Source organism: Methylobacterium sp. TK31 (assembly GCF_055361545.1).
The window spans coordinates 3,109,825-3,165,030 of sequence record NZ_CM143964.1 but is presented as its reverse complement, the minus strand read 5'-3'; the positions used below and the strand labels follow the sequence as shown (position 1 = coordinate 3,165,030).

Here is a 55,206-nt window from a genome sequence, read left to right as displayed (position 1 = left end):
GGGCCAGCCGTTCCTGTTCGGCCTGCAGGTCGAGAAGATCCGGGTTCGGTGCCACCGTGGCGAGGATCGCCCGCGGCCTGTCGCCGCCGAAGCTCGCCAAGCTGTCGAGGGTCACTGCGAAGGGAGACCGGACCCGGGCGTCGATGAGGCGCTCGTGCAGCGCCTCCGCGACTTCGACCTCCACGTCCCCGAGGAAGCGAAGGGTGATGTGATAGTCCGACGGCTCGATCCAGCGGCTCCCGCGCAGTGCCCCACGCTTCAAGGCCAGCGCCTCGGCGATGGTGGGGGGGATCTCCAGACCGGTGAACAGGCGCGGCACGGGCTCAGCGGGCCTGCGGCTTGAGGCGGTCGAGAAAGGTTTCCACGGTCGGGAGCATACCGGCCACGATCGTCTCCACGCCCTTTGCATTGGGGTGCAGTCCGTCGTCGAGATGGGCCTGGCGGTCGCCGATGATGCCCTCGAGGAAGAACGGGTAGAGGACGAGGTCGTAGCGCTTGGCGAGGTCCGGATAGATCGCGTCGAAGCGGTCAACGTACTCCGGCCCGAGGTTGGGCGATGCCTTCATACCCGCCAGAAGGACGGGGATACCCCGCGCTTTCAGCCGGGCGATCATCGCGTCGAGGGCCTTGCGAGTCACGGCCGGGTCGGTACCCCGCAGCATGTCGTTGGCGCCGAGTTCGAGGATGACGCCGTCCGTTCCGTCCGGAACCGACCAGTCGAGACGGTCGAGACCGCCCGTCGTGGTGTCGCCAGAGACGCCCGCATTCGCCACCGCGACCACGCGCCCGCGCGCCTTCAGGGCGCGTTCGAGCACCACCGGGAAAGCCGCGCTCGCGGGGAGACGGTAACCGGCCGTCAGGCTATCGCCGAAGGCCACGAGGTTGACGGGCGGCACGTCCGGCGCAGCGCGAAGGGGGAGGGGGGCGAGGCCGAGTGCGGCAAAGAGCGTCATCAGCGCAGCGAGCCCGAAACCGGCATGGCGCGCCGCGCGCAGGCGGACCATATCGGCGAGGCGTGAGACTCCACACAGACCCATTCGTTCACAGCTCCGACCCTGCACCTACGCTGACACCACCTGTTCACAGATCGGTCGCCCGTTGAAGTCCGACAACCCCACCGCGCCGACGGCGCAGACCATCGCCCTCTCCGACATCGACCTGAGCCTCGGCCGCGGTGCCGCCCGCGTCCATGTCCTGCGCGGCATTTCCCTCGACGTGGCGGCGGGCGAGGCGGTCGGTCTCGTCGGCCCGTCGGGCTCCGGCAAGTCGACCCTGCTGATGGTGATGGCCGGTCTCGAGCGCCCCGACGCGGGCCGCATCGTGGTGGAGGGCACCGATCTCGGAAGTCTCGACGAGGATGCCCTGGCGCGCTTCCGCGGACGCCGCATCGGCATCGTGTTCCAGGCCTTCCATCTGGTTCCGACGATGACGGCCCTGGAGAACGTGGCACTGCCCCTCGAACTCGCAGACCAGACCGACGCGCACCGCCGGGCCCAGGCCGAGCTGGAAGCGGTCGGCCTCGGTCATCGCCTGCACCACTATCCGGCCCAGCTCTCGGGGGGCGAGCAGCAACGCGTCGCCATCGCACGGGCCATCGCGCCCGATCCGGCGATCCTCGTGGCCGACGAGCCCACCGGCAACCTCGACGAGGCCACGGGACGGCAGATCGTCGACCTGCTCTTCGCGCTCAAGCGCGACCGCGGCGCGACGCTCGTGCTGGTGACCCACGATCCCGGTCTCGCACGCCTCTGCGACCGCACCGTTCGCCTCCGCTCGGGTCGGGTGGAAGCGCCGGCTCCGGCCCAGGCCTGATCCGATGCATGGCACCCTGCCCCAGCCGAGCGGACGGTCATCCCGTCTGCGAGTCCCGCTCACCCTGCGCCTCGCCCTCCGCGAATTGCGCGGCGGGCTGGCGGGCTTCACCGTCTTCCTCGCCTGCATCGCCCTCGGCGTCGCGGCCATCGCCGGCGTCGCCTCGATCTCGCGCTCGCTCACCGAGGGCCTCGGCCGGGAGGGCGCGCGCATCCTAGGCGGCGACCTCACCTACAGCCTGATCAACCGGGAGGCGACGCCTCAGGAGCGTGCCGCCCTCGACGCGCAGGGGCGCGTGTCCGTGGTGACGACCCTGCGGGCCATGGCCGTGGCCGGCGAGACCGGTGCGGCTCTCGTCGAACTGAAGGCCGTGGGCAGCGACTACCCCACCACCGGCGAGCTCGTGACCGACCCTGCCGAGCCCCTCGCCGGTCTCCTGGCGGAGCGCGACGGTGCCGCGGGCGCGGTGGCGGACCCGGCCCTGCTGATCCGCCTCGACCTGAAGGTCGGCGACCGCATCACGATCGCGGGACGGCCCTTCGTTCTTCGCGCCACTCTCGTGTCGGAGCCCGACCGCATCGCCAACGGCATCGGCTTCGGCCCGCGGGTTTTGATCACCCACGAGGCCCTGGCCGCGACGGGTCTGATCCGGCCCGGCAGCCTGAACCGCTGGAGCTACCGCCTGCGGATCGCCGATGCCGACCTCGAGATGCGCGCCGCCGCCATCGCCAAGGCTGCGCCGGACGCGGGCTGGGAAATGCGCGCGCGCACCAATGCCGACCCGCGCTTTGCCAAGAGCATCGAGCGCTTCACGCAATTCCTGACGCTCGTCGGGCTGACTGCACTGATCGTCGGGGGCGTCGGGGTCGCCAATGCCGTTGCGGCCTTCGTCGAGCGCAAGCGCGGCTCCATCGCAACCCTGAAGAGCGTCGGTGCGCCGGGCGGCCAGGTCGTGGTCCTCTACCTGACGCAGGTGCTGCTGATCGCGGGCCTCGGCATCGCGATCGGTCTCGTGGTGGGGGCGCTCCTGCCCTTCGGCCTCGACGCCCTGTTCCATGACGCCCTGCCGCTGCCCCTGAACCCGACCATCGCGCCCGGGGAACTCGCCCTCGCGGCCGCCTACGGCTTCCTGACCGCGCTCGCCTTCGCGATCTCACCCCTGGGTCGCGCCCACGATATCCCCGTCTCGGGCCTGTTCCGCGACGTGGTCGATCCGGGCCTCGCCCACACTCGCCTGCGCTATCGCCTGATCCTGGCTACTGCCCTGGCGGGCCTCGTCGGACTGGCGCTGATCACGGCGTTCGACCGGCGTCTGGCACTGATCTTCATCGTCGCCGCCGGGCTCGCCTTCGGGCTTCTGCGCCTCGTCGCCCTCGGGCTGATGGCATTGGCCCGTCGCCTGCCTCGTCCGCGCATGGCGGCCCCCCGGATGGCCCTGGCGAACCTGCATCGGCCGGGAGCGCTCACCCCCGCCATCGTGCTCTCCCTCGGCCTCGGCGTGACCCTCCTGGTCACCCTGAGCCTGATTGATGCCAACGTCCGGCGGACGCTCACGAATTCCCTGCCGGCGAAGGCGCCGAACCTCTTCTTCCTCGACATTCCCTCCAGCGACGCCGACACCTTCCACGCCTTCCTCGGCGGTCTGTCCCCGGGGGCGAAGATCGAGCGCGTCCCGATGATGCGCGGGCGCATCACCGCCTTGAACGGCGTTCCGGCCGGCGAGATCAAGGCGCCCGAGGATGCCGCCTGGGTGCTCGACGGCGACCGCGGCATCACCTACGCCGACGACCTGCCGGAGGGCTCGTCCTTGGTCGCGGGGTCGTGGTGGAACGCCGAGGAGGCCCGCACGCCGCTGGTCTCCTTCGATGCGGAACTCGCGGGAAAGCTGAACCTGTCCGTCGGCAGCACCGTGACGGTGAATGTCCTGGGGCGGAGCCTGACGGCCAGGATCGCCAACCTGCGCAAGGTCGAATGGCGCTCGCTCGGAATCAACTTCGTGATGGTGTTCTCGCCCGGGACCTTCCGGGGCGCACCCCACTCCGATCTTGCGACCCTCACCCTGCCGAATGGGCCCGACGCCAAAGCCGAGGCGGCAATTCTGCGAGACGTGGCAAGGGCTTATCCCTCCGTCACCAGCGTGCGGGTGAAGGAGGCCCTGGAGGCGGTGAGCGACATCGTGGCCAAGCTGGTCCTGGCTATCCGCGGCGCCAGCGGCATCGCCGTGGTGGCGAGCCTCTTCGTCCTGGCCGGCGCGCTCGCCGCTGGCCACCGCGCCCGGCTCTACGACGCGGTGGTGCTCAAGACCCTGGGCGCCACGCGGGGTCGGCTGCTCGCCGCCTATACCCTCGAATACGGGGCCCTCGGCATCGCCACGGCGATCTTCGGGCTCGCCGCCGGCACCCTCGCGGGCTGGGTCATCGTCACCCTGGTGATGAAGCTCGACTTCACCCTCGACCTGTCGGGGGCAATCCTGGCCGCGACCCTGGCGGTTGCCTTCGCGATTCTCCTCGGTCTCGCAGGGACTTGGCGCATCCTCGGCCAGAAGCCGGCGCCCTACCTGCGCCAGTTCTGAGCGCCGGCGTCACGGCACTTCGATGCCGGCGGTTCCGCCTGCAGCGTAGCGCGCGCCGGCGACCGCGCCCGGGCTGAAAAGCTCGTCGAGTTCGGCGATCTCGGCCGGCGTCAGCGCGAGGTCCACCGCCGCGGCGTTCTCGGCGAGGCGGGCGACCCGCCGTGTGCCCGGGATCGGGACCACCCCCGGGCTTCGGTCGACGAGCCAGGCGAGGGCGACCTGGCCCGGACTGGCGCCCCGGCGCGCCGCGAAGGCCGCGAGCCCGTCGAGCAGGCGTCGGTTCCGGGCCAGGGCGTCGGCCTGGAAGCGCGGATTGCCCCGGCGAAAATCGTCCGCCGCGAGCCCGGCTGGATCGAATTTTCCGGTGAGAAACCCGCGTCCGAGCGGTGCGTATGCCACGAAGGTGACGTCGAGGTCGCGGCAGGTCTGCAGCATTCCGTCCTCGGGCGCCCGGCTCCACAGGGAGTATTCGCTCTGGACCGCCGCGATCGGGTGAATCGCATGGGCGGCCCGCAAGGTTTCCGGCGAGACCTCCGACAGGCCGAGTCCGCGCACCTTGCCCTGCTCGACCAGGCGCGCCATCGCGCCGATCATCTCGGCCAGCGGGGTCTCGGGATTGCGGCGGTGGCAATAGTAGAGATCGATGGTCTCGACGCCGAGCCGGGCCAGCGAGGCGTCGCAGGCCGCCGTGAGGTAGGCGGGCGTGTTGTCGATCCTCCGCTTGGCGCTGTCGTCCGGGCTGTTGGATGGGCGGACGATGCCGAACTTGGTGGCGAGCACGACCCGGTCGCGGCGGCCCTTCAGGAAGCGGCCGAGCAGGGTCTCGTTGTGGCCGAGGCCGTAGGTGTCGGCGGTGTCGAGGAAATCGTAGCCGAGGTCGAGGGCCGCCGCGAGGGCGTCGAGGGACTCCGTCTCGTCGGAGGGGCCGTAGAATTCCGACATGCCCATGCAGCCGAGGCCGGGGGCGGACACGGTCAGGCCGGTCTGGCCGAGGCGATGCTGTCGCATGGAGGCTCCTGGGTTCGCGGTTCGCCGCATCGATGTGGCACGCGGCGCGAAGGGCGATAAGATCAACGCTCCGGGACGAACCATTGAGCGACATTCATCAATGCAGCGTGCCGATCTCGCCGACCTCGCCGTGTTCGCGGCCATCGCCCGGCATGGCAGCTTCCGGCGGGCCGCGCTCGACCTCGGCGTCTCCACCTCCGCGCTGAGCCACGCCCTGCGGGGCCTGGAGACCCGGATGAGCGTGCGGCTGCTCCATCGCACCACCCGGAGCGTCGCGCCCACCGAGGCGGGGGCGGCCCTGCTGGCCCGGGTCGGCCCGGCCCTGGCCGAGATCGCCGAGGCGGTCGGCGCGGCGGGGGCCTTCCGGGAGACGCTGGGCGGCGTCCTGCGCCTCAACGCGCCGCGCTCGGCCTGCCGCTTCGTCCTGATGCCGCTGGTGGCGCGCTACCTCGCCCGGCATCCAGGGGTGCGCGTCGAGGTCGTGGCGGACGACGCCCTCGGCGACATGGTGGCGGGCGGCTTCGATGCCGGAATCCGCTACGGGGAGCATCTCGCCGGCGACATGATCGCGGTGCCGCTCGGCGGGCCGGCCCGCTTCGCCATGGTGGGCGCGCCCGCCTACCTCGCCGGGCGGCCGGAGCCCCGGCACCCGACCGATCTCGCCGGCCACCTCTGCATCCGGCAGCGCTTTCCCGGCGGCGCGATCTATCGCTGGGAACTGGAGAAGGACGGGCGGGAGCTGGCGGTCTCCGTCGACGGTCCGCTCATCGTCAACGATCAGGCGCTGATCGTGGAGGCGGCCCTGGCGGGCCTCGGTCTCGGTTTGGTGTTCGAGGACGGCGTCGGCGCGCACCTCGAATCCGGGCGGCTGGTGCGCCTGATGCCGGATTGGTGCCCGGCCTTCCCCGGCCTGTTCCTGTACTATGCCGGCCGGCGCCAGATCCCGCCGCCGCTGCAGGCCTTCATCGACCTCCTGCGGCGGCCCGAGGCCGGGCTCACGGCCAGACCTTGATGGCCAGATTGCGCCGCAGGAGATCCCGGTCGGAGGTGATGGTGCAGCCCTCGGTGCGCAGCGTCACGTAGGTGAGGAAGGCGGTGTCGCCGGTATCGTCGAAGTTGCGCCCCCGCGCGTCGGGATCGAGCAGCGACGGGTAGGCGATCAGCCCGCCGGGCGCGGCGCAGGGATCGTCGTACAGGGTGGCGCCGGCCAGGAGCAGGCGCGGCGTGTCCCAGGCCAGGAGGTCGCGGGAGGTCGTCCAGTAGAAGCCGGATTGCGGGAAGCCCGGTTGGGCCTTGGCCATGAAGACCGCGATCCAGGCGCCGCTGCCCCGGTGGCGCACCACGGCCCCGACCGGGGTCGGAAACGGCGCCACCGGCGCGCAGGTCGCCGCCCCGTTGACCGGCTTCGCGTAGGGGTCCGGGAACGCCGCCGTGTAGCCGCTGCCCGTCCAGGCCCGCCAGCCCGTCGGATCGGCCGGATCGCGGGTGCGGAACAGGCAGACGCCGGCGGACTGGTCGCTCCCCGGCAGGGTCCAGCCGGTGGTCGAGGCCAGGAAGTAGCGCCAGGTCCCGTCCGAGACGATGTTCGACGGATTGAAGAAGCCCCGGTGGCTGCCCTGCCCGACCTCCTGGCGGAAGGGCGCGCCGGCCACCACCACCGGCGGGGCCGCGCGGGTGAAGCTGCGGCCGCCGTCGCGCGAGGCCGCCGCCACCACGCTGTTGTACCAGCACGCCATGTAGTCCTTCGCCCGGCAGCGGCCCGGATGCTCGTTGGCCCGGTACTCGTGATGGACCAGGGCGGCGACGGCGCGGCCGTCCTCCGTCCAGGTGGCGGTGATCCACGAGGCGTCGTCGTAGGCGGCCGGATCGGCCTGGCCGCCGGATTCGAGCACCACCGCGCAATCCAGCGTCAGGGCGTCGAGGCGCGGGCCGCGAAAGGCCCGGTTGCGGTAATGCATGCCGAACAGGGCGACGGCGCCGGAGGCGTCGCGGAAGGCCCGGGCCGAGGCGTCGGGCACGTCGACCCCGTCGCAGGCATCGCGCCCGGCCTTGAACATCACCACCGGGGGCCCGACCAGGGTCAGGGCGGAGAGCGGCGGCTCGGGCGCGGCCCGGGCCGGGCCGGCGAGGCAGAGGAGGCCGAGCAGGAGCCGGGCCGCGAAGGGGAGGGGGCGCGTCATCGGGGGTGCCTGGACATCGGCCGCAGATTGCGTTTTGAACCGTTACAGTTGGATTGTGCGCAGGCGTTCGAGTCCGGCCCTGTCCACAGTCCCCGTCGACCGTCCGCGAAGGCCTTTCATGCTTCTCCTCATCCTCGGGCTCGTGCTCTTCCTCGGCACGCATGCCTTCTCCATGGCGCGGGCGCGGCGGGCGCGGGTGATCGATCAGGTCGGCGAGGGCCGCTACAAGCTCGCCTACACCCTGTCCTCCCTCCTCGGCCTCGTGCTGATCGCCTACGGCTTCCACCTCTATCGCCAGTCCGGCTACATCGCCGTCTGGGACCCGCCGGTCTGGACCCGCCACCTGGCCCTGCTCCTGACCGCCCTGGCCTTCGTCGCCCTGGCCTCCGCCTACCTGCCGGGGCACATCCGCGCCCGGGCCAAGCACCCGATGCTGCTGTCGGTGAAGATCTGGGCCACCGCGCACCTGCTGGCCAACGGCGACCTCGGCTCGATCCTGCTGTTCGGCAGCTTCCTGGCCTGGGCGGTGATGGCCCGGATCAGCGCCAAGCGGCGGGCGCTCGCCCCCGGTGCCGTGGCCGCGCAGCATGGCGGGCCCGCCGCCGCACCGGCCGGCTGGCGCAACGACGCCCTGGCGGTGGTGATCGGCCTCGGCGTCTGGTTCGTGTTCGCGCGCTACCTGCATCCGCTGCTGATCGGCGTCGCCGCCTGGCCGGGTCAGGCCTGAGGGGATTCCGACCCGGTCGCGCCGAGTCCGAGCGAGTCGCGCCGGGTCCAAGCGGGTCGCGCCGCGTGGAAGCGGGTCACGCTGCGTGGAAGCCGGTCGCCAACGGCCCGCGCCTGTGATAGGCGCAGGCCTTCATCTTCATGCAGCGGCCGCTCGGTTTCCGATCGGCGTGAGACGACATGGCCGAAAACAACGAGTTCATCCGCGAGGTCAACGAGGACTATCGCCGTGATCAGGTGGCCGAGATCTGGCGCCGCTACAGCGGCGTGATCATCGCCCTGGCGATCCTCGTGGTGGCCGCGATCGGCGGCTGGCGCTACTGGCAGCACGACCAGCGCGTCCGCGCCGAGGCCGCCTCGGAGCGCTTCGAGGTCGCCAACCGCCTGGCCCGCGAGGGCAAGTCGGCGGAAGCCGACAAGGCCTTCGAGGCGATCGAGGCCGATGCGCCCGCCGGCTATGCCCTGCTGGCCCGCTTCCGCTCCGCCACCGAGGCCGCCAAGCGCGACCCGAAGGCGGGTGCCGCCGAGTACGACGCGCTCGCCAACGACACCAAGGTGAGCACGGGCCTGCGCGACCTCGCCCGCCTGCGCTCGGCCCTGCTGCGCCTCGACGGCGCCGAGCCCGACCCCGCCCTGGCGACGCTCCAGGGCCTCGCCGCCCCGAACGGCCCCTTCCGGCACACCGCCCGGGAGATGCTCGGCCTCGCGGCCCTGAAGCGCGGCGATTACGAGGGCGCCGGCCGCTGGTTCGACCAGCTCGCCGCCGACCCGCAGACGCCGCAGAACCTGCGCCAGCGCATCGAGGTCTACGCGGCCCTGGTGGCCGGCGGAACCGTCACCGTGACCGCCGCGGCCCCCGCCGCGCCGGCCGCTCCCCCACCCGTCACGCGCTGAGCCCTCGACCCGCTTCTCCCGGACGCCTGATCGAAACGAGAACACCATGGATATGCCGACCGTCGCGATCGTCGGACGGCCGAACGTCGGCAAGTCGACCCTGTTCAACCGCCTCGTGGGCAAGAAGCTCGCTCTGGTGGACGACCGCCCCGGCGTGACCCGCGACCGGCGCGAGGGCGACGTCAATTTCGGTGGCCTCGTCTTCCGCATCATCGACACCGCCGGCCTCGAGGAGGCCGATCCGGGCTCCCTGCTCGGCCGCATGCGTGCCCAGACCGAGGCCGCGATCCTCGAGGCCGACGTGGTGCTGTTCGTGATCGACGCCCGCGCGGGCGTCCTCCCGGCCGACCAGCCCTTCGCCGAGATGGTACGGCGCGCCGGCTGCCCGGTGATCCTCATCGCCAACAAGGCGGAGGGGGGGGCCGGCATGTCGGGCGCCTACGAGGCGTTCTCGCTGGGCCTCGGCGACCCGATCCCGTTCTCGGCCGAGCACGGCGAGGGCATCGGGGAACTGCACGACGCGCTGATCGAGTCGCTGCCGAAGCCCGACGACGCGGACGAGGATTACGACGACGACCCGTCGAACCGCTCCCTCAAGGTCGCCATCGTCGGCCGCCCCAATGCCGGCAAGTCCACGCTGATCAACCGGATGCTCGGCGAGGAACGCCTGCTCGTCGGCCCCGAGGCCGGCATCACCCGCGATTCGATCTCCCTCGACTGGGAATGGCGCGGCCGCCGGATCAAGCTCCACGACACCGCCGGCATGCGCCGCAAGGCCCGCATCGACGACAAGCTGGAAAAGCTCGCGGTCTCGGACGGCCTGCGCGCCGTGCGCTTCGCCGAGGTGGTGGTGGTGCTCCTCGACGCCACGATCCCGTTCGAGAAGCAGGACCTGACCATCGTCGACCTGATCGAGAGCGAGGGCCGCGCCCTCGTGATCGGCCTGAACAAATGGGATCTCGTCGCCGACCAGAACGGTCTCCTGAAGAAGCTGCGCGAGGATTGCACCCGCCTGCTGCCCCAGGTCCGCGGCGTCTCGGTGGTGCCGCTCTCGGGCCTCGCCGGCGAGGGCATCGACAAGCTGATGCAGGCGGTGACCAACGCCGAGTCGATCTGGAGCACCCGCGTCTCCACCTCGCGGATCAACGACTGGCTCAGCGAGGCGACCCAGCGCAACCCGCCCCCGGCGGTGTCGGGCCGGCGCATCAAGATCCGCTACGCCACCCAGGTGAAGAGCCGGCCGCCGCACTTCGCCCTGTTCGGCAACCAGCTCGACGCCCTGCCGAAATCCTACACCCGCTACCTCGTCAACGGCCTGCGCGAATCGTTCGAGTTGCCCGGAACACCGATCCGGCTGTCGCTGCGGACCTCGAAGAACCCGTTCGACCGGGAGAACAGGGGCTGAGGCCGAGGGTTCAGGTGACCCCGCAGGTCGTCTGCGCCAGCCAGTCCACCACCGCATCGAGCGCCTGTCGGTTCGAGGTGTCGCCGTTGCGGGTCTCTTCGAAGGTCGCGATCTGACGCTCGGCGCTGGTGCCGTGCTCCAGGATGCGGCGGGCCTGCGCCACCTCCGCTTCGCAGCCGAGGGCGGCGGCGTCCTCGGCGACCAGCGCCAGCAGGGCGTCCAGGGCCTCGGCGAAGGGCAGGGCCTGCTCGCGCGCCTCGTCGATCAGTTCGGCCTCGGTGCCGCTGCGCTGGGCCCGCCACAGGTTCTCCTGGGCGAGCGCCCGCGAGACGCCGTCGAGGCCAGCATTCAGGTCCGGCCGCCGCACCACGAGGCGGACGAGGCAGCGGTAGAGCGCCGCGATGGTGAGCGCGTCCTCCAGGCGGGTGCAGGAATCGGCGATCCGCATTTCGAGCGTCGGGAACTTGATCGAGGGGCGCAGGGACCACCACAGGAAGCTCGCATCCTGGATCGAGCCGGCCTGGGTCATGATGCGGACGTAGCGTTCGTAGGCGGCTGTGTCGGCGAAGAGATCGGGCAGGCCGGTGCGCGGCAGCTCGCCGAAGGCGCTGAGGCGATAGGCGCTGAGGCCGGTCGGCTTGCCCTGCCAGAACGGCGAGGAGGCCGAGAGGGCGAGCAACAGGGGCTGGTAGGGCAGGAGCCGGTTCATCAGGTCGATGCGGGCATCCGGGTCGGGCACCTCCACGTGGACATGCATGCCGCAGATCAGGCTGCGCCGGCCGGCGAGGCCGACGTCGCGCAGGATGCTGCGATAGCGGTCGCCCTTGGTGGGGAGCTGGCGCGCCCAGTCGGCCACCGGATGGGTGCCGGCCGCGAAGACCAGCAGGCCGTGCTCGCGCCCGAGCTTGCCCAGGGCCGAGCGCTGGCGGGCGAGGACGTCGCGCGCCTGGGCGAAGTCGGTGGAGGGCGGGGTGCAGACCTCGACCTGGCACTGGAGCAGCTCGCGCCCGATCTCGGGCAGTTCCTCGCCGGCCTGGACGTGGAAGGGCTTCACCGAGCGGCGCGGCGTGCCGCGCGTCTCGGCATCCGCCAGGAAGTATTCCTCCTCGATGCCGAAGCGGTAGGGGGCTGAGGTCATCGGGAGCCTTGTGGAATGGTCGCTCCCCTCAACCCCTCAGGCGCCGGTTTGTGCCCGCGCGGGGCCGCCGACGAGCCAGGCCGGGTCGAACCAGCGGTCGGCCTCGCCGTCATAGGGCAGCCGGGTGATGTCCCAGTGCTGGATGTACTTGGCATAGACGTCCCAGACCGCGATGCCGCCGCCGACATAGATGCGCCGCCCGGGATAGCGCGCCAGCACGGCCTCCGGGTCCTCGTGGCTGCGGATGACGTCGATGGTCCGGTCCTTGAACGCGAAGTCCGGCACCGACGCGATGGTCTTCGGGCCGGCGATCAGGACGTGGCCCATGGTGACGGCGAAGAACCGCGTCACGTCCTCGACGAAGAGCGGATCGGTGTTGCCCTCCCAGGGCAGGTGCCCGTTCAGGCCGAGCTGTCCGCGGAGGCCGATGGCGCAGATGCAGCGAACGTCGATCATGGGCGTCTCGAGGAACGGGGGGAGGAGGGACGGCGTCCGGCGTCAGTTCGCCATCTGCGGCGTCAGGATCCGGTCGCTCGGGAAGTCGTAGATCTTGCCGGATTCGTCGAAGTCCGGGCTCGCGAGGCGCACGAAGTGCGGCGCGAGGTCCTCCGGGGTCTTCAGGGTCGTCTCGTCCTCGCCCGGCATCGCGGCCTTGCGCATCGCGGTCCGCAAGGGGCCGGGATTGAGCAGCATGGCCCGCACCGGCGTCGTCGCCGTCTCGGCCGCGTAGGTGCGCACCAGGGCGTCGAGGGCGGCCTTGGAGACCGAGTAGGGTCCCCAATAGGCCCGGCACTTCTGCGCGGCGCCGGAGGTGACGAAGATGGCCCGGCCCGCATCGGAGGCCCGCAGCAGCGGATCGAACGAGCGGATCAAGCGGTAGTTCGCCGTGACGTTGATCTCCATCACCTGCGCCCAGGTCTTCGGCGTCACGTGCCCGATCGGCGTCAGGTTGCCGAGGATGCCGGCATTGCCCACCAGGATGTCGAGGCGCTTCCAGCGCTCGTGGATGCCCGCGCCCAGGCGGTCGATGGCGTCGTAGTCGGTGAGGTCGAGGGGCACCAGGGTGGCGCTGCCGCCCAGGCCCCGGATGGCGTCGTCGAGCTCCTCGAGGCCCCCTTGCGTCCGGGCGACGGCGACGATGTGGGCGCCGGCCTGCGCCAGGGCGAGGGCGGCGGCGCGGCCGATGCCGCGCGAGGCGCCGGTGACGACGGCGAGGCGGCCGGCCAGCGGCTGGGTCGGGTGGCTCATCGGGCGCTCAATCGGCTTCGGCGAGCATGGCGAGGCGGCGCGGCCCCGCGATGGCGAGGTCGGTCAGGCCGGTCGGGTAGTCGCCGGTGAAGCAATGGTCGGTGTATTGCGGGCAGGCCTCGTCGCGGCGCTCCTCGCCCATGGCCTTGTAGAGGCCGTCGATGGACAGGAAGGCCAGGGAATCGGCGCCGATGTAGCGGCGCATGCCCTCGAGATCGTGGGTGGCGGCGAGCAGCTTCTCCCGCTCCGGCGTGTCGATGCCGTAGAAGTCCGGGTAGGTGATCGGCGGCGAGGCGATCCGGAAATGTACTTCGCGGGCGCCGGCCTCGCGCATCATGCGCACGATCTTCACCGAGGTGGTGCCGCGCACGAGGCTGTCGTCGACCAGCACGATGCGCTTGCCCTCCACCACGGCGCGGTTGGCCGAGTGCTTCATGCGCACGCCGAGCTCGCGCACCGACTGGGTCGGCTGGATGAAGGTGCGCCCGACATAGTGGTTGCGGATGATGCCCATCTCGAAGGGCAGGCCGGTCTCCTGGGCGAAGCCGAGGGCCGCCGGCACGCCGGAATCCGGCACCGGGATCACCACGTCCGCCTCGGTCGCCGATTCCCGGGCGAGCTCGTGGCCGATGTTCTTGCGCACGGCATAGACGCTCTTGCCGTTCACCACCGAATCCGGGCGGGCGAAGTAGATGTACTCGAAGATGCACGGCCGCATCGGCCGGGCCGGGGCGAAGCGGATCGATTCGATGCCCTCTTCCGAGATCACCACGATCTCGCCGTTCTCGACGTCGCGGATGAACTTGGCGCCGATGATGTCGAGCGCGCAGGTCTCGGAGGCCAGGATGTAGCGTCCGTCGAGCTCGCCCAGCACCAGGGGGCGGATGCCCATCGGGTCGCGGGCGCCGATGAGCTTCTTGTTGGTGAGCGCCACGATGGCGTAGGCGCCCTCGATCTGGCGCAGGGCCTCGGTGAAGCGCTCGACGATGCGCGGCGCCCGGGAGCGGGCGGCCAGGTGCAGGATCACCTCGGTGTCGGAGGTCGACTGGGTGATGGCGCCGTCGCGCACGAGGTCGCGGCGGATGGACAGGGCGTTGGTCAGGTTGCCGTTATGGGCGACGGCGAGGCCGCCGCTGGCGAGTTCGGCGAAGAGCGGCTGCACGTTGCGCAGGATGGTGCCGCCGGTGGTCGAGTAGCGCACGTGGCCGATGGCGGCCGGGCCCTCGAGATGCTCGATGGTCGAGCGGTCGGAGAACGAATCCCCGACGAGGCCGGGCCGGCGCTCGGAATGGAAGACGGCGCCGTCGAAGGAGACGATGCCGGCCGCTTCCTGGCCGCGGTGCTGCAGGGCGTGCAGGCCGAGGGCGACGATGGCGGAGGCATCCGGATGGCCGAAGATGCCGAAGACGCCGCATTCCTCGCGCAGCGTGTCGCCGTCGCGGTCGAGACCGTCCACGACCTCGACGGGGGGGCGGGCGCTCGACTTGGCTACAGACATGATGATGTCGTTCCCTGCTTGGCCCCGCGCGAAACCCGCCCGGGCACCGTCAAGAAGCCGTCATGTAATCGGCCTTCGCGCCGCAACCAAGCGCGCGGCGACGCAGGTCAGCGTCGCGGGGCGGGCGTGGCTGGCGCCTCGGTGCGGCGCTGGGCCGGGACCTCGCCCTCCGGCGGCTCGACGGGGTCGGCCGGGGTCTCGGTCTTCGGCTTCTTGAACTGCTTCAGCAGCCCCTCGGGATTCTCCGGCAACTGGGCCACCAGGGCCTCGCCGGACTTCTCCAGCATCGGGCGGCTGCGGGCCTCCGAGGCCCAGGGCGGCATCTTGCCCTGCACGAGCCAGGCCAGGAACACCCAGCCGATCACGCAGATCAGGAAGCCGCGGCCCGCCCCGAACAGGAAGCCGAGGGAGCGGTCGATCGCGCCGATGCGCGAGTCGAGGATCATGTCCGACACCTTCACGGTGATGATGGACACCACGATCAGCGTCACCAGGAAGATCGCCGCGATCGAGGCCACCAGGGCGACGGTGGCGTTGGTCACGTGCTGGCTGACGGTGGGCAGCAGGAGCGGGTGGAATTTCCAGGCGATGGCGGCGGCGGCCACCCAGGCGATGATGGCGAGCACCTCGCGGGTCGCGCCGCGCACGGCCGCCAGGAGCGCCGAGACCACGACGATACCCAGCACCACGAGATCGAGAACGGAGAACGGCATCTCTGACGATTGTCACTTCATGGGGCGGAGCGGCGACGATGACCGGATCGTGCGGCTTCCCCCGGCCGCGGCCCTGTATATCGTGCGGAAACTCGGCCGTCACCCTGGCGTGGCGGCCCAATCCCGCCCCGGTCCCGTCTGTGTCCTCGGCGGTGCGAGGCTGGCATGGACGCATCGTCGGACGGTTCCGGACGGCAATACCTCGTGCCCATCGCCGGGTTGTTCAGCGGTGTGCTGATCGTCTCGCTGATCCTGGCTGGCAAGATCGTCTCGGTCGCCGGCCTCACCTTCAGCGCGGCGGTGATCGTCTTCCCGCTCTCCTACCTGTTCGGCGACATCCTCACCGAGGTCTACGGCTATGCCAGCGCCCGGCGGGTCGTCTGGGCGGGGTTCGCGGCGCAGCTCGTCTGGATCGCCAGCTACACCATCGCGGCGGCACTGCCGCCGGCGCCGTTCTGGCCGCACCAGGCCGCCTTCGAGGCGGTGCTCGGCGCGACCCCGCGCCTGGCGCTCGCCGGGATGGCCGCCTACCTCGTCGGCGAGTTTGCCAACGCCTACGTGCTGGCCAAGCTGAAGGTGCGCCTCGCCGGCCGCAACCTCGCGGCGCGCCTCGTCGCCTCGACGGTGCTCGGACAGGCGATCGACACCGCCCTGTTCGTGACCATCGCCTTCGCGGGCACCTTCGCGGCGGCGGATCTCGTCCGGATCGGGCTCAGCGCCTGGGTGCTGAAGGTGCTCTGGGAGATCCTCGCCCTGCCGCTGAGCCTGCCGCTGATCCGCTGGCTCAAGAGCCGGGAGGGCGAGGACGCGGACGACCGGAACACCGACTTCAACCCGTTCCGCCTGAAGGCCTAATCGTCGTCGCCGTAATCGGGCGGGTTGTGGCCGCGGCGCTGGGCGACCCGGCGCGGCCCGTTGCTGGCGATGCCCGCCACCATGTCGGCGATGTGGCGCAGGGCCTCCGTCGACAGGGCGTCGCTGCCGCCCTCGCCGCGCCCCTGCGGCATCACCGCCTTGGCGAAGCCGAGCTTCAGCGCCTCCTTGAGCCGGGCCGGCGCCTGCGCCACCGGGCGGACCGCGCCCGAGAGTCCGATCTCGCCGAAATACACCGTCTCGGGGGGCAGCGTCGCTCCCGACAGGGACGAGACCAGGGCGGCGGCGACCGCGAGATCGGCCGCCGGCTCGGAGATGCGCAGGCCGCCCGCCACGTTGAGATAGACGTCGTGGGTGCCGAGGCGGATGCCGCCATGGGCCTCCAGCACCGCCAGCACCATCGACAGGCGGTTCGGGTCCCAGCCCACCACGGCCCGGCGCGGCATGCCGAGGGAGGAGGGGGCGACCAGGGCCTGGATCTCCACGAGCAGGGGCCGCGTGCCCTCCATGCCGGCGAACACCGCGGTGCCGGGGGCGGCGTGGTCGCGGCCCGCCAGGAACAGCGCGGAGGGGTTCGGCACCTCGGCGAGGCCCATATCGGTCATCTCGAACACGCCGATCTCGTCGGTGGGCCCGAAGCGGTTCTTCACCGCGCGCAGGATGCGGAAATGGTGGCCCTGGTCGCCCTCGAAGGAGGCGACGGCGTCGACCATGTGCTCGACCACGCGGGGGCCGGCGATCTGCCCGTCCTTGGTGACGTGGCCGACGAGGATGACCGCCGTGCCGGTGGTCTTGGCGAAGCGGATCAGGGTCTGGGCGGAGCCGCGCACCTGTGTGACCGTGCCGGGGGCGGATTCCACCGTCTCGGTCCACATGGTCTGGATCGAATCGATGATCGCGAGCGCCGGGGGACGGCCCTGCGACAGGGTCTCGACGATGTCCTCGACATTGGTCTCGGCGGCGAGTTCCACGTTCGCCGAGGACAGGCCGAGGCGCTCGGCGCGCAGGCGCACCTGCGCCACCGCCTCCTCGCCGGAGATGTAGACCACGCGCTCGCCGGTGCGGGCCATGGCGGCGGAGGCCTGCATCAGGAGGGTCGACTTGCCGATGCCGGGGTCGCCGCCGAGCAGGATCACCGAGCCGCGCACGAAGCCGCCGCCGGTGACGCGGTCGAGTTCGTTGATGCCCGAGGGGATGCGCGGGGCCTCCTTCACCTCGCCGGTGAGGCCCTCCAGGGCGAAGACCCGGCCGCGGGCGCGGCTGGGGCGCGTCTTGACCGGCCCGGATTGCGGGCCGGTGGCCCCGGTCTCCTCGACGATGGTGTTCCAGCCGTTGCAGGCCTCGCAGCGCCCGCGCCAGCGATTGTAGACCGCCCCGCAGGACTGGCAGACGAAGGTCTGTTGAATCTTGGCCATCGCGATTCCGCTGGAAGGGACGATTCGGCGCCGCCCCGTCCGGCGGGTCTCAGGCGTCGTGTCCTGTCACATAATGGCGAACATAGCGAGAACCCAGCCCCGTCAGGATCTCGTAGCCGATGGTGCCGGCGGCCCGGCCGACCGCATCGACGTCGAGGCCGTCCCCGATCAGGGTGGCGGTGCTCCCGCGCCGGACGCCGGGCACCTCGGTGACGTCGAGGATGATGAGGTCCATCGAGATCAGCCCGAGGATCGGGCAGCGCACGCCGTCGACCAGGGCGACGCCGCGCCCGCTGGCGGCGCGCGGATAACCGTCGGCATAGCCCAGCGACAGGGTCGCCAGCCGGCGCGGCCCGGGAGCTCGCCAGCGGGCGTTGTAGCCGCAGGTCTCGCCGGTCGCGACGTCGCGGATCTGCGCGACCTTCGCCTCCAGGCGGACGACGGGCCGCATCGGGTTCGGCTTCCACGGGGTCGGGTTGCCGCCGAACAGGGCGTAGCCGGGCCGCAGCAGGTCGTGATGCGCGTCCGCGCCGAGGAAGATCCCCGAGGAATTGGCGAAGGAGCCGGGCAGGCCGGGATGCGCGGCCCGGACCCGCGCGAAATCCGCGACCTGGCGCGCGTTGATCGGGTCGCTCGCCAGCTCGGCGCTGACGAGGTGGGTCATCAGGAGGGCGATGCCGGCCTGCGCGATCACCGGATCGCCCGAGAGCGCCAGGGCCTCGGGCACGGCGAGGCCGAGCCGGTTCATGCCGGTGTCGACGTGCAGGGCCGCCGGGAGGGTCCGGCCGGCGGAGCGTGCCAGGGCGGCCCACTCGGCGAGTTCCTCGCGGCTGCCCAGGACCGGGCGCAGGTCGTGCGCGACCAGGGTCGGGCCGAGGCCGGGCAGGAGGCCGTTCAGCACGTAGAGCGTCGCCTCGGGCAGGACGGTGCGCGCTTCGATCGCCTCGGCCAGATGCGCGACGAAGAAGGTCCGGCACCCGGCCGCCCACAGCACGGGGGCGACCCGGGCGAGGCCGCAGCCATAGGCGTCCGCCTTGACCACGGCGGCACAGGCCGCCTCCGGCGCCTGGGCACCGAGCCGCCGCCAGTTCTCCGCGATCGCCGCGAGGTCGATGGTCAGGTGGGCGCCGTGGGTCGCGGGCCGTTCGATGTGTTGATCCATACGCGTCATTGCGGGGCCATTGGACGGGAGCACCTCGCTCGCCCCGGGGTCAGCCATAGCACACCGTCGCGCCGGGGCGCCGGAGGCGCGAAACATCGAACCCCTCGTGTTTGTGGATTCCGGGCTCCGCTGCGCGGCCCCGGGATGCCGCTCAGTCTCGCTCGCAACCGGGCAAGCCCCGGCACACCGTCATTCCGGGGCGCCGCAGGCGAGCCCGGACCCGCAGGGGCGCGCCAGCGGCGCGCAATCCAGAACCGCCGACAGCATAAAGTCTTGTACCACCTATGTTTCTGGATCCCGGGCTCCGCTGCGCGGCCCCGGGATGACTCGGTGCTTCGCGTCGGCTTCCGGCCTGGTCGCAGCCAAAGCCAACCCCGTCATTCCGGGGCGCCGCAGGCAAGCCCGGAATCCAGAACCGCCGACAGCATAAAGTCTTGCACCACCTGTGTTTCTGGATCCCGGGCTCCGCTGCGCGGCCCCGGGATGACTCGGTGCTTCGCGTCAGCTTCCGGCCTGGTCGCAGCCAAAGCCAACCCCGTCATTCCGGGGCGCCGCAGGCGAGCCCGGAATCCAGAACCGCCGACAGCATAAAGTCTTGCACCACCTGTGTTTCTGGATCCCGGGCTCCGCTGCGCGGCCCCGGGATGACGGGAATCTCACCGCAGTCAGTGCTCGGTTTCCCGCTCTCTGCGGCGAATCAGTCCGGAGGATGTCCCAGCTTCTTCTCGGGCGAAGGAATGATCGATCCGGCAGGCCGCCTGCCTTACATCTGCTCCGGCAAACGGTCGGATTGGGCGAGGTCCGAGAAGCGCGTGATGTTGGCGTCGAACTGCAGCTCGACGGTACCGGTGGGGCCGTGGCGCTGCTTGCCGAGGATGACCTCGGCCTTGCCGTGCACGCGGTTCATCTCGGCCTCCCAGGCGAAGAACTCCTCGGTGCCTTCGCGGGGCTTCTTGTTGTTGACGTAGTATTCCTCGCGGAAGACGAACATCACCACGTCGGCGTCCTGCTCGATCGAGCCCGATTCGCGCAGGTCGGCGAGCTGCGGGCGCTTGTCCTCGCGGTTCTCCACCTGACGGGAGAGCTGCGACAGGGCGATGATCGGCACGGCCAGTTCCTTGGCGAGCGCCTTCATGCCGGTGGTGATCTCGGTCATCTCCTGCACGCGGTTGTCGCTGCGCTTGCCGCTCCCTGAGAGCAGCTGCAGGTAGTCGACGATGAGGAGGTCGAGGCCCTTCTGGCGCTTGAGGCGGCGGGCGCGGGCGGCGAGCTGCGCGATGGAGATGCCGCCGGTCTGGTCGATGTAGAACGGGATGGTCTGCATGTCCCGGGCGGCGTCGGTGATCTTGTAGAACTCCGCCGGCTGGATGTCGCCGCGGCGGATCTTGTAGGACGGCACGCCCGACTGCTCGGCGATGATGCGGGTCGCCAGCTGCTCGGCCGACATTTCGAGGGAGAAGAACCCGACGATGCCGCCGTTCTTGGTCTCGGTGCGGCCGTCCGGCAGCTTCTCGGCCTGGTAGGCCTTGGCGACGTTGAAGGCGATGTTGGTGACGAGCGAGGTCTTGCCCATGGCCGGGCGGCCGGCGAGGATGATCAGATCCGAGCGCTGCAGGCCGCCCATCTTGGCGTCGAGATCCGACAGCCCGGTGGCGATGCCCGAGAGCTTGCCCTCGCGCTGGTAGGCCTTGGCGGCCATGTCCACCGCGGCCGTGAGGGCGTCGGAGAACTTCTGGAAGCCGCCGTCGTACTTGCCCGATTCGGCGAGCTCGTAGAGGCGTCGCTCGGTGCCCTCGATCTGGTCGCGGGGCGAGGATTCCACCGGGGCCTCGTAGGCGCCGTTCACCAGGTCCTCGCCGATGGTGATCAGCCGGCGGCGGATGGCGAGGTCGTAGATGGTGCGGCCGTAATCGCCCGCGTTGATGACGGTGGTGGCCTCGGCCGCGAGGCGGGCGAGGTACTGCATCACCGTCTGGCCGCCGAGATCGGCGTCGCCCAGGTAGGTCTTCAGGGTGATCGGCGTGGCGAGCTTGCCGGCCTTGATGAGCTGGGAGGCCACCTCGAAGATCTTGCGGTGGACGTCCTCCATGAAGTGCTCGGGCAGGAGGAAGTCCGAGATCCGGTAATAGGCGTCGTTGTTCACCAGGATCGCGCCGAGCAGGGCCTGCTCGGCATCGATGTTGTGCGGCGCGACGCGGAATTCCTGCGCGACGGGCTGAAGGTTGGCCGTCAGGGCGTTGGGCAGGGCCATGGGCTGATTCGAGGCTCCGACTCGTCGATTCATCGTCCGCGCGGTGGTCCGCCGCCGCGCGTCGCTATCGCCCGACCATGGCGCCGGCATGGTTAGCCGAACCTTAGCCGATTCGCGCTTTGCGGCCTCTCGCCCCGGCGACACCGCTTCCACGGCGGGGCGTGCGAGGGGACCGGTCGCAGAAACGCCCGCCATCCTCGCGGGTGGCGGGCGTCCATGCTGGAACAAACGAGGAACTAGTCAACCGCTAAGGGCACTCATCCCCATTGTTCACCGTGCTGTGGCGCGATTACTCGCGGTCGTCGCCGGCCTCGGCGAGGGCGGCGCCGACCTCGAGGCCGAGGTCGTCGAGGTTGAACGCCTCACGCTCGGTGGTCGACTCGCCGCGGGCCTGACGCTCGGCCTCTTCCGGCGAACGGGCGACGTTGACGGTGATCGAGACCTCGACCTCGGGGTGCAGCACGATCGGGACGGTGTGCAGGCCGAGGGTCTTGATCGGCTGGTTGAGGGCGAACTGGTCGCGGCCCACGGTGAAGCCGTCGGCGGTGACGACCTCGGCCAGATCGCGGGTCGAGACCGAGCCGTAGAGCACGCCGGTCTCGCCCGACTGGCGGATGAGCACGAAGCTCTTGCCCTCGAGGGTCTCGGCGACGGACTGCGCCTCGGACTTGCGCTCGAGGTTGCGGGCCTCGAGCTGGGCGCGCTGGGTCTCGAAGTGCTTCTTGTTGCCTTCGGTGGCGCGCAGGGCCTTGCCGCGGGCGAGCAGGAAGTTGCGGGCGTAGCCCGGCTTCACGTTCACGGTCTCGCCCATCTGGCCGAGCTTGGCGACGCGCTCGAGGAGGATGACTTCCATGGTCTTGGTCCTTTGGTTTGCGGGGAGGGTCAGGGTCGTCCGGCCGCGTCGCGGGGACGGCGGCGGTCGAGGGCGGTATCGGCGATGCCGAACAGGGTCAGGGCGAGGAGCGCGACGCCCTGGGTGAAGAAGAGGATCAGGTAGAGGCCGAACAGCAGGGCGAGGCGCCCCGGCCGGCCGCGGCTGCGGTCGTGGAAGGCGGCCAGGCCCTGGATCGCGAAGGCGGCGCTGAGCGCTCCCGCCACGGCGACGCCGAGCACGCCCGGATAGCCCGGCACCAGCGCCAGCAGCATCGCCCCGGCGAGCACGGCCATCACCCGGCGCGGCATCATCGTGGCGGCGAGGTCCGGCCAGGGCCGCAGCAGCCGGCCCGAGACGCGCACGATGCGGGCCGCGGCCCAGAGGTAGAAGGTGAGCAGCACCGTCAGGCCGTGGGTGGCGAGGCCGGGCGCGACGGCCGCGAGCGCGTTGGCGACCTCGGTCCGGGTCGCCTCGGCGGGGTCCTGCGGGCCCGGCTCGGCCGGAGCCTCGGCGCCGGCGTCCGGCGCGGCCGGCTTCGGAAGGGGCGCGCCCGGATTGGCGGCGCGGTCGGCCCGGACCTGGATCAGCGTCCGGGTCATGCCCCGCAGCTGGGATTGGAAGGTCTCGTAGTTTGGCGCCGCGATCACCGCGATGGCGACGAAGGCGAGGCCGGCCGTGCCGGCGGTCCAGGCGAGCAGGCGCCCGGTCGGGTACCATTCCATGGTGCCGTCGGCGTTCGCGCGGCCGAGCAGGGCGAGGTAGGCGAGCCACCAGGCGGGCAGGGCCAGATAGGCGAAGAAGCCGAGGCCGAGGAAGGGCTGGACCACGACGGCCAGGGCCAGCGCGCCGGAGACGGCGGCGACCAGGGCGGCCCGGTGGCTCCAGCCGAGCCCCACGATCAGGATCGGGAGCGGGGCGAGCAGGTAGAGCAGGATCGCGAGCGCCGTCGCCTTCAGCAGGACGCCGAAGAGGAGGGCGGAGACGAGGCCCGCGCCGATACCGATGCCGAGAAACTGTGTCATCAATCCCGCTGTCCCACTGTCCCGTTCCGGGCAGGGTTAGAGGCGCCTGTCGCCCCAACGACTCCCGGCCTTCCCCGTCGGATCGGCCGGTACGAACCTGTATGCCGCGCGTGCGGCGGGGTGCCCCGGCCCGCGCGAGGCGGGCCGGGGCGAGCGCCGGGGCGCTTACTTGATCACGTAGGGCAGGAAGCCGAGGAAGCGGGCGCGCTTGATCGCCTGGGCGAGCTCGCGCTGCTTCTTGGCCGACACCGCCGTGATGCGCGACGGCACGATCTTGCCGCGCTCGGAGACGTAGCGCGACAGGAGCTTGACGTCCTTGTAGTCGATCTTGGGCGCGTTCGCGCCCGAGAAGGGGCAGGTCTTCCGACGACGGAAGAAGGGGCGGCGTCCGCCGCCCGCACCACCACCAGCTCCGCCAGCGGCGGGCGCACCGGGTCCAGCACCAAATGCCATGACTTAAGCCTCCCCGCCGAAGCTGCGCTCGGGGCGGTCGCCCCGGTCGCCGCGATCACCACGGTCGCCGCGATCGCGGTCGCCGCCGAATCCACCACCGCCGAAGCCTTCGTCGTCGCGACGACGGCCGCGCTCACGATCCTTGCGGTCGTCGCGGTCGCGCTTCTGCATCATCGCCGACGGCTCGGACTCGAGCTCTTCGACGCGGACGGTCATGAAGCGCAGGACGTCCTCGGAGATCTGCATCTGGCGCTCCATCTCAGCGAGCGCCGCCGGGGGGGCGTCGACGTTGAGGAGCGTGAAATGCGCCTTGCGGTTCTTCTTGATGCGGTAGGCGAGGGACTTCACGCCCCACATCTCGATCTTCTCGACCTTGCCGCCATTGGCTTCGATGACGCCCTTGTAGGTCTCGACCATGGTCTCGACCTGCTGGGCCGTCACGTCCTGGCGCGCCAGGAAGACGTGTTCGTAGAGAGGCATTAACGGGCCCTTCATATCCAAAGGGACCCGACGGCACGGGATACGTGCGGAAAAGGGAGCGTCGGGCCGGTTCATACGCAGTCGCCCGGCGCCAAGCCCTTCGAGCCGTTTGAAGGCCCGAGCGGTTGATCGAAGGCGGAGACACGGGACGACGGGATGGGCCTTTTCGCGAGGCCTGCCCCTGTGCCGAACGAATCGACACCGTCCGTTCAGCCCCCAGCCGGAGCGAACGCGAGGGGTGGCGCATAAACGAGTCGGTGGGGAATGGCAAGGCGGGGCGGTCGTCCCGGACCGCCGACCGGTCGGCGCAAGCCGCCGATTAGGCCGCGTCGCCCGCGAAGATCGCCGCGATCTCGGCCTCGCCGAGGACCCGGTATTCGCCTGGCGCCAGGTCGTCCGGCAGGCTGAGGCCGCCGACGCGGTCGCGGTGCAGGGCGGTGACGTGGTTGCCCAGCGCCGCGAACATGCGCCGGACCTGATGGTAGCGGCCCTCGTGCAGGGTCACCACCGCAGCGGTCTCGCCCTCGGCTTCGAACCCCACCGGCAGGAGCGGCTTCTCCTCGCCCTCCAGCATCAGCGTGCCGGAGGAGAGGGCCGCGCCCTCGGTGCCCGTCAGCGGGCGGTCCAGGGTGACGCGGTAGCGCTTCGCGACGTTCGCCTTCGGGGCGATGATCCGGTGCAGCAGGGCGCCGTCGTCGGTGAGGAGCAGGAGGCCCGAGGTCTCCTTGTCGAGGCGCCCGACCGTCGAGAGGGCCGGGTCGCGCCGGCGCCAGCGCTCGGGCAGCAGGCCGTAGACGAGGGGGCCGGCCTCCTTGTGCGAGCAGGTGACACCCAGCGGCTTGTGCAGCATCAGGGTCAGGCCCGGCGGCGGATCGAGGGGTTCGCCGTCCACCGTCATCCGCTGCGCGAGGTCCGGCGTCACCGGGATGCGCTGATCCGCGTCGCGCAGGGGCGTGCCGTCGAGGACGACGAGGCCGGCGCGGGTGAGGAGGGCGATCTCCCGGCGCGAGCCGTAGCCCATGTTGGCGAGCAGCCGGTCGAGGCGCAGGTTGGCGGCCTTGGTCTTCGTCACCGGCGCGCCTCGTAGATCTTGTAGCCGCCGGCGGAGGCCTTGAGCTCCACGCTCTTGAAGGCGGCCTTCAGGGGCGCCTCGTAGGGCAGGTGGGTGTTGGCGGTGAGCCAGAGGCTGCCGCCCGGGCGCAGGGCTTCCGCCGCCCGGCCGATGAAGGCCTGGCCGAGGGCCTGGTCCTCGGCGCCGCCGTCGTGGAAGGGCGGGTTCATCACCACGAAGTCGAGGCGCGTCAGGCCGAGGCCGCCGGCGCGGATGTCGGCCCAGCGCAGGGTGGCGCGCGGATCGCCGACGTTGCGCGTCGCCATCTCGACGGCGCGCCGGTCGAGGTCGATCAGCGCCAGGGCCGTCACCTTGGGCGAGTGCAGGACCGCCCGGGCGAGGATGCCGAGGCCGCAGCCGAAATCCGCGCCGGCACCGGCGAGCGGCGGCAGGTTGGCGAGGAGCAGCGCCGTGCCCGGGTCCAGGCGGTCGTAGGAGAAGATCCCGGCCTGGGTGCAGAGGGCGAGGTTGTCGATGTGGCGGGGCCCACCCTCGTGGATCGCGTCCTCGAGGCCGGTGGCCGCCTCCGGGCGCGTGCCGACGCAGATCCGGTGGTGGCGCCGCGCCTCCTCCTGGACCGTGCAGCCGAAGCCGGTGAGTTCCTTGGCGAGGCGGCTGCCGCCGCGATCCTTCGGGGCCAGGGCCGTCAGGCGCCCGCCGGGCCGCAGGGCCTTCAGGCCGAGCGCCAGCACGTAGCGCCGCTCGATCGTCCCGGCGGGCGCGAGGATGTCCAGGCGGTCCAGGCTCCCGGGCGCCAAATCCTCGAGGCGGGCCGCGCCGGGGATCAGCGGCGAGACCTGCACCGCGTGCGGGGGCACCTCCACCAGTTCCAGGGGCGGCGCGCCGTAGACGGCTTCCGAGACAGGCATAGTGGACATCGTAACGGGATCCGGCGCGACGGCGCGCGCGCCTCGACGGCTCAGGGCGTGACAGGAAATCGGGAGGCTCGGCCAGCGCGCGACAAGAATCGCCGCGGCGTCGAACTCCCTTTCTCATAGCCCATGCTCAGCCGCGCGGGAACTCCAGACCCATCTCCCGGTAGCGCGCCGGATCGTCCGCCCAGTTCTCGCGCACCTTCACGTGCAGGAAGAGGTGTACCGTCTGCTCGGCCGCTTCCGCGATCTCGTGGCGGGCCGCCTGCCCGATCGCCTTGATGGTCTGGCCGCCCTTGCCGAGCACGATGGAGCGCTGGCTCTCGCGCTCCACGAAGATCGTCTGCTCGATGCGCACCGAGCCGTCGGGGCGCACCTGCCACTGGTCGGTCTCGACGGTGGAGCGGTAGGGCAGCTCCTCGTGCAGGCGGTCGTAGAGCTTCTCGCGGGTGATCTCGGCGGCGAGCATCCGGATCGGCGCGTCCGAGACCTGGTCCTCCGGGTAGAGCCAGGGGCTCTTCGGCATCATGCCGGCCAGCGTCGTCTTCAGCGCCTCGATGCCGTCGCCGTTGAGCGCCGAGACCATGAAGGTGTGCTGGAACGGGATGCGCTCGTTCAGGGAGGCCGCGAGGGCCAGCAGGCGGTCGCGCGGGATCAGGTCGATCTTGTTCAGGATCAGCACCTTGGGCCGCTTCACGTCCGGCAGCTTGGCCAGGATCGCCTCGACCTCGTCGGTCACGCCCTTGCGGGCGTCGATGAGCAGGCAGACGGCGTCCGCATCCGAGGCGCCGCTCCAGGCCGAATGCACCATCGCCCGGTCGAGGCGGCGCTTCGGCGCGAAGATCCCGGGGGTATCGACGAGGATGATCTGCGCGGTCTCGTGCATGACGATGCCGCGCACCAGGGCGCGGGTGGTCTGCACCTTGCGGGAGACGATCGAGACCTTGGTGCCGACGAGGCTGTTCAGCAGCGTCGACTTGCCGGCATTGGGAATACCGATCAGCGCCACGAAGCCCGCGGTGGTGTTCTCCGGCATCCTCACCGCGGGGAGCGGCTGCAGGGGCGGGGGGGCGAAGTCGTCGTCGCCGTCGAAATCGTCCTCGGGCAGATCGTCTTCCGGCAGATCGTTTTCGGGGAGATTGTCTTCGTGGAGATTGTCTTCGGGCAGCGCGTCGTCAGGCATCGGAGGCATGTCCTTCATCGACGTCCGCCGACGTCTCCTTGGTTCGGGAGGTGTGGGGGCCGGTGATCTCCCGCTCCAGCACGAGGCGGGCGGCCTCCTGCTCGGCGAGGCGTTTCGAGGGGCCGACGCCGATGCCGGCCTCCAACCCCTCGACGCGGACCGCGATGTGGAACACCGGCGCGTGGTCCGGCCCGGAGCGATCCACCACGTCGTAGACCGGGATCGGCAGGGCGCGGGCCATGGCCCATTCCTGCAGGGCCGACTTGGCGTCGCGGCCGCGCGGGGCCGCCGTATCGGTGTCGGGGGTGAAGGCGGCGTTGACGATGCCCTTGGCGACCTCGTAGCCGGCATCGAGGAACACCGCGCCGAGGATCGACTCGCAGACATCCGCGAGGATGGTCTGGTTGCGCCGCCCGCCGCTCTGGACCTCGCCGGGGCCGAGGGCGAGGTGCGGGCCGACGTCCCAGGCGGTGGCGACGGCGGCGCAGGTCTCGCGCCGCACGAGGCCGGCGAGGCGCCGCGACAGCTCGCCCTCGTCGGCCTGCGGGAAGGCGTCGTAGAGGAGGTCGCCGATGGCAAGGCCGAGGACGCGGTCGCCGAGGAATTCCAGGCGCTGGTAGCTGCCGAGGCGGCCATTGCCGCCGGCCTTGCTCACGTGGGTGAGGGCCTGGGCGAGCAGCCTGGGATCGGCGAAGACATGGCCGATCCGGGCCTCGAGCACCGCGAGGTCGGGCTTCGGACGGGGCGCGCGCCGCGCCCGGCTGGAGGGACGCGCCTCTTCGGTCACGATGTCTGGCGTCCTAGTGGATGGTCGTGAACAGCCGGTTCCAGCGCACCTTCGCCGGCCAGTTCCAGATCTGCCACGCCGGCGTGCCTTCGTCGATGGAGAAGAAGATCATCTCGGCGCGGCCGACGAAGTTCTCGAACGGCACGAAGCCGACATTGGCGAGATCGCGCGAATCGGTCGAGTTGTCGCGATTGTCGCCCATCATGAAGAAGCGGCCCTGCGGCACGGTATAGGGCTCGGTATTGTCCCAGTAGCCGTTGTCGCCGTCGCGCTCGATCACCCGGTGGGTGACGCCGTTGGGCAGCGTCTCGAGGTACTGCTCGGCCTTGGCCTGCTCGCCATAGGGCCCGGTGGTCTCGAAGGGCGCGATCTTCTCGCGCTTCACCGGCACGTCGTTGATGTAGAGCAGCCCGGCCTTCATCTGGACCTTGTCGCCCGGCAGGCCGATGACCCGCTTGATGTAGTCGGTGGAATTGTCCTTCGGCAGCTTGAACACCGCGATGTCGCCGCGCTTGGGCTCGGCTGCCCAGACCCGGCCATCGGCCGTGAACGGCAGGTACTCGCTCAGGGGCAGGGAGTATTTCGAGTAGCCGTAGGAATATTTCGAGACGAACAGGTAGTCGCCGATCAGCAGCGTCGGGACGAGGGAGCCGGACGGGATGTTGAAGGGCTGGAACAGCAGCGTGCGCACCACGAGCGCGATCAGCAGCGCCTGTCCGCCGACCTTCAGCGTCTCCTTGATGCTCGCCCAGGTGCCGGTGTCAGCAGCCTTGAGGTCATGCTTGGTCTGCTGGTCCACGCGGGCACGTTCCATCTGGCTGCCATCTCCGGTTCGACGCTGGCACCCGGATTCCGGGCGGCTTCCGTCGTCGACGGTCGACCGGCGGCATAGACCATGCGGAAAGGCGCCGCAACGCGGGGCCTCGTCGGCTAAGTCTGCACCGTGCTGTCCGGCACCGCCTCGATGATCACGAACGCCTGAGCCATGGGCGGATCGTCCGTGAGGGTGATGTGCAGCTTCGGCACGTGTCCGGCCGGGACCATCGCGGCGAGGTGTTCGGCCGCCGCCCCGGTCAGGCGCAGGGTCGGGCGGCCGCCGGGAAGATTGACCACCTCCATGTCGCGCCAGAACACGCCCCGGGCGATGCCGGTGCCGAGCGCCTTGGCGCAGGCTTCCTTGGCGGCGAAGCGGCGGGCGTAGGACGGCGCCCGCGCCGCGCGGGCGTCGCACTTGGCGCGCTCGCCGTCGGTGAAGACCCGGTGGGTGAAGCGCTCGCCATAGCGCTCCAGCGACTTCTCGATCCGGCGGATGTCGCAGAGGTCGGAGCCGATGCCGAGGATCATGCCCGGGCCGCGTCCATGGCGGCGCGCATGTCGCGGATCGCCTGGGGCAGGCCGACGAAGATCGCCTCGCCGATCAGCGCGTGCCCGATGTTGAGCTCCGCGATCTCGGGCAGGGCCGCCACCGGGCCGACGCTGTCGAGGGCGAGGCCGTGGCCGGCATGGACCTCGAGGCCGATCCCCGCGCCGTGGGCGGCCGCCCGGGTGATCCGCTCGAGTTCGCGGGCGGTGCGCGGCGCGTCGCCCTCGGCAACCGCCTCGCAGTAGCTGCCGGTGTGGAGTTCGACCACCGGCGCCCCGAGCCGCAGGGCCGCGTCCATCACCGCCTCGTCCGGCTCGACGAAGAGGGAGACCCGGATGCCGGCCTCCGAAAGGCGGGCGATGCGGGGCCGCAGCGAATCCCGGCCGCCGACGATGTCGAGGCCGCCCTCGGTGGTGCGCTCCTCGCGCTTCTCCGGCACGAGGCAGGCGGCGTGCGGCTTCAGGCGGATCGCCATCCCGATCATCTCGTCGGTGGCCGCCATCTCGAAGTTGAGCGGCACCGTCAGGATGCGCGCCAGCGTCTCCATGTCGGCGTCGCGGATGTGCCGGCGGTCCTCGCGCAGGTGCGCCGTGATGCCGTCCGCCCCGGCCTCCACCGCCGCGCCGGCCGCGCGGATCGGGTCCGGCGCTGCGCCGCCGCGGGCGTTCCGGACGGTCGCGACGTGGTCGATGTTGACGCCGAGCCGGAGGCGGCTCGGCCGGGGGGCGGGGGACGACATCGATTCGGACTCCGGGCACGGGCAGGGCGCCCTGACGGAACGGCGCACGCGCCCCTACATAAGGGAGGCGGGGCTTCAGGGGGATACGGCGCGCGATGGGTTTTCTCGACGGACTGCTCGGCCACGGCAGCGATCTCTCGCCCACGGAGGTGAACGAGCAGATGGCCGGCATCCTCACCGAGGGCGAGCCGGTCCAGGTCGCATTCCGGCTGATCCGAGACCTCATCGTCTTCACGGACCGCCGCCTGATCCTGGTGGACAAGCAGGGCATCACCGGCCGCAAGGTCTCGTACCTGACGGTCCCCTACCGGGCGATCACGTCGTTCTCCGTGGAGACGGCGGGCAGCTTCGACCTCGACTCGGAACTCGCCATCTGGGTGTCGGGCCGGGCCGAGCCGATCCGCAAGACCCTGAAGCGGGGCGCCAACATCCTGGGCATCCAGCAGGCGATCGCGGCCTCGATCCGCTGATCGCGACGGCGTCGGCAAACCTTGCCTCCGCGGGCGGCCTCTGTTAAGGCCCCGCCCATTCCACACGCGGAGCCGGCCTCATGCCTGAATGAGGCGTTTCCGGTGGTCGTCGTCCCTCGGGCGCGATCGCTTCCTCCGCGGCGGTACCAACCGGAGAGTACAAAGACATGGCCGTTGATTTCACCATGCGTCAGCTTCTCGAGGCCGGCGCCCACTTCGGACACCAGGCCCACCGCTGGAACCCGAAGATGCAGTCCTACATCTTCGGGACGCGCAACAACATCCACATCATCGACCTCGCCCAGACCGTGCCGGCCCTCCACCAGGCCCTGCAGGCGGTGAGCGACACCGTCGCCAAGGGCGGTCGCGTGCTGTTCGTCGGCACCAAGCGCCAGGCGGCCGACACCATCGCGGAAGCCGCCAAGCGCTCGGCCCAGTACTACGTCAACTCCCGCTGGCTCGGCGGCATGCTGACCAACTGGAAGACCATCTCGGGCTCGATCCAGCGCCTGCGCAAGGTCGACGAGACCCTCGACGGCGGGGCCCAGGGCCTCACCAAGAAGGAGCGCCTGATGCTCGCTCGCGAGAAGGACAAGCTCGAGAAGGCGCTCGGCGGCATCAAGGACATGGGCGGCGTGCCGGACCTGCTGTTCGTGATCGACACGAACAAGGAGCAGCTGGCGATCAAGGAGGCCCAGCGCCTCGGCATCCCGGTGGCGGCCATCGTCGACACCAACTGCAACCCGGACGGCATCACCTACGTCGTCCCGGCCAACGACGACGCCGGCCGAGCCATCGCGCTCTACTGCGATCTGATCGCCCGCGCCGCCATCGACGGCATCTCGCGCGGCCAGGGCTCGATGGGCATCGATCTCGGCGCCTCCGAGGAGCCGGTCGCCGAGGAGCTGCCGGCCAACGACGACGCGGCGACCTCCGTCGAGTCGGGCTCGGTCGACCAGGCCGACGTCGCTGCCCTCGTGGAGTCCACCGAGCACTTCGAGCTGCTCTCGGCGCCCCGCGGCGCACCCGACGACCTGTCGAAGCTCCACGGCGCCGGCCCGCAGATCGTGCAGAAGCTCAACGAGGCCGGCATCTACCACTACTGGCAGCTGGCCTCCATGAGCGCCGACGACGTCGCCAAGGTCGATGCCGACCTGAAGCTCAACGGCCGCATCGTCCGCGACGGCTGGGTCGACCAGGCCCGCGGCTTCGTCGAGGCCGCCGCCGCCGCCTGATCCCGCTTCGGCGGCCCGTCATCGGGCCGCCATCGCCAGGTCGGACACTGCTTCCTGAAGCCCGGCGCTTTCCAAGAGCGCCGGGCTCAGTCGCTTCAAAAGACTTCGCTCCCCACGAAACGTCCGCTTCAGAAGACGTCCCCCCGGGACGGCTTCGCATCTGACAAGACACGGAAAGGACCCGCCATGGCCAACATCACCGCCGCACTGGTGAAAGAGCTCCGCGAGAAGACCGGCGCGGGCATGATGGACTGCAAGGGCGCGCTCAACGAGACCGATGGTGACATCGAGGCCGCCGTCGACTGGCTGCGCAAGAAGGGTCTCGCCAAGGCCGCCAAGAAGGCCGGCCGCGTCGCCGCCGAGGGCCTCGTCGCCGTCGAGTCCGCCGGTCACCACGCCGCCATCGTCGAGGTGAATTCCGAGACCGACTTCGTCGCCCGCAACGACGGCTTCCAGGCCTTCGCCCGCGAGGCCGCCAAGCTCGCGCTCGACACCGACGGCACGCTGGAGGGCCTCGAGGCCGCCACGTTCCCCGGCGCCTCGACCACGGTCAAGGAGAGCCTCGCCAACCTCATCGCCACCATCGGCGAGAACATGACCCTGCGCCGGGTCGCCAAGCTCGACGTGACCAAGGGCGTGATCGCCTCCTACGTCCACGGCCAGGTGGTTGAGGGCCTCGGCAAGATCGGCGTGCTCGTTGCGCTGGAATCCGAGGGCGACGTCGAGGTGCTCTCCACCCTCGGCCGACAGATCGCCATGCATGTCGCCGCCACCAACCCGGTGGCGCTCGATGCCGCCGGCGTCGACCAGGCGACCCTCGACCGCGAGATCAACATCCTGCGCGAGAAGAACGTCGGCAAGCCCGAGAACGTGCTCGCCAAGATCGTCGAGAGCGGCCTGAAGAGCTACTACAAGGAGGTCACCCTCCTGGAGCAGCCCTTCGTGCATGACGGCTCCAAGACGATCAGCCAGGTCCTCAAGGAGGCCGAGGGCAAGGCCGGCGCGCCGGTCAAGCTCACCGCCTTCGTGCGCTACGCCCTTGGCGAGGGCATCGAGAAGGAAGAGGCGCCCGACTTCGCCTCCGAGGTGGCCGCCGCCGCGCGCGGCTGATCCCGTCCTTCCCGCGCCGGCTGGCATCGGCAGGAAAGTCTCGGTTTGTCAGGAGGGGCGGCGGCAGACATGCCGCCGCCCCTCGACGTTCCGGCCCTCCTTGGGCTAGACACCCCTCCGCTTCCGATTGGCTCTCCGACCTGATCCAGGCCGGGTTTGAGGGGACTGGCTCGATGCCGGAGACCACACCGTTTCGCCGCGTCCTCGTGAAACTCTCCGGCGAGGCCCTGGCGGCTCCGGACGGGTACTGGCTGCATCCCCCGACCCTGGCCGGCATCGCCGACGACATCGCCCGCACCCGCGAGGCCGGCGTCCAGATCGCCCTGGTGGTCGGCGGCGGCAACATGATCCGCGGGGCGCGCATCTCGGCCGCCGGCTGGATCGACCGCGCCACCGGCGATTCGCTGGGCATGATGGCGACGGTGATGAACTCGCTCGCCCTGGAGACGGCCCTGAACGCCGCCGGCGTCCCGGCGCGCACGATGTCGGCGGTCTCCATGCCGACCATCTGTGAGACCTATGCCCGCCAGCCCGCCCTGCATCACCTCGACAAGGGACAGGTGGTGGTCCTCGCCGGCGGGACCGGAAACCCGTTCTTCACCACCGACACCGCCGCCGTCCTGCGGGCGGCCGAGCTGCGCTGCGACGCGGTGCTCAAGGCCACGCAGGTGGACGGCGTCTACTCCGCCGATCCGAACCGCGACCCCACCGCCACCCGCTACGACCGGCTGACCCACGACGAAGCGATCGCCCGCGATCTCAAGGTGATGGACACCGCCGCCTTCGCGCTCGCCCGCGAGAGCCGCCTCTCGATCGTGGTCGGCTCGGTCCACGCACCGAGCTCGATCCTGGCGATCCTCACCGGCGGCGCCCCGGCGACCCAGGTCGTGCCCTGAACGCCCGAGCAGCCGTCGAGTATCGCCCCGCCCTCGGGACAAGTCCCCAGAAGTCCCCGGGGAGTTCGGGCGTAGGCCCGTCAGCGTTTGTTGAGGTTTTTCGGTTCTGCTGTTCCATCGAGCCGCTCGCGATCGCGTGCGGCGGTCGCTGAGCACGGTCGATGCCTCTCTCGCAGATTGTCTTCTACAGTCACAACCTGCTGACGTTGCATGGGGGTACCCTGCGCGACATGGTCCGGGACATCCTGGCGTCGTGCAACCGCTACGATCGGGCGTCCGGCTTCACCGGTGCACTGGTCTTCAACGAGAAGTTCTTCCTGCAGGCCATGGAAGGAGACGCGGTCACACTCTCCGATCAATTGTGGACGCTTGCGGCGGATAGCCGCCACAGCGGCATGGTCCTGATCGCGGCGCGTACGATCGAGCAGCGCGACTTCCGGGGCTGGACCGTCGGCTATGCCGGGCATTCCGACCCGCTCGACACGCTCTACCTCCGGTACGGCCCGAAGCCGAAGCTCGATCCGACGCAGATGTCCCTCGCCGGCGCGGTCGGCCTCCTGCGCGCCTTCGCCGAGGTCGACGGAAACCACTTCGTGCAGCGATCCGGTGCCGCGGCTCCGGCCGCCGCCAAGGCGTAGGCCCGGACCGCGCCGATCCCCCGAAGCGTTTCCCGGCCAAACGGCATCACGCCATTTGCGACCCACCGGATTTTGGTTCATTGAGGCCCACGAACGGGCCCCGGCGGCCCGGCCCATTCCCTCCAGTTCGCGTCGGGACAGTCCAGCATGGCAGCCATTCCAGAATTCGACCTGAATGACATCAAGCGTCGCATGCAGGGCGCCGTCGCTTCGCTGAAGGGCGATCTCGGATCTCTCCGCACCGGCCGGGCGACGCCCAGCATCCTCGATCCGATCCAGGTCGACGCCTACGGCGCGATGATGCCGATGGCCCAGGTTGCAACCGTGAGTGTGCCCGAGCCGCGCCTCCTCAGCATCTCGGTCTGGGACCGCGGCATGATCGGTGCCGTCGAGAAGGCGATCCGTGAATCCGACCTCGGCATGAACCCGCAGACCGAGGGGCAGACCATCCGCCTGCGGGTGCCGGAGATGAACGAGCAGCGCCGCAAGGAGATGGTCAAGGTCGCGCACAAGTACACGGAGGAGGCGCGCGTCGCCGTCCGCCACGTGCGCCGCGACGGTCTCGACCACCTCAAGAAGCTGGAGAAGGACGGCGCCATCAGCGAGGACGACGAGAAGCGTCAGGCCGGCGAAGTCCAGAAGGCCACCGATCAGTTCATCGCCGAGATCGACGGCGTGCTCGCCGTCAAGGAGAAGGAGATCATGCAGGTCTGAGTTCCCGGAGAGGGGATCGGGACCACGTGTGATCGGCACGAGAGACGGCTGGGGGAGAAGCGCGTTGGGTCGCTCAGAAGGCGCGCGTCAGATCGAGACGGCGAGGGGGCACGGGTCGGAGACCGGGCTGGGCGTCTCCGACGCTGGGGCAGCGGTCTATCCGGGCACCCCCGCGCCCGCCGTGGCGCCGGCGCCGGCCCATGTCGCCATCATCATGGACGGCAATGGCCGCTGGGCCGCCGGCCGCGGGCTGCCCCGCGTCGAGGGGCACCGGCGCGGCGTCGAGGCTGTCCGCCGCGCGGTGCGTTCGGCCATCGAGCTCGGCGTGCGCTACCTGACGATCTACAGCTTCTCCTCCGAGAACTGGCGCCGGCCCCCCGCCGAGGTCGCGGACCTGATGGGCCTGATGAAGCTCTTCGTCCGCCGCGATCTGGCGGACCTGCACGGCAACAACGTCCGCATCCGCATCATCGGCGAGCGCGACGGCCTTCCGCCCGACATCGCCGGCCTGCTCGACGAGGCCGAGCAGCGCACGCGCGCCAATACCGGGCTGACCCTGATCGTGGCCTTCAACTACGGCGGGCGCCAGGAGATCCTGCGCGCCGTCCGCACGCTTGCACGGGCGGTGGCGGCCGGCCGGCTGGCGCCGGAGGCGATCGACCTCGACACCCTCACGGGGGCCCTCGACACCACGGGGATTCCGGACCCGGACCTCGTGATCCGCACCTCCGGCGAGCAGCGGCTGTCCAACTTCCTCACCTGGCAGACGGCCTACGCGGAATACGTGATCGTTCCGGAGTTCTGGCCGGACTTCGACCACGCCGCCTTCCGGGCCGCCATCGACGAATACCACCGCCGCGACCGTCGCTTCGGCGGCCTCAGCGGCAAGGCCGGCTGACCGTGGCACCCGGGGAGGCGGCACCCGCGCAGCGCGGCCTGTTCGCCGGCCGCGAGTTCCAGGCCCGGCTGGTGTCGGCGATCCTGCTCGGCGCCGTCGTGCTGGCGGCCCTGGTCCTGGGCGGCTGGCCCTTCGCGGTGATCTGGCTCGCCGCCGGCATCGTCTTCGCGGCCGAGTGGATCGGCATGAGCGCGGTGCTGCCCCGGCGGGGCGTTCTAGCCCTCACGGCCGCCACCCTGGTCGGCCTCGTCCTCTGCCAGCACGGCGGCGCGGCGCCCGCGGCGACCCTGTCGGTCGGCGCCCTCGGCGCCCTCCTGGTGGCGGTGGCGGCGCGGGGCGGCCCCGGCCGGGTGCGCGCGCTCGCCGGGCTGGCGAGCTCGGCGGTGATCGCCCTGGTGCCGACGGCCCTGCGCGACGATCCCGGCATCGGTATCCTCGGCCCGGCCTGGATGTTCGCGGTGGTCTGGTCCACCGACATCGTCGCCTACTTCACCGGGCGCACTTTCGGCGGACCCAAGCTGATGCCGCGGGTCAGCCCGAAGAAGACCTGGTCGGGCGCCCTCGGCGGCCTCGCCGCCGGAACGCTCGCCGGCGTCGCCCTCGTGCTGGTGGCGCGGGACCACGGCTGGAGCGACCTCGCCACCACCTCGCTCGCGCTGGTCGCCCTCGTGAGCGCCACCGCCTCGATTCTGAGCCAGGGCGGCGACCTCGTCGAATCCGCCCTGAAGCGCCGCTACGGCGTCAAGGATTCCGGGCGCTCCATTCCCGGCCATGGCGGCGTCATGGATCGCCTCGACGGCTTCTTCGCCGTGGCCGTCCTGGCCGGCTTCTATCTCATCGCCCGCCGCTTCGTGGCGGCCTGAAGGACCCCTCCGTTGCTGACCGTCACCATCCTCGGCGCCACCGGCTCCATCGGCCAATCCACCATCGACCTGCTGCTCCAGCACCCCGACCGCTTCCGCATCGGCGGCCTCGTGGCGGGCCGCGACGTCGAGGCCATCGCCCGGCTCGCCGGCAACCTGCAGCCCGACTTCGTGGCCCTGGCCGACGAATCCGCCGGCCCCGCCCTGCGCGATGCGCTCGCCCATACCAACATCCGGAACGGGGCCGGCGAGGGCGCCGTCCTCGAAGCGGTCGCCCGCGAGGCCGACATCGTGGTCGCGGCGGTGAGCGGCGCCGCGGGCCTGCGCCCGACCCACGCGGCGCTCAAGCTCGGCCGCACCGTGGCGCTGGCCAACAAGGAGAGCCTGGTCTGCGCCGGCGACGCCTTCATGCGCGACGCCAAGCGCTACGGCGCCACCCTGCTGCCGGTGGATTCCGAGCACAACGCCCTGGCGCAGGCGCTGGGCGACGGACGCCTCGACGACGTTGCGAAGATGACGATCACGGCCTCCGGCGGTCCCTTCCGGACCTGGACCCGCGAGCGCATCGCCGCGGCCTCGCCCACGGAGGCCGCCGCCCATCCGACCTGGTCGATGGGCATGAAGATCAACATCGATTCGGCCTCCCTGATGAACAAGGGCCTGGAGCTGATCGAGGCGCACCACCTCTTCGCTCTGGAGCCGGAGCGCCTGGACGTCATCGTCCACCCGCAATCGATCGTGCACGGCCTCGTCTACTGGCGCGACGGCGCGGTGACGGCGGGGCTCGCCATGCCCGACATGCGGGTGCCGATCGCCCATTGCCTCGGCCTCGGCGAGCGCCTGACGATCGCGCGCGGGCGCCATCTCGACCTCGCCGCCGCCGGCAGCCTGACCTTCGAGGCCGCCGACGAGGCGCGCTTCCCCTGCCTGGCGATCGCCCGGGCGGCGCTCGCCGCCGGGGGGGCCGCCCCGACCGTGATGAACGCCGCCAACGAGATCGCGGTGGCGGCCTTCATCAAGGGGGCGATCGGCTTCTACGGCATCGCCGACCTGGTCGAGCGCGCCTGCGGGCATTTCGCCGGGCAGTACCGGGCCGCGCCCGAGGACGTCGACGAGGCCTTGGCCATCGACGCCGAGGTCCGCCGCTGGAGCAGCCAGGCGCTCGCGGCGGCCTGAGCCGTCTTCAAGGATGCCGTCGCGGCGGCCTGATCGTCGTCAGGCCTCCGGGCCGTAGCCCGCCAGGAACACGCGCACGGCCTCGCCGACATTGTGCTCAATCTCCGCCTGCGCGGCCCCGTCGCCGGCATTGAACAGCAGCCGGGTCAGCAATCCGGCCTGGCACATCTGCAGGAACTGGCGCGCGGCGAGGTTGGTGTCCGCCGGGCGCAGCCGCCCGGCCGCGACCTGCGCGTCGAGATAGGCGGCGAGACGGGTCGTCCCCTGCACCGGCCCGGCTTCGAAGAAGGCCTGGCCGAGGCGCGGGAACTTCTCGGAGGCGCCGATGACCATCCGGATCACCGTGACGTGCTCGGGCCGGATCATCTCGGCGAGGTAGCTGCGCCCCAGGCGCGCCAGCACGGCCCGCAGGTCGGGGTCGTCGGCGTCGAGCCGGAACAGCACCTCGGCGAGGCCGCGCTTCTCCGCGAGCGCCAGGTCCTCGAACAGGGCCTCCTTGCTGTCGAAGTAGACGTAGAGCGTTCCCTTGGAGACCCCCGCCGCCTTGGCGATCTCGCCCATGCTCGCGCCGTCGAAGCCCGCGGCCATGAAGACCGCGCGCGCGCCGTCGAGGATCTGGCGGCGCTTGTCGGTCTCCGGCGATGTGCGCTCGCGCGCATCGCGGGCGGCTTCTGCGGTCGCCATGGTCGTGATCCTCATTGACCGAACGGTTCGGTCATAATATCCCAGAGCCTCGCGAGGCGCCAGCGTTCGCAACCCGAAAAATGACCGAACGGTTCGGTCAATCGCTTTCGAAGGCGGGATCGACACCATGGAATCGATGCCATGAGCCTGCGTGAAGACGACGGCCTCCGAGCCGAGACGGCCCTGGTCGGCGACGGCGCGACGAGCGCCGCCTCTCCCCCGGCCGCGGCCGGGCCGGCTGCGCCGAAGACGCCCGTCGTGATCGCGGCGGCGCCGGCGGAGGCGCCGGCCAAGCCCCGGCGCACGCGCAAGTTCGTGCTGGCGACCCTGCTTCTCGCCGGCCTCGGCGGCGGCGCCTACAAGGCGCATGAGTGGTGGACCGTGGGACGCTTCTTCGTGAGCACCGACGATGCCTACGTGCAGGCCGACATCTCGGTGCTGGCCGCCAAGATCCCAGGCTACCTCGCGGCGGTGCCGGTCGTGAACGGGCAGACGATGCACAGGGGCGACGTGATCGCCCGCATCGACGACGGCGATTACCGGCTGGCCGCCCAGGCCGCGCACGACAAGCTGGTGACGCAGCAGGCTGCCATCGCCCGGATCGCCCGGCAGGTCGAGGCCGCCCAGGCGCAGATGCTCCAGGCCTCGGCCCAGATCGACGCCAATAAGGCCGACGCGGTGCGGGCTGCGGCCGATTACGCCCGGCAGCAGCAGCTCGAGAAGGTCGATTTCGTCGCCAAGGCGCGGATCGAGCAGGCGCGGGCCGACCGCGACCGCACCGATGCCGCCGTCAAGGGGGCGGAAGCCTCCCTCGTCGCCATGCGGGCGAATGTCGAGGTGCTGCGGGCGCAGGGCAAGGAAGCGGAGGGGCTGGCCGCCGAGCTGCGCACCGCCGAGGCCCGGGCCGAGCGCGATCTCGCCTTCACCACGATCCGGGCGCCCTTCGACGGCGTGGTCGGCAACAAGGCGGTGGAGGCCGGCGCCTACGTGTCGCCGGGCTCGCGCATCGCCGCCCTGGTGCCCCTGGAGAGCGTCCGCATCGACGCCAACTTCAAGGAGACGCAGGTCGAGCGCATGCATCCGGGCCAGCGCGTCCATATCGCGGTGGACGCCTATCCGGACCGCGACATCGTCGGCGAGGTCGAGTCGCTCTCGCCCGCCTCCGGCTCGGTCTTCAGCCTGCTGCCCCCCGACAACGCGACGGGCAACTTCACCAAGATCGTCCAGCGCCTGCCGGTGCGGGTGCACGTGCCCGCGGACGTCGCCCGCGAGGGCATCCTGCGCCCCGGTCTCTCCGTCACCGTCCGGGTCGACACCCGGGAGGGCGCGCAGGCGACCGCCGGCGAGGACCGCGTCCGCACGGCCGAACGGCGCTAGGCCCCCGGATGGCAGCCACCGCCGCCCTGGGACCCGCCGCGCCGGTCGCCGAGCCGCCGCTGGACCGCCGCCGGATGGTGGCGTTCGTCTGCATGGTGTTCGGGATGTTCATGGCGATCCTGGACATCCAGATCGTCTCGGCCTCCCTGGCCGGGATCCAGGCCGGCCTCTCGGCCTCGGGCGACGAGATCCCCTGGGTCCAGACCAGCTACCTCATCGCCGAGGTGATCTCGATCCCCCTCTCCGGCTTCCTCTCGCGGGTGGTCTCCACACGCTGGATGTTCGTGATCTCGGCCGGCGGCTTCACGCTGATGAGCCTGATGTGCGCCACCTCGACCTCGATCAACGAGATGATCGTCTGGCGGGCGGCGCAGGGCTTCATCGGCGGCGGCATGATCCCGACGGTCTTCGCCTCGGCCTTCACGATCTTTCCGCCCTCGAACCGCTCCATCGTCTCGCCGATGATCGGCCTCGTGGCGACCCTGGCGCCCACCATCGGGCCGACGGTGGGCGGCTACCTCACCGACTTGTTCGACTGGCACTGGTTGTTCCTCGTCAACGTCGTGCCGGGGATCTTCGTCACGGTGTCCACCTACCTGCTGGTCGATTTCGACGAGCCGAACCTCGCCCTGTTCAAGCGCTTCGACTGGTTCGGGCTGGTGTTCATGGCGCTGATGCTCGGCTGCCTCGAATACGTCCTGGAGGAGGGGCCGAACCACGACTGGCTCGCCGACGAGGCGGTCTTCGCCTGCGCGGTGATCTGCCTGACGGCCGGACCGGCCTTCTTCTGGCGCGCCTTCACGGCCGCCGAGCCGATCGTCGACCTGCGGGCCTTCTCCGACCGCAACTTCACCGCCGGCTGCATCTTCAGCTTCGTCCTCGGCATCGGCCTCTACGGGCTGACCTACCTCTACCCAGTCTATCTCGGGCGGGTGCGCGGCTACTCGGCCCTGCAGATCGGCGAGACGATGTTCGTTTCCGGGCTCTGCATGTTCGCCACCGCGCCGATCGCCGGGCGCTTCTCCGGCAAGGTCGATCCGCGCCTGATGATGGGGCTGGGGTTTCTCGGCTTCGCCACCGGCACCTGGATGGTCACCGGTCTGACCAAGGACTGGGATTTCTGGGAGCTGCTCGTGCCGCAGATCCTGCGCGGCTGCTCGCTGATGCTGTGCATGATCCCGATCAACAACATCGCGCTCGGCACCCTGCCGCCGGCCCGGATGAAGAACGCCTCCGGCCTCTACAACCTGACCCGCAACCTCGGCGGCGCCGTCGGCCTCGCCCTCATTAACACGGTGCTGAACGACCGCTGGGACCTGCACCTCGCGCGTCTGCACGAGCGCTTCACCTGGACGAACACCGCCGTCCTCGAGCGCCTGGAGATGACGCGCCGGCAGTTCGAGGTGCTCGGCGGCAACGCCGACGCCATGGCCCTGAAGGCGATGATGAACACCGTCAGGATGCAGGGGCTGGTGATGGGCTTCACCGACGTGTTCCTGGTGCTGACCTTCCTGTTCGTGGCTATGGCCTGCGCCGTGCCCTTCATCCGCCGGCCCCGCGCGGCGGCCGGCGCCGGCGGCGGACACTGACCGGCACAGGCCCCGGGCGCCGGCCCGGTTCTTTACCCTGTCCCCGGATTAGCGGGGACAGGGCCGCCCGATCATCCCCCTGCGACCGCAAAACCTGCGCGAAAGGTTTGCGTTCGCGTCCGACGCATCCGATCTGCTACAGCGGAACGACGGCCCCGGGGGAGGCCGGGAGGATCGACCAATGGACTTCCTGAACGCCATGGGCGGCACGGCGAGCGGTTTCTTCGGCGCCGTGATTCCCTTCCTGATCGTGCTGAGCATCGTCGTGTTCGTGCACGAGATGGGACATTTCCTGGTCGGCCGCTGGTGCGGGGTCGGCGTCCACGCCTTCTCCCTCGGCTTCGGGCCGGAACTGTTCGGCTTCAACGACCGCCACGGCACGCGCTGGAAGCTCTCGGCCATTCCCCTCGGCGGCTACGTCAAGTTCCACGGCGACGCCAACGGCGCTAGCGTCCCTGACCCGGAAGCGGTCGCGCGCATGACCCCGCAGGAGCGGGCGACGAGCTTCCCGACGCAATCCCTGCCCAAGCGCGCCGCCATCGTGGCCGCCGGGCCGATCGCCAACTTCATCCTCGCCATCGCGCTGTTCTCCGGCGCCATCTACTTCGGCGGCCGCTACGAGACGCCCGCCCGCGTCGAGGCGGTGATGCCCGACAGCGCCGCGGCGCGAGCCGGCTTCGAGCCCGGCGACGTGATCCGCGCCATCGGCGGGTCGCGGGTCGACAGCTTCACCGACATGCAGCGCACGGTCTCGGGCGCGGCCGGCTCCAGCCTGACCTTCACGATCGAGCGCGGCGGCGAGACCCGCGAGCTCGTGGCCGTTCCGGAGCGCAAGGAGGACGTGACGCCCTTCGGCCGCCACCGCTTCGGCCGGCTCGGCATCCAGGGGCCGAAGGCCACCGAGGCCAAGCTCGTGCATTACGGGCCGGTCCAGTCCCTGGGCCTCGGCACCTACGAGACCTACTTCGTGGTCGACCGGACCATCGACTACATCGGCAAGCTGGTCACCGGCCGGGAATCCCCCGACCAGCTCTCCGGCCCGATCGGCATCGCCCGGGTCTCTGGCGCCGTCGCGCAGAGTGGTGGCCTCGGCGGGCTGATCGGCCTGATCGCGCTGCTCTCGGTCTCGATCGGCCTCCTCAACCTCTTTCCTGTGCCCCTGCTCGATGGCGGACACCTGCTGTTCTACGCCTTCGAGGCGGTGCGCGGCCGGCCCCTGAGCGAGCGCGCCCAGGAGATCGGCTTCCGCATCGGCCTCGCGCTCGTGCTGTTCCTGATGCTGTTCGCCGCCTGGAACGACATCCTCAATCTCGGCGCCTCCTGGGGCGCGCGCGGCACCTGAGCGGGCGCCGGGATTTCCCGGCGCGGTCCCGCTTCGGGACACGCAAACGCCTCGATCTTAACCACAAACGACCGTGCACGCGGAACCTCCGGGTTTCGCGTGCAACCGTTTGTTGACCCTGTTCGACGATCGGCCTGGGGCGTTAAGTGACCGGAAGGCCACGTCTCCCCAAAATCCCCAGTGAGCGGGACCCCCCGGCGTTTGCTTAACGTGGGAATCCCGATAGAAGCTGAGCTTGGGACCAGGTGTCAGGACGCCCGGAAAACGGGCGCCTGGCTGCGGGTGCAAACTCGCGCTGAAGATATAAAGAGACGGGCGATTACATGATGTCGATGACGGGGAAGCGCCGGCGTAAGTCGGCGGAACAGACCATCGTCCTAGTCGCCGCGGCGGCCGCTGGCCTTGTTCTCGGTGGAACCGCTCAGGCGCAGCAGATCGTCGTCCAGGGTAACAAGCGTGTCGATGCCGACACCATCCGGTCCTACGTGACCGGCACCGCCTCCGGCTCGCCCGAGGAAGCCCGCCGCAACCTGCTGGCGAGCGGCATGTTCTCCGACGTGAAGGTTTCCCGCAGCGGCGCCAGCACCGTCGTCAGCGTCCGCGAGAACAACCTGATCAACCGGGTGGTCTTCGAGGGCAACAAGAAGATCGAGAAGGCCACCCTCGAGGGCGAGGTCGAGGCCAAGGCGCGCGGCGCCTTCAGCGAGGCCGTGATCCAGGCCGACATCCAGCGCATCAAGGAAGTCTACCGCCGCGCCGGCCGTGGCACGGCGAAGGTCACCTACCGCACGGTGGACCTTCCGAACGGCCGCCTCGACGTGATCTACGTTATCGAGGAAGGCGACAAGACCGGCATCAAGGCGATCAATTTCGTGGGCAACAACGCCTACTCGTCGTCGAAGCTGCGCGAGCTGATGTCCTCCTCGGAGATGAACTTCCTCAGCTTCATCAAGACCTCGGACGTCTACGATCCGGATCGCATTACCAACGACCTCGACATCGTCCGGCGCTACTACCTCAAGAACGGCTACGCCGATTTCCGCGTCGTGAACGCCGATGCCCGCTACGTCGAGGGCGAGGGCGATGCCGGCTGGGTCGTCACCGTCACGGTGGAGGAGGGCGAGCAGTACCGCGTCGGCGCGGTGGCGATCGACTCCCGCCTGCCGGGCCTCGACACCCAGACCCTCGACGGCGAGATCCGCTCCCAGGTCGGCGACGTCTACAACGCCGAGGACGTGGAGCGCACCCTCAACGGCGTGACCAATCAGGTCGGCCGCCAGGGCTACCCCTTCGCCCAGGTGCGCCCCACCGGCCAGCGCGACCGCGCCACCCACACGGTGGCCCTCGGATTCGTGGTCGAGGACGGCCCGCGCGTCTACGTCGAGCGCATCAACATCCGCGGCAACACCCGCACCCGCGACTACGTCATCCGCCGCGAGCTCGATATCACCGAGGGCGATGCCTACAATCGGGTGCTGACCGACCGGGCCGAGCGTCGCCTGAACGGCCTCGGCTTCTTCAAGAAGGTGCGCTTCTCCAACGAGCCGGGCTCCTCGGCCGACCGCGTGATCATCAACATCGACGTCGAGGATCAGCCCACGGGCTCGTTCTCGGTGGCGGGCGGTTACTCCACCCAGGACGGCATCATCGGCGAGGTCTCGATCTCGGAGTCGAACTTCCTCGGCCGCGGCCAGTATGTCCGCGTGGCGGGCACCGGCGGCCAGTACTCGCGCGGCTTCGACTTCTCGTTCACCGAGCCGTACTTCCTCGGCTATCGCCTTGCCGCCGGTTTCGACGCCTTCTACAAGTACAGCGACCAGACCCGCTACTCGCGCTATGAGACCACGGTCTATGGCGGCCAGCTCCGCGTCGGCCTGCCGATCACCGAAGAGTTCGGCATCACGATGCGGTACTCGCTCTACAACACCGAGCTGAGGGTCCCGAACACGGTCAAGCGGCCGTACAACGACTGTTCGAACCCGATCGTCGGTTATACGACCCTCACGACGGGTGGACTGGCGACCGGTGCGCCGGGTGAGCAGGCGGCTTATCCCGCCTGTGCCCTCGACGGCGAAGCCTCGATCGCGCTCAAGGGCTCGCAGGGCAACACGCTGACCTCGCTCGCCGGCCTGACGCTCGCCTACTCGACCCTCGACAACCTGGGCTCGCCCCGCAACGGTCTCTATGCCGAGCTGAAGCCCGACGTCGCGGGCCTGGGCGGCGACTCGAAGTTCTTCCGCGTGACCGGCGATGCCCGGTACTACAAGGAACTCTACGAGGACGTGGTCGGCTTCGTCCGATTCCAGGGTGGTCACATCACGGCCCTGAACGACCAGCCGCTGCGCATCACCGACCAGTTCTTCCTCGGACCGTCGCTGGTCCGCGGCTTCGCGCCCAACGGCATCGGCCCGCGCGACGTCGGCATCAGCGACAGCCGCTCCAACGCTATCGGCGGCTCGACCTACTTCGGTGGTACCGTCGAAGTTCAGTTCCCGCTCCCCGGCGTGCCGCGGGATCTGGGCCTGAAGGGCGCGGTGTTCGCCGATGCCGGTACGCTGTTCGGCTATAACGGCCGCACGCAGTTCAACGTGAACGGCGACGCCTTCATCAACGGTATCGCGCCGGGCGGCGCCTGTAACTTCAACCAGAACACCATCGGCGTCGAACCCGAGTGCGTGAACGTGCGCGACAAGATGACGATCCGGTCCTCGGTCGGTGCATCGATCCTGTGGAACTCGCCGCTGGGCCCGATCCGCTTCGACTACGCCTACGCCCTCTCGAAGGATGAAGGCGTCAAGGCCTACGACGCCACCGGCAATTACCTCGGCCGCGTCGGCAAGGACCAGCTGCAGGCCTTCCGGTTCTCCGGCGGCTCGCGGTTCTGACCCGGAGCGCTGCCTCCTTTCGGGGAGGCAGCGCGTTGTGACGGCATGTCAGATCCGATCTTCTTCTCCGCGACCACCACCCTCAGCCTCGGCGCCATCGCCGAGGCTGCTGGCGTTTCGCTCCCCGAGGGTGCGGACCCGGACGGCGTGATCTCCGGCGCCGCGCCGCTGGAATCCGCCACGCCGGACGACGTCGCCTACATGGACAATGCCCGCTACGGCGATGCGCTCGCCGCGACGCGGGCCGGGCTCTGCCTGGTCTCGCCGCGCTTCGCCTTGCGCGTCCCGTCCACCACCGTGGCCCTCGTCCTGCGCGATCCCTACCGGACCTATGCGGGACTCCTCGCCCGCCTCCACCCGGAGGCGATGCGCCCGGGCTCGCTGTTCGGGGCGGCCGGCGTCGCCCCGGGGGCGCATATCCATCCCGAGGCCCGTCTCGAGCCGGGCGTGCAGGTCGATCCCGGGGCCGTCATCGGCCCCGGCGCGGAGATCGGTTCGGGCACGGTCATCGGTCCGAATGCCAGCATCGGCCCGCGGGTCCGGGTCGGGCGCGACTGCTCCATCGGCGCGGGCGCAACCCTGACCCATGCCCTCCTCGGCAACCGCGTCATTGTCCACCCGGGCGCGCGCCTCGGCCAGGACGGCTTCGGCTTCGCCATGGGTCCCGGCGGCCACCTGAAGGTGCCGCAGATCGGCCGCGTCATCGTCCAGGACGATGTCGAGATCGGCGCCAACACCACGATCGATCGGGGCGCCAGCCGCGACACGGTGATCGGCGAGGGGACCAAGATCGACAACCTCGTGCAGATCGCCCACAACGTCGTCATCGGGCGCCACTGCGTCATCGTCTCGGGGGTCGGGATCTCCGGCTCGACCACCCTGGAGGATTACGTCGTCCTCGGCGGACAGGTCGGCGTCGTCGGCCACCTGCGCATTGGCATGGGCTCGCAGATCGCCGGCTCGTCGAACGTGAACCGCGACGTGCCGCCGGGCAGCCGCTGGGGCGGAACGCCGGCCAAGCCCGTCCGGGCCTGGTTCCGCGAGTTGACGACCCTCGCCCGCCTCGCCGAGCGCTCCACGGGCCCCGACGAGCCGAAGGCCTGAGCCTCAGCGGCGCGGGCATCGACCCTCAGGGTGGAGGTACGCGCCCGTGAACCCCGCCAGGGCCTTCAGCCGGTCGGGATCGCGGACGATCAGCTTCCCGTCGGCCTGGTTGAGGAGGCCGCGGCCATCGAGGTCATGGATCACCCGGGTCACGTGAACGACGGGAAAGCCCGTCGCCTCCGCGAGGTCGGTGTGCCTCAGCGGCAGCGGAGGCCCCGCCGCGCCGACGAGGCCGACCGCCTTGGACCGTTCCTGCAACTCGCACAACAGATGCGCGATCCGCTCCAGCGGGCCGCGCGACCCGAGCCCGATCAGCCACTCCCGCAGGGTCGCCTCGTTCACCTGAGCGGTCATGCGCAGGGCGGCCGCGATGCCGGGATGGTTCCGGGTGAGGTCCAGCACGGTCGGGCGGTCCAGCCGTACGACCCGTCCCTCCGTGAGACTCATGATGGTTTCATCCGGGCCCATGGGCGCGACGTCGAGATCGCAGGAATCGCCCGGGAGCAGGTAGGCGGTACTCTGGCGCCGGTCCGGGCCGAGCCGGCGCGTGCGGCACGCCAAGCCCTCCATCATCAGGACGATCCCGCCGGGACGGTCGTCCGCGCGGAGGAGGTCGGTCCGGGCCGGCACGGTGACCGCGTCCTCGGTGAGGTGGTGCAGGTCATCGCGCTCGGCGGCCGTGAGCGGAACGAAGCCCTGCAGCTTGCGGATGACCGGATTTGCCGCCTCCGCCTCCACGGACCGGCGCACGCGGCGCGCGGGCCTCGCGGCGGATCGGCCCGGGGCAGCACCGGGGGCCTCGAGCGCCAGGACGAGCAGCCCGGCCAACTGCTCCAGGATACGGGCATCCTCGCGATCGAACCGGGCGGTGACGTCATGGTGCAGGGCCCACAGCACGCCGAGGCCGTGCCCGGCCCCGTCGCGCAGGGGCGTGAACAGACCCTCCAGCGGGGGAGCGTCGGCGTCCTCGAAGAGGCCGGCGAAGGGACGGCTCACGAGAAGCGTGGCGTTCGCGTCGCGGCATCGGCGGGTCGCATCGCGATCCTCCAGGAGGCGAAGGCCGGCCCAGTCGGCCAAGGGACCGGTCGAGGGACCGGTCGAGGGACCGGCGACCAGACCGGCCACCCGGCTCCAGACCAGGGCGTCCGAGCCGGGCTCGACGAGGCTGAAGCCGCCCGAGCCGCATCCACAGAGCCGGATTGCGACCTCGAGGATCGTTCGGCCGGCCGCGTCCGGATCGGACACCAGGCGCGGCGCGATCTCGCCGATGGCCGCCGACAGGGCCGCGACGTCCAGCGGCCTGGCCGGCCGGTCGGCGAGGCCGTCCGAGATCACGGCATCTCCGGGGCGGAGAGCCTGAACGTTGTTGCTCATCGGAAATCCGCTCAGTCCTGATGTCACGGTCTCGCCGCGCGCGAGCCGATCCTTGTCGGGCGAAACCATCAGGTCTTGTTCTCGTAGAGGAAGCGCATCGGATGCGGGCCGTTGCTGCGTCGATCGATTTGGTTTCTCAGGCACTCGGCACAGACGTCAAGATCGACGAAACTCTACTGCGGCGATAGCCTCTGATCGACGACGACAACGTGGCGATCGGTCGCTCCGAAGTGAGCCCCGGGACGGGGCCGGGCCGGAGCTTTCGCGCCCGAGGGCTTGCATCCGCCGGGCTTCTGCCGAATGAAGGCGCATCCTCCAGGTCTGGCGGCGAACGGGAATGAGGCGGGGCGGCGGGGGCGCCGACGCGCAGTAGGGTAATGCAAGCGATGAACGACATGCCGCGTGAACTCGGCTCGGCTGATATCCAGAAGGTTCTGGAACTGCTGCCGCACCGCTATCCCTTCCTGATGATCGACCGGATCGTCGAGATCGACCGCGACCAGAGCTGTGTCGGGATCAAGAACGTCACGATCAACGAGCCGCAATTCACCGGGCACTTCCCCGGCCTGCCGGTCTTTCCCGGCGTGCTGTTGATCGAGGGCATGGCCCAGACCGCCGGCGCCATCTGCTGCCGCCACATCATGAGCGACGACCTGCGCACCAAGCAGGTGTTCTTCATGACCATCGACAAGTGCAAGTTCCGCAAGCCCGTCGTGCCGGGCGATACGGTCCGCTACCACATGACCAAGATGAATCACCGCCGCACCATGTGGTGGTTCCGCGGTGAGGCGCGGGTCGACGGCGCTCTGGTCGCCGAAGCCGAGATCGGCGCGATGCTGGTGACCGAGTGAGCACCGACGTGCAGATTCACCCCAGCGCGGTGATCGAGGACGGTGCGACCCTGGGCGAGGGCGTCCGGGTCGGTCCGTTCTGCCATGTCGGCCCGGCCGTGACCCTCGGGGCGGGCTGCGAGTTGGTCAGCCACGTGGTGGTGGCGGGCCGGACCACGATCGGTCCCCGGACCCGGCTCTACCCCTTCGCCTCCATCGGTCACCCGCCGCAGGACCTGAAGTTCAGGGGCGAGGCCTCGACCCTGACGATCGGGGCCGATTGCCTGATCCGCGAGGGCGTGACCATGAATCCGGGCACGGCCGGGGGCGGGCTCGAGACCACGGTGGGCGACAACTGTACCTTCCTGGCGAACAGCCATGTCGGCCACGATTGCCGGGTCGGCGACGGGGTGGTGTTCTCCAACAACGTCATGCTGGCGGGTCATTGCAGCGTCGGCGACTACGCGATCCTCGGCGGCGGAGCGGCCGTGATCCAGTTCGCGCGGGTCGGCGCCCACGCCTTCGTCGGCGGCCTGTCCGGCCTGGAGAACGACTGCATCCCCTACGGGATGGCGCTGGGCAACCGGGCCTACCTGTCGGGCCTGAACATCATCGGGCTGCAGCGGCGGGGCTTCGCCCGCGAGGACATCCACACCCTGCGCCGGGCCTATCGCCTGCTCTTCGCCAACGAGGGCACGCTGATGGAGCGCCTGGAGGACGTCGCCGCCGAGTTCGAGTCCCATCGGGCCGTGGCCGAGATCGTCGCCTTCATCCGCGCCGGCGGCAAGCGTTCGCTCTGCACCCCGCGCGAGACGCCGAGCGCGGCTTGAGCGCGAACCCGGCGCCGGCCGCGCGCATCGCCTCCGCACCGGCGGCGCTGGTCCTGGTGGCGGGCGCCGGCCGCCTGCCCGAGCTCGTGGCCGCCTCGCTCGACCGGGCGGGGCGCTCGTTCCGCGTCCTGGCGATCCGCGGCTTCGCCGAGCGGGCGATGCGGGCCCGCGCCGAGGCCACCGTCGACCTCCTCGACATCGCCGGCATCCTGGCGATCCTCAAGGCTTGGGGGCCGGTCAGCGTGGTGCCGGCCGGCGGCGTCTCCCGGCCGAACCCGGCCGCGATCCTCAATGCCGCCGCGGCCCTGCGCAACCGCAACGCCCTCAAGGCGATCTCGGGCGGGGGCGACGACCGGCTCCTGCGCGGGGCGCTCGCGCTCCTGGAGGAGCAGGGGCACGGCGTGGTCGGCGTCCACGAGGTGGCGCCGGATCTCCTCAGTCCCGAGGGCGTGCTCGGCCGGCACGCGCCCGACGCCGCCGCGCGCGACTCCATCGCGGGCGGCCGCGCCCTGCTGGAGGCCCTGTCCCGCTACGATGTCGGCCAGGCCGCGGTCATGGTCGGGCAGCGCGCCCTGGCGGTCGAGGGGCCGGAGGGAACCGACCGGATGCTGGCGCGGGCGCGGATGCTCGGCCGCCGGCCCTTCGGCTACGGCAGCGCGCAGGCCGGAACCGTGCTGGTGAAATGCGCCAAGATCGGCCAGGACCTACGCGTCGACCTGCCGGCGATCGGCCCGCGGACGGTCGCCAACGCGGCGGCGGCGGGGTGCGCCGGCCTCGCGATCCAGGCGGGCTTCACCCTGATCATCGACCGTCCGGCCACCATCGCGGCCGCGGACCGGGCCGGCCTGTTCCTCCTCGGCCTGGGGTCCGAGTCGGGCGGTCCGGCGGCCAGAACGGGATCGGATTCATGAGCGAACCGCAGGGCGCGCGGGTGATCTGGCTGGTGGCGGGCGAGGATTCGGGGGATCAGCTCGGGGCCAAGCTGATGCGCGGCCTGCGCGACCTCTCCGACCGGCCGATCCGCTTCGGCGGCGTCGGCGGCGAGGCCATGGCGGCGGAGGGCTTCGCCTCGCTGTTCCCCATCGATGACGTGGCGGTGATGGGCTACCTGCCGGTGGCCGCCCGCCTGCGCACCCTGCTGCGTCGCATCCGCCAGACCGTGCGCGATGTCGTCGAGGCCCGGCCGGACGTCCTCGTCATCATCGACAGTCCCGGCTTCACCCACGCGGTCGCCTCGCGGGTGCGCAAGCGGATGCCGGACCTGCCCATCGTCGACTATGTCTCGCCCAGCGTCTGGGCCTGGCGCCCGTGGCGGGCGGCGAAGATGCGCCCCTTCATCGATCACGTCCTCGCCTTGCTGCCCTTCGAGCCCGAGGCGCACCGGCGCCTGAACGGCCCTGCCTGCACCTATGTCGGCCACCCCCTGATCGAGCGGCTGGCGGATCTGCGCCCCGGCGCCTCCGAGGCCGAGGCCCGCATGGCGGGGCACCCGGTGCTGGCGATCCTGCCGGGGTCCCGCCGCTCCGAGATCGAGCGCCTGATGCCGGTCTTCGGCGCCGCCCTGGCGCGGCTCACGGCGCGCTTCGGGCCGATCGAGGCGGTGCTGCCGGCTGTGACCCGGCACAGGGCGCTGATCGAGCGCCTGGCGCTGGCCTGGGACGTACCGGTCACCCTCGTCCACGGCGAGGCGGCCAAGCACGCCACCTTCCGCCGGGCGCGGGCGGCGCTCGCGGCCTCCGGCACCGTCACGCTGGAACTGGCGCTGGCCGGCGTGCCGATGGTGGTCGCCTACAAGGTCTCGCGGATCGAGGAAGCGGTGGCGCGCCGCCTGATCCAGGTGCCCACGATCGTGCTGCCGAACCTGATCCTCGGCCAGAACGCCATGCCGGAGTTCATCCAGGCGGAGTGCACCGCGCCGCGCCTGGCCGATGCCGTCGCACCGCTGCTGGCCGGGGAGCCGGCGCGGGCGGCACAGGTCGAGGCGCTCGCCCGCATCGACAGCCTGATGCGCCTGCCCGACGACGAGCCCCCGAGCCGGAGCGCCGCCCGCATCGTGCTGGCCGCCCGCCGGGCGGCCTGACGCGTCAGGCCCGGGACGGGACCGGGCCGTAGCGGTTGGGCTCCGGGTTTCCCGCCCGGAACACCGTCTCGACGAAGAACCAGACGAAGAAGCCGAGCATCGCCAGCACCAGGGCGATGACCGGGAGGGGATGGGCGTCCACGATCCGCTCCAGCGGCAGGACGCCGACGGTTTCCGCCAGGACGTAGAGCCCGAGCCAGCCGCCGCTGCGGTTGCGGTCGTGCAGGCGCCGGATCGTCTGGATCGCGAACGCGCCCGTCACCGGCAGGATGGCGGCGACCGCGAGGAAACCGGGCCAGCGCAGGCCGAGGCTCGCGAGCCAGATCCCGAGGCAGAGCAGCCCGAAGCCGAGCAGCAGCGTGCGGATCAGCAGATGCCGGTAGGCGGGCGCCGCGAGGCGTCCGCGCGGATCGAACAGGCCGAGGGCGGCCCGGAGGCGTCGCGTCACGTGCCCCTCGGCTTCACGCGCCGGGTCGGCGGTTCGGCGACCGGGTCCTCCGGCCAGGGATGCCGGGGATAGCGCCCGCGCATCTCCGCGCGCACGGCGCTCCACGAACCGCGCCAGAAGCCCGGCAGGTCGCGGGTGATCTGGATCGGCCGCGAGGCCGGCGAGAGCAGGTGCAGGACGAGCGGGATGCGCCCGCCGGCGATGCTCGGGTGTCGCTCGAGCCCGAACAGCTCCTGCACCCGGACGGCCAGAACCGGGCCGCCCTCGGCGTCGTAGTCGAGGGCGATGCGCGAGCCTGTGGGCACTTCGACATGGGTCGGCGCTTCCGCGTCGAGCCGGGCGCGCAGGTTCCAGGGCACCAGGGCCTGGAGGGCGCGCGCCAGGTCGTCGGCGGAAATCCCGTCGAGGCTGCTGCGCCCGACGATCTCCGGGGCGAGCCACGCCTCGATCGTCGCCAGGAGATGGCCGTCGGAGAGGTCCGGCCAGGTCTCGGGCGCGGCCTCGCGCAGGAAGCGCAGGCGGGCGCGCCACTGCGTCAGCGCCGGCGTCCAGGGCAGCGCGGGGAGGCCGATCTCGGCGACGCCGCGCGCCAGGATCTCCGCCGAGGCGAGGTCCGCCGGAACCGGCAGGGTGCGCTCGCCCAGGGTCAGGGCCCCGAGGCGCCGCAGGGACCGGGCGCGCAGGGCCCGCGCGCCTCGGTCGAAGGCGACCTGCGTCGCCGCCTCGATCCTCGCCCCGAACAGCGCCTCGATCGCCTCCAGGGTGATCGGAGCCGCGGCGAGGATGCGCCCCTGCGCGGCGGTGCCCGTGATCTCCGCGACCACGAGGAAGGGCTCGCGGGCCAGGGCCGAGGCCGCGTCGACCCGCCCGGCCCGGCCATTGGCCATCACGAACTCGCCGTCCCGGCCGCGGGCCCGCGCGACGCGGTCGGGATAGGCCAGGGCGAGGAGTGGGCCGGCCTCGCTCATGTCGAGCCCGGCCGGCGCGCTCGCGCGCGGCCCGGCGAAGCCCTCCGCCTGCCGGGCCCAGCCCTGGGCGAGGCGGCGCATGTCCGCGGCCCGCTGGGCGCGGTCGCGGACGAAGCGCTCGGCCCGGTGGGTCACGTCGGTGTCGTCCCCCCCCAGACCCCGCTCGACGAGCACGGCCGCGAGATCGGCCGCCGCGCGGGCCGTGCCGTATGCGGCCGCGCCGACGACCATGCGGGCGAGGCGCGGCGGCAGGGGCAGCGCACGCAGGGCGCGGCCGGTCTCGGTGAGGCGGCCGTCGGCCTCGATCGCGCCGAGGTCGCGCAGCATCGCCCGCGCCTCGGCCAGAGCGGGAGCGGGGGGCGTGTCGAGGAAGGCGAGCGTCGCCGGATCGGAGACGCCCCAGGCGGCGCAGTCGAGCACCAGGCCGGACAGATCGGCGGCGAGGATCTCCGGGCGGGTGAAGGGCTCCAGGGCGTTCGTGGCCGCCTCCGCCCAGAGCCGGTGGCAGATGCCCGGCTCGGTGCGGCCGGCGCGACCGCGGCGCTGGTCGACGGAGGCGCGGGAGGCCCGCGCCGTGACGAGGCGGGTCAGCCCGAGGCCGGGCTCGTAGACGGGCACGCGCGACAGCCCGGAATCCACGACGATGCGCACGCCCTGGATGGTCAGCGAGGTCTCGGCGATGCTGGTGGCGAGCACCACCTTGCGCCGGCCCGCCGGCGCGGGGGCGACGGCCCGGTCCTGCTCGGCCGGCGTGAGGGCGCCGTACAGGGGGGCGATCTCGGTGGCGTCGTCCATCCGGTCGGCCAGCAGAGCCGCGACCCGGCGGATCTCGCCCTGGCCCGGCAGGAAGGCCAGGACCGAGCCGGGATCGGCGCGCAGGGCCCGCAGGACGGCCTCCGCCATCACGTCCTCGATCCGCCGGTTGGGGTCGCGGTCCCAGTGGCGGATCTCCACCGGGTAGGCGCGCCCCTCCGATTCGATCACCGGGGCGGCGCCGAGGAGGCCGGCCACGCGGGCGCCGTCCAGGGTCGCCGACATCACGAGGAGGCGCAGGTCCTCGCGCAGGGCGCCCTGCGTGTCGAGGGCCAGCGCGAGGCCGAGATCCGCGTCGAGGGAGCGCTCGTGGAACTCGTCGAACAGCACGGCGCCGACCCCGCTCAGCTCCGGATCGTCGAGGATCATCCGGGTGAACACGCCCTCGGTGACGACCTCGATCCGGGTGCGGCCGGAGATCTTCGAGCCGAGGCGGACCCGCAGGCCGATGGTGTCGCCGACCCGCTCGCCGAGGGTGGCGGCCATCCGCTCGGCCGCCCCGCGGGCGGCGAGGCGGCGCGGCTCCAGCAGGATGATCTTGTCGGAGGGCCGCAGCCAGGGCGCGTCGAGGAGGGCGAGGGGGACCCGGGTGGTCTTGCCGGCGCCCGGCGGCGCCACGAGCACGGCGGAGGGGCCGGCCGCGAGCGCCGCGCGCAGGGCCGGGAGGGCGGCCTCGATCGGCAAGTCGGATACGGCGGCGGGGGCGGGATGGGCCATCACGGTGCTGGTGACGCGATCCGGCGCGATCCGCAAGCTGCGGCGGTGCCTGGAGCGATTGCGGCTTCGTCCGGACGCGGCAGGTCGGCTATGGATTTTCTCCGACGCGAGAAAGCGCGCCAGCGTCCGGGCCATCCGGGCAGCCCCGAGGAACAGCGACATGACGGTATCGAGCGACGACGACCTGGCGGCGCTGAAGCGGATCGGGCGCATCGTCGCCGGCACGCTCGAGGCGATGGGCCGGGCGATCGAACCCGGCATGACGACGCTGGAGCTCGATGCACTGGGCCGGCGGCTGCTGGAAGGCGCCGGCGCCCGGCCGGCCCCGGAACTGGCCTACGGCTTTCCCGGTGCCACCTGCATCAGCGTCAACGAGGAGGTCGCGC

At 71.0% G+C, this 55,206-nt stretch carries 53 protein-coding genes (2 of these 53 cut by a window edge); 26 read left to right on the top strand and 27 right to left on the bottom strand.

The annotated features are described in order from the left end of the window. Positions 1-319, bottom strand: the 5' portion of a protein-coding gene (gene thpR / locus ACXJY8_RS14680; protein ID WP_463770082.1) for an RNA 2',3'-cyclic phosphodiesterase. Its footprint begins 221 nt before the window's first position; the window shows 319 of its 540 coding nt (coding positions 1-319); the start codon lies at positions 317-319; its stop codon lies beyond the left edge, outside the window. A 4-nt stretch (positions 320-323) separates the two neighbouring features. Then, positions 324-1,004: an arylesterase gene (locus tag ACXJY8_RS14675; protein WP_463780655.1), complete on the bottom strand. Its 681-nt coding sequence runs from the start codon at positions 1,002-1,004 to the stop codon at positions 324-326. A gap of 94 nt (positions 1,005-1,098) precedes the next feature. Between ACXJY8_RS14675 and ACXJY8_RS14670 the strand changes: the two genes are divergently transcribed. Together ACXJY8_RS14670 and ACXJY8_RS14665 are read left to right on the top strand one after the other, a co-directional pair. After that, positions 1,099-1,812 carry an ABC transporter ATP-binding protein gene (locus ACXJY8_RS14670; protein WP_463770080.1) on the top strand — a complete coding sequence of 238 codons (714 nt, stop codon included), beginning with the start codon at positions 1,099-1,101 and terminating at the stop codon, positions 1,810-1,812. A gap of 4 nt (positions 1,813-1,816) precedes the next feature. Continuing rightward, entirely contained in the window at positions 1,817-4,384 is a 2,568-nt protein-coding gene (locus ACXJY8_RS14665) for an ABC transporter permease (RefSeq protein ID WP_463770078.1), read from the top strand. A gap of 9 nt (positions 4,385-4,393) precedes the next feature. On the opposite strand, the gene ACXJY8_RS14660 is transcribed toward ACXJY8_RS14665, so the two are convergent. Continuing rightward, complete coding sequence (locus ACXJY8_RS14660; RefSeq protein ID WP_463770076.1) at positions 4,394-5,392, bottom strand: aldo/keto reductase; 999 nt, start codon at positions 5,390-5,392, stop codon at positions 4,394-4,396. 100 nt (positions 5,393-5,492) lie between these two features. Here ACXJY8_RS14660 and ACXJY8_RS14655 point away from each other — a divergent pair, with 100 nt between their 5' ends. Next, positions 5,493-6,404, top strand: a complete 912-nt coding sequence (locus ACXJY8_RS14655) for a LysR family transcriptional regulator (protein WP_463770074.1) — start codon at positions 5,493-5,495, stop codon at positions 6,402-6,404. Here the strand turns inward: ACXJY8_RS14655 and ACXJY8_RS14650 are convergent. Then, positions 6,388-7,572, bottom strand: coding sequence for a hypothetical protein (locus ACXJY8_RS14650; RefSeq protein WP_463770072.1), 1,185 nt, complete (start codon positions 7,570-7,572; stop codon positions 6,388-6,390). The two genes, ACXJY8_RS14655 and ACXJY8_RS14650, sit on opposite strands and share 17 nt — an antisense overlap. A gap of 118 nt (positions 7,573-7,690) precedes the next feature. Here ACXJY8_RS14650 and ACXJY8_RS14645 point away from each other — a divergent pair, with 118 nt between their 5' ends. The 3 genes from ACXJY8_RS14645 (at position 7,691) to der (ending at position 10,597) form a co-directional block, all read left to right on the top strand. Continuing rightward, the gene (locus ACXJY8_RS14645) at positions 7,691-8,299 is read left to right on the top strand and encodes an NnrU family protein (RefSeq protein WP_463770071.1); all 609 of its coding nucleotides are present in this window, start codon (positions 7,691-7,693) and stop codon (positions 8,297-8,299) included. Between the two features lie 179 nt (positions 8,300-8,478). After that, a complete protein-coding gene (locus ACXJY8_RS14640) occupies positions 8,479-9,192 on the top strand; it encodes a tetratricopeptide repeat protein (RefSeq protein ID WP_463770069.1) in 714 nt (237 codons plus the stop codon). 46 nt (positions 9,193-9,238) lie between these two features. After that, positions 9,239-10,597: a ribosome biogenesis GTPase Der gene (gene der / locus ACXJY8_RS14635; RefSeq protein WP_463770067.1), complete on the top strand. Its 1,359-nt coding sequence runs from the start codon at positions 9,239-9,241 to the stop codon at positions 10,595-10,597. A gap of 10 nt (positions 10,598-10,607) precedes the next feature. Here der and ACXJY8_RS14630 read toward each other — a convergent pair whose 3' ends face one another. From ACXJY8_RS14630 to ACXJY8_RS14610, 5 genes are all read right to left on the bottom strand, one after another. Beyond that, positions 10,608-11,735, bottom strand: a complete 1,128-nt coding sequence (locus tag ACXJY8_RS14630) for a carboxylate-amine ligase (protein ID WP_463770065.1) — start codon at positions 11,733-11,735, stop codon at positions 10,608-10,610. A gap of 36 nt (positions 11,736-11,771) precedes the next feature. Further along, on the bottom strand, positions 11,772-12,191 hold the full coding sequence (locus ACXJY8_RS14625; protein WP_463770063.1) for a dihydrofolate reductase: 420 nt from the start codon (positions 12,189-12,191) through the stop codon (positions 11,772-11,774). A 42-nt stretch (positions 12,192-12,233) separates the two neighbouring features. Continuing rightward, positions 12,234-12,983: an SDR family NAD(P)-dependent oxidoreductase gene (locus ACXJY8_RS14620; protein WP_463770061.1), complete on the bottom strand. Its 750-nt coding sequence runs from the start codon at positions 12,981-12,983 to the stop codon at positions 12,234-12,236. Positions 12,984-12,990: 7 nt separating this feature from the next. Then, positions 12,991-14,481, bottom strand: coding sequence for an amidophosphoribosyltransferase (purF, locus tag ACXJY8_RS14615; protein ID WP_463770059.1), 1,491 nt, complete (start codon positions 14,479-14,481; stop codon positions 12,991-12,993). 107 nt (positions 14,482-14,588) lie between these two features. Further along, complete coding sequence (locus ACXJY8_RS14610) at positions 14,589-15,194, bottom strand: CvpA family protein (protein ID WP_056218968.1); 606 nt, start codon at positions 15,192-15,194, stop codon at positions 14,589-14,591. A gap of 165 nt (positions 15,195-15,359) precedes the next feature. Here ACXJY8_RS14610 and ACXJY8_RS14605 point away from each other — a divergent pair, with 165 nt between their 5' ends. Beyond that, a complete protein-coding gene (locus tag ACXJY8_RS14605) occupies positions 15,360-16,049 on the top strand; it encodes a queuosine precursor transporter (protein WP_463770057.1) in 690 nt (229 codons plus the stop codon). On the opposite strand, the gene radA is transcribed toward ACXJY8_RS14605, so the two are convergent. The 14 genes from radA to ACXJY8_RS14535 form a co-directional block, all read right to left on the bottom strand. Continuing rightward, positions 16,046-17,482 carry a DNA repair protein RadA gene (gene radA, locus ACXJY8_RS14600; RefSeq protein ID WP_463770055.1) on the bottom strand — a complete coding sequence of 479 codons (1,437 nt, stop codon included), beginning with the start codon at positions 17,480-17,482 and terminating at the stop codon, positions 16,046-16,048. The genes ACXJY8_RS14605 and radA overlap by 4 nt on opposite strands. Positions 17,483-17,531: 49 nt before the next feature. After that, positions 17,532-18,644: an alanine racemase gene (gene alr / locus ACXJY8_RS14595; RefSeq protein ID WP_463770053.1), complete on the bottom strand. Its 1,113-nt coding sequence runs from the start codon at positions 18,642-18,644 to the stop codon at positions 17,532-17,534. A gap of 763 nt (positions 18,645-19,407) precedes the next feature. Then, complete coding sequence (locus ACXJY8_RS14590; RefSeq protein ID WP_463770051.1) at positions 19,408-20,895, bottom strand: replicative DNA helicase; 1,488 nt, start codon at positions 20,893-20,895, stop codon at positions 19,408-19,410. 289 nt (positions 20,896-21,184) lie between these two features. Beyond that, complete coding sequence (rplI, locus tag ACXJY8_RS14585) at positions 21,185-21,748, bottom strand: 50S ribosomal protein L9 (protein WP_463770049.1); 564 nt, start codon at positions 21,746-21,748, stop codon at positions 21,185-21,187. A gap of 29 nt (positions 21,749-21,777) precedes the next feature. Further along, the gene (locus tag ACXJY8_RS14580; protein ID WP_463770047.1) at positions 21,778-22,791 is read right to left on the bottom strand and encodes a DUF2232 domain-containing protein; all 1,014 of its coding nucleotides are present in this window, start codon (positions 22,789-22,791) and stop codon (positions 21,778-21,780) included. A gap of 165 nt (positions 22,792-22,956) precedes the next feature. Next, complete coding sequence (gene rpsR, locus ACXJY8_RS14575; protein WP_056173092.1) at positions 22,957-23,244, bottom strand: 30S ribosomal protein S18; 288 nt, start codon at positions 23,242-23,244, stop codon at positions 22,957-22,959. Positions 23,245-23,247: 3 nt separating this feature from the next. Further along, positions 23,248-23,724: a 30S ribosomal protein S6 gene (rpsF, locus tag ACXJY8_RS14570; RefSeq protein WP_055956175.1), complete on the bottom strand. Its 477-nt coding sequence runs from the start codon at positions 23,722-23,724 to the stop codon at positions 23,248-23,250. A 319-nt stretch (positions 23,725-24,043) separates the two neighbouring features. Then, on the bottom strand, positions 24,044-24,745 hold the full coding sequence (locus ACXJY8_RS14565) for a pseudouridine synthase (protein WP_463780653.1): 702 nt from the start codon (positions 24,743-24,745) through the stop codon (positions 24,044-24,046). Between the two features lie 47 nt (positions 24,746-24,792). Then, positions 24,793-25,713, bottom strand: coding sequence for a class I SAM-dependent methyltransferase (locus ACXJY8_RS14560; RefSeq protein ID WP_463770044.1), 921 nt, complete (start codon positions 25,711-25,713; stop codon positions 24,793-24,795). Positions 25,714-25,840: 127 nt separating this feature from the next. Further along, entirely contained in the window at positions 25,841-26,743 is a 903-nt protein-coding gene (gene era / locus ACXJY8_RS14555) for a GTPase Era (protein ID WP_463780651.1), read from the bottom strand. A 139-nt stretch (positions 26,744-26,882) separates the two neighbouring features. After that, complete coding sequence (gene rnc / locus ACXJY8_RS14550; protein ID WP_463770042.1) at positions 26,883-27,677, bottom strand: ribonuclease III; 795 nt, start codon at positions 27,675-27,677, stop codon at positions 26,883-26,885. A 13-nt stretch (positions 27,678-27,690) separates the two neighbouring features. Continuing rightward, positions 27,691-28,491 carry a signal peptidase I gene (gene lepB / locus ACXJY8_RS14545; protein ID WP_463770040.1) on the bottom strand — a complete coding sequence of 267 codons (801 nt, stop codon included), beginning with the start codon at positions 28,489-28,491 and terminating at the stop codon, positions 27,691-27,693. A gap of 116 nt (positions 28,492-28,607) precedes the next feature. Beyond that, on the bottom strand, positions 28,608-29,021 hold the full coding sequence (gene acpS, locus ACXJY8_RS14540) for a holo-ACP synthase (RefSeq protein WP_463770038.1): 414 nt from the start codon (positions 29,019-29,021) through the stop codon (positions 28,608-28,610). After that, positions 29,018-29,779 carry a pyridoxine 5'-phosphate synthase gene (locus ACXJY8_RS14535; RefSeq protein ID WP_463770036.1) on the bottom strand — a complete coding sequence of 254 codons (762 nt, stop codon included), beginning with the start codon at positions 29,777-29,779 and terminating at the stop codon, positions 29,018-29,020. The genes acpS and ACXJY8_RS14535 overlap by 4 nt, the downstream gene beginning before the upstream one ends. 95 nt (positions 29,780-29,874) lie before the next feature. Here ACXJY8_RS14535 and ACXJY8_RS14530 point away from each other — a divergent pair, with 95 nt between their 5' ends. From ACXJY8_RS14530 to dxr, 9 genes are all read left to right on the top strand, one after another. After that, positions 29,875-30,249 (top strand): PH domain-containing protein, encoded by a 375-nt coding sequence (locus ACXJY8_RS14530; protein ID WP_463770034.1) that lies wholly within the window; start codon positions 29,875-29,877, stop codon positions 30,247-30,249. Between the two features lie 167 nt (positions 30,250-30,416). Continuing rightward, positions 30,417-31,484 (top strand): 30S ribosomal protein S2, encoded by a 1,068-nt coding sequence (locus tag ACXJY8_RS14525; RefSeq protein WP_463770032.1) that lies wholly within the window; start codon positions 30,417-30,419, stop codon positions 31,482-31,484. Between the two features lie 186 nt (positions 31,485-31,670). Beyond that, positions 31,671-32,594, top strand: coding sequence for a translation elongation factor Ts (tsf, locus tag ACXJY8_RS14520; protein ID WP_463770030.1), 924 nt, complete (start codon positions 31,671-31,673; stop codon positions 32,592-32,594). Between the two features lie 173 nt (positions 32,595-32,767). After that, positions 32,768-33,490, top strand: coding sequence for a UMP kinase (gene pyrH / locus ACXJY8_RS14515; RefSeq protein ID WP_056219019.1), 723 nt, complete (start codon positions 32,768-32,770; stop codon positions 33,488-33,490). Between the two features lie 161 nt (positions 33,491-33,651). Further along, positions 33,652-34,128: a BLUF domain-containing protein gene (locus tag ACXJY8_RS14510; protein ID WP_463770027.1), complete on the top strand. Its 477-nt coding sequence runs from the start codon at positions 33,652-33,654 to the stop codon at positions 34,126-34,128. Positions 34,129-34,275: 147 nt separating this feature from the next. Next, positions 34,276-34,842, top strand: a complete 567-nt coding sequence (gene frr / locus ACXJY8_RS14505) for a ribosome recycling factor (RefSeq protein ID WP_463770025.1) — start codon at positions 34,276-34,278, stop codon at positions 34,840-34,842. 64 nt (positions 34,843-34,906) lie between these two features. Beyond that, complete coding sequence (locus tag ACXJY8_RS14500; protein WP_463770023.1) at positions 34,907-35,740, top strand: isoprenyl transferase; 834 nt, start codon at positions 34,907-34,909, stop codon at positions 35,738-35,740. A 2-nt stretch (positions 35,741-35,742) separates the two neighbouring features. Beyond that, on the top strand, positions 35,743-36,603 hold the full coding sequence (locus ACXJY8_RS14495; protein ID WP_463770021.1) for a phosphatidate cytidylyltransferase: 861 nt from the start codon (positions 35,743-35,745) through the stop codon (positions 36,601-36,603). Between the two features lie 12 nt (positions 36,604-36,615). Then, entirely contained in the window at positions 36,616-37,779 is a 1,164-nt protein-coding gene (gene dxr / locus ACXJY8_RS14490; RefSeq protein WP_463770019.1) for a 1-deoxy-D-xylulose-5-phosphate reductoisomerase, read from the top strand. Positions 37,780-37,818: 39 nt separating this feature from the next. On the opposite strand, the gene ACXJY8_RS14485 is transcribed toward dxr, so the two are convergent. Then, positions 37,819-38,463 (bottom strand): TetR/AcrR family transcriptional regulator, encoded by a 645-nt coding sequence (locus ACXJY8_RS14485; RefSeq protein WP_463770017.1) that lies wholly within the window; start codon positions 38,461-38,463, stop codon positions 37,819-37,821. 141 nt (positions 38,464-38,604) lie between these two features. Here ACXJY8_RS14485 and ACXJY8_RS14480 point away from each other — a divergent pair, with 141 nt between their 5' ends. From ACXJY8_RS14480 to lpxD, 5 genes are all read left to right on the top strand, one after another. Further along, on the top strand, positions 38,605-39,840 hold the full coding sequence (locus ACXJY8_RS14480) for an HlyD family secretion protein (RefSeq protein WP_463770015.1): 1,236 nt from the start codon (positions 38,605-38,607) through the stop codon (positions 39,838-39,840). Between the two features lie 8 nt (positions 39,841-39,848). Continuing rightward, on the top strand, positions 39,849-41,429 hold the full coding sequence (locus tag ACXJY8_RS14475; protein ID WP_463770013.1) for a DHA2 family efflux MFS transporter permease subunit: 1,581 nt from the start codon (positions 39,849-39,851) through the stop codon (positions 41,427-41,429). Between the two features lie 181 nt (positions 41,430-41,610). Next, complete coding sequence (gene rseP / locus ACXJY8_RS14470) at positions 41,611-42,771, top strand: RIP metalloprotease RseP (RefSeq protein WP_463770011.1); 1,161 nt, start codon at positions 41,611-41,613, stop codon at positions 42,769-42,771. Positions 42,772-43,094: 323 nt separating this feature from the next. After that, positions 43,095-45,656, top strand: a complete 2,562-nt coding sequence (gene bamA, locus ACXJY8_RS14465) for an outer membrane protein assembly factor BamA (RefSeq protein WP_463770009.1) — start codon at positions 43,095-43,097, stop codon at positions 45,654-45,656. Between the two features lie 45 nt (positions 45,657-45,701). After that, complete coding sequence (lpxD, locus tag ACXJY8_RS14460; protein ID WP_463770007.1) at positions 45,702-46,760, top strand: UDP-3-O-(3-hydroxymyristoyl)glucosamine N-acyltransferase; 1,059 nt, start codon at positions 45,702-45,704, stop codon at positions 46,758-46,760. A gap of 3 nt (positions 46,761-46,763) precedes the next feature. Here lpxD and ACXJY8_RS14455 read toward each other — a convergent pair whose 3' ends face one another. Further along, a complete protein-coding gene (locus tag ACXJY8_RS14455) occupies positions 46,764-48,134 on the bottom strand; it encodes a helix-turn-helix domain-containing protein (protein ID WP_463770005.1) in 1,371 nt (456 codons plus the stop codon). 395 nt (positions 48,135-48,529) lie between these two features. On the opposite strand from ACXJY8_RS14455, the gene fabZ reads away from it, so the two are divergent. The 4 genes from fabZ to lpxB are packed head-to-tail and all read left to right on the top strand — an operon-like array spanning position 48,530 to position 51,874. After that, positions 48,530-48,985, top strand: coding sequence for a 3-hydroxyacyl-ACP dehydratase FabZ (gene fabZ, locus ACXJY8_RS14450; protein ID WP_463780649.1), 456 nt, complete (start codon positions 48,530-48,532; stop codon positions 48,983-48,985). Between the two features lie 8 nt (positions 48,986-48,993). Further along, positions 48,994-49,794, top strand: coding sequence for an acyl-ACP--UDP-N-acetylglucosamine O-acyltransferase (gene lpxA / locus ACXJY8_RS14445; RefSeq protein WP_463770003.1), 801 nt, complete (start codon positions 48,994-48,996; stop codon positions 49,792-49,794). Beyond that, positions 49,791-50,705, top strand: a complete 915-nt coding sequence (locus ACXJY8_RS14440; RefSeq protein WP_463770002.1) for an LpxI family protein — start codon at positions 49,791-49,793, stop codon at positions 50,703-50,705. Before lpxA ends, ACXJY8_RS14440 begins: the two co-directional genes overlap by 4 nt. Then, positions 50,702-51,874: a lipid-A-disaccharide synthase gene (lpxB, locus tag ACXJY8_RS14435; protein ID WP_463770000.1), complete on the top strand. Its 1,173-nt coding sequence runs from the start codon at positions 50,702-50,704 to the stop codon at positions 51,872-51,874. Before ACXJY8_RS14440 ends, lpxB begins: the two co-directional genes overlap by 4 nt. Positions 51,875-51,878: 4 nt before the next feature. Here lpxB and ACXJY8_RS14430 read toward each other — a convergent pair whose 3' ends face one another. Together ACXJY8_RS14430 and hrpB are read right to left on the bottom strand one after the other, a co-directional pair. Next, positions 51,879-52,322, bottom strand: coding sequence for a DUF805 domain-containing protein (locus ACXJY8_RS14430; RefSeq protein WP_463769998.1), 444 nt, complete (start codon positions 52,320-52,322; stop codon positions 51,879-51,881). After that, positions 52,319-54,820, bottom strand: a complete 2,502-nt coding sequence (gene hrpB / locus ACXJY8_RS14425) for an ATP-dependent helicase HrpB (protein WP_463780645.1) — start codon at positions 54,818-54,820, stop codon at positions 52,319-52,321. The genes ACXJY8_RS14430 and hrpB overlap by 4 nt, the downstream gene beginning before the upstream one ends. A gap of 160 nt (positions 54,821-54,980) precedes the next feature. On the opposite strand from hrpB, the gene map reads away from it, so the two are divergent. Beyond that, a protein-coding gene (map, locus tag ACXJY8_RS14420) for a type I methionyl aminopeptidase (RefSeq protein WP_463769996.1) crosses the window boundary here: on the top strand, positions 54,981-55,206 show its 5' end (the start). Its footprint extends 524 nt past the window's final position; the window shows 226 of its 750 coding nt (coding positions 1-226); the start codon lies at positions 54,981-54,983; its stop codon lies off the right edge, out of view.

What these genes read in the sequence shown, in the direction of transcription:
- ACXJY8_RS14675 (WP_463780655.1), bottom strand. Translation starts at nt 1,004, where the DNA reads ATGGTCCGCCTGCGCGCGGCGCGCCATGCCGGTTTCGGGCTCGCTGCG.
- ACXJY8_RS14665 (WP_463770078.1), top strand. Translation starts at nt 1,817, where the DNA reads ATGCATGGCACCCTGCCCCAGCCGAGCGGACGGTCATCCCGTCTGCGA.
- ACXJY8_RS14660 (WP_463770076.1), bottom strand. Translation starts at nt 5,392, where the DNA reads ATGCGACAGCATCGCCTCGGCCAGACCGGCCTGACCGTGTCCGCCCCC.
- ACXJY8_RS14655 (WP_463770074.1), top strand. Translation starts at nt 5,493, where the DNA reads ATGCAGCGTGCCGATCTCGCCGACCTCGCCGTGTTCGCGGCCATCGCC.
- ACXJY8_RS14650 (WP_463770072.1), bottom strand. Translation starts at nt 7,572, where the DNA reads ATGACGCGCCCCCTCCCCTTCGCGGCCCGGCTCCTGCTCGGCCTCCTC.
- ACXJY8_RS14645 (WP_463770071.1), top strand. Translation starts at nt 7,691, where the DNA reads ATGCTTCTCCTCATCCTCGGGCTCGTGCTCTTCCTCGGCACGCATGCC.
- ACXJY8_RS14640 (WP_463770069.1), top strand. Translation starts at nt 8,479, where the DNA reads ATGGCCGAAAACAACGAGTTCATCCGCGAGGTCAACGAGGACTATCGC.
- der (WP_463770067.1), top strand. Translation starts at nt 9,239, where the DNA reads ATGGATATGCCGACCGTCGCGATCGTCGGACGGCCGAACGTCGGCAAG.
- ACXJY8_RS14630 (WP_463770065.1), bottom strand. Translation starts at nt 11,735, where the DNA reads ATGACCTCAGCCCCCTACCGCTTCGGCATCGAGGAGGAATACTTCCTG.
- ACXJY8_RS14625 (WP_463770063.1), bottom strand. Translation starts at nt 12,191, where the DNA reads ATGATCGACGTTCGCTGCATCTGCGCCATCGGCCTCCGCGGACAGCTC.
- ACXJY8_RS14620 (WP_463770061.1), bottom strand. Translation starts at nt 12,983, where the DNA reads ATGAGCCACCCGACCCAGCCGCTGGCCGGCCGCCTCGCCGTCGTCACC.
- purF (WP_463770059.1), bottom strand. Translation starts at nt 14,481, where the DNA reads ATGTCTGTAGCCAAGTCGAGCGCCCGCCCCCCCGTCGAGGTCGTGGAC.
- ACXJY8_RS14610 (WP_056218968.1), bottom strand. Translation starts at nt 15,194, where the DNA reads ATGCCGTTCTCCGTTCTCGATCTCGTGGTGCTGGGTATCGTCGTGGTC.
- ACXJY8_RS14605 (WP_463770057.1), top strand. Translation starts at nt 15,360, where the DNA reads ATGGACGCATCGTCGGACGGTTCCGGACGGCAATACCTCGTGCCCATC.
- radA (WP_463770055.1), bottom strand. Translation starts at nt 17,482, where the DNA reads ATGGCCAAGATTCAACAGACCTTCGTCTGCCAGTCCTGCGGGGCGGTC.
- alr (WP_463770053.1), bottom strand. Translation starts at nt 18,644, where the DNA reads ATGGATCAACACATCGAACGGCCCGCGACCCACGGCGCCCACCTGACC.
- ACXJY8_RS14590 (WP_463770051.1), bottom strand. Translation starts at nt 20,895, where the DNA reads ATGGCCCTGCCCAACGCCCTGACGGCCAACCTTCAGCCCGTCGCGCAG.
- rplI (WP_463770049.1), bottom strand. Translation starts at nt 21,748, where the DNA reads ATGGAAGTCATCCTCCTCGAGCGCGTCGCCAAGCTCGGCCAGATGGGC.
- ACXJY8_RS14580 (WP_463770047.1), bottom strand. Translation starts at nt 22,791, where the DNA reads ATGACACAGTTTCTCGGCATCGGTATCGGCGCGGGCCTCGTCTCCGCC.
- rpsR (WP_056173092.1), bottom strand. Translation starts at nt 23,244, where the DNA reads ATGGCATTTGGTGCTGGACCCGGTGCGCCCGCCGCTGGCGGAGCTGGT.
- rpsF (WP_055956175.1), bottom strand. Translation starts at nt 23,724, where the DNA reads ATGCCTCTCTACGAACACGTCTTCCTGGCGCGCCAGGACGTGACGGCC.
- ACXJY8_RS14565 (WP_463780653.1), bottom strand. Translation starts at nt 24,745, where the DNA reads ATGGGCTACGGCTCGCGCCGGGAGATCGCCCTCCTCACCCGCGCCGGC.
- ACXJY8_RS14560 (WP_463770044.1), bottom strand. Translation starts at nt 25,713, where the DNA reads ATGTCCACTATGCCTGTCTCGGAAGCCGTCTACGGCGCGCCGCCCCTG.
- era (WP_463780651.1), bottom strand. Translation starts at nt 26,743, where the DNA reads ATGCCGGAGAACACCACCGCGGGCTTCGTGGCGCTGATCGGTATTCCC.
- lepB (WP_463770040.1), bottom strand. Translation starts at nt 28,491, where the DNA reads ATGGAACGTGCCCGCGTGGACCAGCAGACCAAGCATGACCTCAAGGCT.
- acpS (WP_463770038.1), bottom strand. Translation starts at nt 29,021, where the DNA reads ATGATCCTCGGCATCGGCTCCGACCTCTGCGACATCCGCCGGATCGAG.
- ACXJY8_RS14535 (WP_463770036.1), bottom strand. Translation starts at nt 29,779, where the DNA reads ATGTCGTCCCCCGCCCCCCGGCCGAGCCGCCTCCGGCTCGGCGTCAAC.
- ACXJY8_RS14530 (WP_463770034.1), top strand. Translation starts at nt 29,875, where the DNA reads ATGGGTTTTCTCGACGGACTGCTCGGCCACGGCAGCGATCTCTCGCCC.
- ACXJY8_RS14525 (WP_463770032.1), top strand. Translation starts at nt 30,417, where the DNA reads ATGGCCGTTGATTTCACCATGCGTCAGCTTCTCGAGGCCGGCGCCCAC.
- tsf (WP_463770030.1), top strand. Translation starts at nt 31,671, where the DNA reads ATGGCCAACATCACCGCCGCACTGGTGAAAGAGCTCCGCGAGAAGACC.
- pyrH (WP_056219019.1), top strand. Translation starts at nt 32,768, where the DNA reads ATGCCGGAGACCACACCGTTTCGCCGCGTCCTCGTGAAACTCTCCGGC.
- ACXJY8_RS14510 (WP_463770027.1), top strand. Translation starts at nt 33,652, where the DNA reads ATGCCTCTCTCGCAGATTGTCTTCTACAGTCACAACCTGCTGACGTTG.
- frr (WP_463770025.1), top strand. Translation starts at nt 34,276, where the DNA reads ATGGCAGCCATTCCAGAATTCGACCTGAATGACATCAAGCGTCGCATG.
- ACXJY8_RS14485 (WP_463770017.1), bottom strand. Translation starts at nt 38,463, where the DNA reads ATGGCGACCGCAGAAGCCGCCCGCGATGCGCGCGAGCGCACATCGCCG.
- ACXJY8_RS14480 (WP_463770015.1), top strand. Translation starts at nt 38,605, where the DNA reads ATGAGCCTGCGTGAAGACGACGGCCTCCGAGCCGAGACGGCCCTGGTC.
- ACXJY8_RS14475 (WP_463770013.1), top strand. Translation starts at nt 39,849, where the DNA reads ATGGCAGCCACCGCCGCCCTGGGACCCGCCGCGCCGGTCGCCGAGCCG.
- rseP (WP_463770011.1), top strand. Translation starts at nt 41,611, where the DNA reads ATGGACTTCCTGAACGCCATGGGCGGCACGGCGAGCGGTTTCTTCGGC.
- bamA (WP_463770009.1), top strand. Translation starts at nt 43,095, where the DNA reads ATGATGTCGATGACGGGGAAGCGCCGGCGTAAGTCGGCGGAACAGACC.
- lpxD (WP_463770007.1), top strand. Translation starts at nt 45,702, where the DNA reads ATGTCAGATCCGATCTTCTTCTCCGCGACCACCACCCTCAGCCTCGGC.
- ACXJY8_RS14455 (WP_463770005.1), bottom strand. Translation starts at nt 48,134, where the DNA reads ATGAGCAACAACGTTCAGGCTCTCCGCCCCGGAGATGCCGTGATCTCG.
- fabZ (WP_463780649.1), top strand. Translation starts at nt 48,530, where the DNA reads ATGCCGCGTGAACTCGGCTCGGCTGATATCCAGAAGGTTCTGGAACTG.
- lpxB (WP_463770000.1), top strand. Translation starts at nt 50,702, where the DNA reads ATGAGCGAACCGCAGGGCGCGCGGGTGATCTGGCTGGTGGCGGGCGAG.
- hrpB (WP_463780645.1), bottom strand. Translation starts at nt 54,820, where the DNA reads ATGGCCCATCCCGCCCCCGCCGCCGTATCCGACTTGCCGATCGAGGCC.